The organism is Haloferax prahovense, assembly GCF_000723845.1.
Classification (GTDB): Archaea; Halobacteriota; Halobacteria; order Halobacteriales; family Haloferacaceae; genus Haloferax; species Haloferax prahovense.
The window spans coordinates 834,886-889,538 of record NZ_LK053000.1 but is presented as its reverse complement, the minus strand read 5'-3'; the positions used below and the strand labels follow the sequence as shown (position 1 = coordinate 889,538).

General features: G+C 64.5%; 61 protein-coding genes and 2 tRNA genes. 33 read left to right on the top strand and 30 right to left on the bottom strand.

All coding sequences use genetic code 11. The annotated features are described in order from the left end of the window. Positions 1-31: 31 nt before the first annotated feature. Positions 32-190: a DUF1059 domain-containing protein gene (locus tag BN984_RS19645; RefSeq protein WP_158544173.1), complete on the bottom strand. Its 159-nt coding sequence runs from the start codon at positions 188-190 to the stop codon at positions 32-34. 180 nt (positions 191-370) lie between these two features. Here BN984_RS19645 and BN984_RS04220 point away from each other — a divergent pair, with 180 nt between their 5' ends. From BN984_RS04220 to BN984_RS04210, 3 genes are all read left to right on the top strand, one after another. Next, the gene (locus tag BN984_RS04220) at positions 371-1,381 is read left to right on the top strand and encodes a DUF7490 domain-containing protein (protein WP_049967749.1); all 1,011 of its coding nucleotides are present in this window, start codon (positions 371-373) and stop codon (positions 1,379-1,381) included. Further along, positions 1,378-1,743: a hypothetical protein gene (locus BN984_RS04215; RefSeq protein WP_115819784.1), complete on the top strand. Its 366-nt coding sequence runs from the start codon at positions 1,378-1,380 to the stop codon at positions 1,741-1,743. Before BN984_RS04220 ends, BN984_RS04215 begins: the two co-directional genes overlap by 4 nt. Before the next feature lie 62 nt (positions 1,744-1,805). Then, the gene (locus tag BN984_RS04210; RefSeq protein ID WP_008095362.1) at positions 1,806-3,116 is read left to right on the top strand and encodes a phosphoribosylamine--glycine ligase; all 1,311 of its coding nucleotides are present in this window, start codon (positions 1,806-1,808) and stop codon (positions 3,114-3,116) included. Positions 3,117-3,120: 4 nt separating this feature from the next. Here BN984_RS04210 and BN984_RS04205 read toward each other — a convergent pair whose 3' ends face one another. After that, complete coding sequence (locus BN984_RS04205; protein WP_008095364.1) at positions 3,121-3,942, bottom strand: ZIP family metal transporter; 822 nt, start codon at positions 3,940-3,942, stop codon at positions 3,121-3,123. 75 nt (positions 3,943-4,017) lie between these two features. Continuing rightward, the gene (locus BN984_RS04200; protein ID WP_008095366.1) at positions 4,018-4,710 is read right to left on the bottom strand and encodes an SDR family NAD(P)-dependent oxidoreductase; all 693 of its coding nucleotides are present in this window, start codon (positions 4,708-4,710) and stop codon (positions 4,018-4,020) included. Between the two features lie 95 nt (positions 4,711-4,805). Here BN984_RS04200 and BN984_RS04195 point away from each other — a divergent pair, with 95 nt between their 5' ends. The 3 genes from BN984_RS04195 to cruF are packed head-to-tail and all read left to right on the top strand — an operon-like array spanning position 4,806 to position 8,107. Continuing rightward, on the top strand, positions 4,806-6,308 hold the full coding sequence (locus BN984_RS04195) for a phytoene desaturase family protein (RefSeq protein ID WP_049967748.1): 1,503 nt from the start codon (positions 4,806-4,808) through the stop codon (positions 6,306-6,308). Continuing rightward, positions 6,305-7,210, top strand: a complete 906-nt coding sequence (locus BN984_RS04190) for a prenyltransferase (protein WP_008095369.1) — start codon at positions 6,305-6,307, stop codon at positions 7,208-7,210. Before BN984_RS04195 ends, BN984_RS04190 begins: the two co-directional genes overlap by 4 nt. 15 nt (positions 7,211-7,225) lie before the next feature. Beyond that, positions 7,226-8,107, top strand: a complete 882-nt coding sequence (cruF, locus tag BN984_RS04185) for a bisanhydrobacterioruberin hydratase (RefSeq protein WP_049967747.1) — start codon at positions 7,226-7,228, stop codon at positions 8,105-8,107. A 54-nt stretch (positions 8,108-8,161) separates the two neighbouring features. On the opposite strand, the gene BN984_RS04180 is transcribed toward cruF, so the two are convergent. The 4 genes from BN984_RS04180 to BN984_RS19640 form a co-directional block, all read right to left on the bottom strand. Then, positions 8,162-9,109 carry a DMT family transporter gene (locus tag BN984_RS04180; protein WP_008095373.1) on the bottom strand — a complete coding sequence of 316 codons (948 nt, stop codon included), beginning with the start codon at positions 9,107-9,109 and terminating at the stop codon, positions 8,162-8,164. 171 nt (positions 9,110-9,280) lie between these two features. Next, complete coding sequence (locus tag BN984_RS04175) at positions 9,281-10,024, bottom strand: helix-turn-helix domain-containing protein (protein ID WP_049967746.1); 744 nt, start codon at positions 10,022-10,024, stop codon at positions 9,281-9,283. A 59-nt stretch (positions 10,025-10,083) separates the two neighbouring features. Beyond that, on the bottom strand, positions 10,084-11,103 hold the full coding sequence (locus BN984_RS04170; RefSeq protein WP_049967745.1) for a phytoene/squalene synthase family protein: 1,020 nt from the start codon (positions 11,101-11,103) through the stop codon (positions 10,084-10,086). A gap of 168 nt (positions 11,104-11,271) precedes the next feature. Continuing rightward, on the bottom strand, positions 11,272-11,424 hold the full coding sequence (locus tag BN984_RS19640) for an HVO_2523 family zinc finger protein (protein ID WP_004974999.1): 153 nt from the start codon (positions 11,422-11,424) through the stop codon (positions 11,272-11,274). Between the two features lie 285 nt (positions 11,425-11,709). Between BN984_RS19640 and BN984_RS04165 the strand changes: the two genes are divergently transcribed. From BN984_RS04165 to BN984_RS04155, 3 genes are all read left to right on the top strand, one after another. Beyond that, positions 11,710-11,985, top strand: a complete 276-nt coding sequence (locus BN984_RS04165; protein ID WP_004975000.1) for an ArsR/SmtB family transcription factor — start codon at positions 11,710-11,712, stop codon at positions 11,983-11,985. Positions 11,986-11,993: 8 nt separating this feature from the next. Beyond that, complete coding sequence (locus tag BN984_RS04160; protein WP_008095377.1) at positions 11,994-12,284, top strand: hypothetical protein; 291 nt, start codon at positions 11,994-11,996, stop codon at positions 12,282-12,284. Between the two features lie 153 nt (positions 12,285-12,437). Then, positions 12,438-13,220 carry a spondin domain-containing protein gene (locus BN984_RS04155; protein ID WP_049967744.1) on the top strand — a complete coding sequence of 261 codons (783 nt, stop codon included), beginning with the start codon at positions 12,438-12,440 and terminating at the stop codon, positions 13,218-13,220. Positions 13,221-13,705: 485 nt separating this feature from the next. On the opposite strand, the gene BN984_RS04150 is transcribed toward BN984_RS04155, so the two are convergent. Then, positions 13,706-14,179 (bottom strand): Lrp/AsnC family transcriptional regulator, encoded by a 474-nt coding sequence (locus BN984_RS04150; protein ID WP_004975004.1) that lies wholly within the window; start codon positions 14,177-14,179, stop codon positions 13,706-13,708. Between the two features lie 164 nt (positions 14,180-14,343). On the opposite strand from BN984_RS04150, the gene BN984_RS04145 reads away from it, so the two are divergent. After that, entirely contained in the window at positions 14,344-15,405 is a 1,062-nt protein-coding gene (locus BN984_RS04145) for a CNNM domain-containing protein (RefSeq protein ID WP_049967743.1), read from the top strand. Positions 15,406-15,533: 128 nt separating this feature from the next. Here BN984_RS04145 and BN984_RS19380 read toward each other — a convergent pair. Next, positions 15,534-15,682 (bottom strand) — tRNA-Met (locus tag BN984_RS19380). 128 nt (positions 15,683-15,810) lie between these two features. On the opposite strand from BN984_RS19380, the gene BN984_RS04140 reads away from it, so the two are divergent. Further along, positions 15,811-16,932: a DUF7115 domain-containing protein gene (locus BN984_RS04140; protein ID WP_008095380.1), complete on the top strand. Its 1,122-nt coding sequence runs from the start codon at positions 15,811-15,813 to the stop codon at positions 16,930-16,932. A gap of 35 nt (positions 16,933-16,967) precedes the next feature. Here the strand turns inward: BN984_RS04140 and BN984_RS04135 are convergent, their stop codons facing one another. Continuing rightward, entirely contained in the window at positions 16,968-17,339 is a 372-nt protein-coding gene (locus BN984_RS04135; protein ID WP_008095381.1) for a DUF5830 family protein, read from the bottom strand. Between the two features lie 90 nt (positions 17,340-17,429). Here BN984_RS04135 and BN984_RS04130 point away from each other — a divergent pair, with 90 nt between their 5' ends. Continuing rightward, the gene (locus BN984_RS04130) at positions 17,430-18,062 is read left to right on the top strand and encodes a TVP38/TMEM64 family protein (protein WP_049967742.1); all 633 of its coding nucleotides are present in this window, start codon (positions 17,430-17,432) and stop codon (positions 18,060-18,062) included. Between the two features lie 53 nt (positions 18,063-18,115). Here BN984_RS04130 and gpmI read toward each other — a convergent pair whose 3' ends face one another. Next, positions 18,116-19,711 (bottom strand): 2,3-bisphosphoglycerate-independent phosphoglycerate mutase, encoded by a 1,596-nt coding sequence (gene gpmI, locus BN984_RS04125; protein WP_049967741.1) that lies wholly within the window; start codon positions 19,709-19,711, stop codon positions 18,116-18,118. Between the two features lie 179 nt (positions 19,712-19,890). Between gpmI and BN984_RS04120 the strand changes: the two genes are divergently transcribed. Then, positions 19,891-20,568: a DUF1405 domain-containing protein gene (locus BN984_RS04120; protein ID WP_008095387.1), complete on the top strand. Its 678-nt coding sequence runs from the start codon at positions 19,891-19,893 to the stop codon at positions 20,566-20,568. Positions 20,569-20,680: 112 nt separating this feature from the next. Then, positions 20,681-21,334 (top strand): ArsR/SmtB family transcription factor, encoded by a 654-nt coding sequence (locus tag BN984_RS04115; protein WP_008095389.1) that lies wholly within the window; start codon positions 20,681-20,683, stop codon positions 21,332-21,334. A 3-nt stretch (positions 21,335-21,337) separates the two neighbouring features. Here the strand turns inward: BN984_RS04115 and BN984_RS04110 are convergent, their stop codons facing one another. Both BN984_RS04110 and BN984_RS04105 read right to left on the bottom strand, forming a co-directional pair. Further along, complete coding sequence (locus tag BN984_RS04110) at positions 21,338-21,832, bottom strand: hypothetical protein (RefSeq protein WP_008095391.1); 495 nt, start codon at positions 21,830-21,832, stop codon at positions 21,338-21,340. Between the two features lie 81 nt (positions 21,833-21,913). Next, the gene (locus tag BN984_RS04105) at positions 21,914-22,117 is read right to left on the bottom strand and encodes a PLDc N-terminal domain-containing protein (RefSeq protein ID WP_049967740.1); all 204 of its coding nucleotides are present in this window, start codon (positions 22,115-22,117) and stop codon (positions 21,914-21,916) included. A gap of 230 nt (positions 22,118-22,347) precedes the next feature. Here BN984_RS04105 and gatD point away from each other — a divergent pair, with 230 nt between their 5' ends. Together gatD and BN984_RS04095 are read left to right on the top strand one after the other, a co-directional pair. Further along, on the top strand, positions 22,348-23,595 hold the full coding sequence (gene gatD / locus BN984_RS04100; RefSeq protein ID WP_008095394.1) for a Glu-tRNA(Gln) amidotransferase subunit GatD: 1,248 nt from the start codon (positions 22,348-22,350) through the stop codon (positions 23,593-23,595). Between the two features lie 4 nt (positions 23,596-23,599). Then, a complete protein-coding gene (locus BN984_RS04095) occupies positions 23,600-24,508 on the top strand; it encodes a GNAT family N-acetyltransferase (RefSeq protein ID WP_049967739.1) in 909 nt (302 codons plus the stop codon). Between the two features lie 35 nt (positions 24,509-24,543). On the opposite strand, the gene BN984_RS04090 is transcribed toward BN984_RS04095, so the two are convergent. Together BN984_RS04090 and carA are read right to left on the bottom strand one after the other, a co-directional pair. Continuing rightward, positions 24,544-25,581, bottom strand: coding sequence for a sensor histidine kinase (locus tag BN984_RS04090; protein WP_049967738.1), 1,038 nt, complete (start codon positions 25,579-25,581; stop codon positions 24,544-24,546). 162 nt (positions 25,582-25,743) lie between these two features. Continuing rightward, positions 25,744-26,826: a glutamine-hydrolyzing carbamoyl-phosphate synthase small subunit gene (carA, locus tag BN984_RS04085; protein WP_049913586.1), complete on the bottom strand. Its 1,083-nt coding sequence runs from the start codon at positions 26,824-26,826 to the stop codon at positions 25,744-25,746. 97 nt (positions 26,827-26,923) lie between these two features. Here carA and BN984_RS04080 point away from each other — a divergent pair, with 97 nt between their 5' ends. The 4 genes from BN984_RS04080 to BN984_RS04065 all read left to right on the top strand — a co-directional run bounded on the left by BN984_RS04080 (position 26,924) and on the right by BN984_RS04065 (position 29,171). Beyond that, positions 26,924-27,337, top strand: coding sequence for an Lrp/AsnC family transcriptional regulator (locus tag BN984_RS04080; protein WP_004042482.1), 414 nt, complete (start codon positions 26,924-26,926; stop codon positions 27,335-27,337). Positions 27,338-27,409: 72 nt separating this feature from the next. Then, positions 27,410-27,979, top strand: coding sequence for an NUDIX hydrolase (locus tag BN984_RS04075; protein WP_008095408.1), 570 nt, complete (start codon positions 27,410-27,412; stop codon positions 27,977-27,979). Further along, on the top strand, positions 27,966-28,385 hold the full coding sequence (locus tag BN984_RS04070; protein ID WP_008095410.1) for a desampylase: 420 nt from the start codon (positions 27,966-27,968) through the stop codon (positions 28,383-28,385). Before BN984_RS04075 ends, BN984_RS04070 begins: the two co-directional genes overlap by 14 nt. Before the next feature lie 87 nt (positions 28,386-28,472). Continuing rightward, complete coding sequence (locus BN984_RS04065) at positions 28,473-29,171, top strand: SDR family NAD(P)-dependent oxidoreductase (protein WP_008095411.1); 699 nt, start codon at positions 28,473-28,475, stop codon at positions 29,169-29,171. Between the two features lie 24 nt (positions 29,172-29,195). On the opposite strand, the gene kynU is transcribed toward BN984_RS04065, so the two are convergent. Continuing rightward, a complete protein-coding gene (gene kynU / locus BN984_RS04060; protein WP_049967737.1) occupies positions 29,196-30,467 on the bottom strand; it encodes a kynureninase in 1,272 nt (423 codons plus the stop codon). Positions 30,468-30,551: 84 nt separating this feature from the next. Between kynU and BN984_RS04055 the strand changes: the two genes are divergently transcribed. After that, positions 30,552-31,601, top strand: a complete 1,050-nt coding sequence (locus BN984_RS04055; RefSeq protein ID WP_081909180.1) for an alpha/beta hydrolase — start codon at positions 30,552-30,554, stop codon at positions 31,599-31,601. Between the two features lie 6 nt (positions 31,602-31,607). Here BN984_RS04055 and BN984_RS04050 read toward each other — a convergent pair whose 3' ends face one another. The 7 genes from BN984_RS04050 to BN984_RS19375 form a co-directional block, all read right to left on the bottom strand. Beyond that, a complete protein-coding gene (locus tag BN984_RS04050) occupies positions 31,608-32,651 on the bottom strand; it encodes a HypE family hydrogenase expression/formation protein (protein WP_049967736.1) in 1,044 nt (347 codons plus the stop codon). Positions 32,652-32,967: 316 nt separating this feature from the next. After that, a complete protein-coding gene (locus BN984_RS04045; protein WP_049967735.1) occupies positions 32,968-33,918 on the bottom strand; it encodes an alpha/beta fold hydrolase in 951 nt (316 codons plus the stop codon). Between the two features lie 95 nt (positions 33,919-34,013). Next, entirely contained in the window at positions 34,014-36,233 is a 2,220-nt protein-coding gene (locus BN984_RS04040) for an amino acid permease (protein WP_049967734.1), read from the bottom strand. Next, positions 36,230-36,691 (bottom strand): universal stress protein, encoded by a 462-nt coding sequence (locus BN984_RS04035; protein ID WP_008095420.1) that lies wholly within the window; start codon positions 36,689-36,691, stop codon positions 36,230-36,232. Before BN984_RS04035 ends, BN984_RS04040 begins: the two co-directional genes overlap by 4 nt. Before the next feature lie 194 nt (positions 36,692-36,885). Next, positions 36,886-37,281 (bottom strand): hypothetical protein, encoded by a 396-nt coding sequence (locus BN984_RS04030; RefSeq protein WP_008095422.1) that lies wholly within the window; start codon positions 37,279-37,281, stop codon positions 36,886-36,888. 90 nt (positions 37,282-37,371) lie between these two features. Next, positions 37,372-38,391 carry a YeiH family protein gene (locus tag BN984_RS04025; RefSeq protein WP_008095423.1) on the bottom strand — a complete coding sequence of 340 codons (1,020 nt, stop codon included), beginning with the start codon at positions 38,389-38,391 and terminating at the stop codon, positions 37,372-37,374. Beyond that, positions 38,388-38,534 carry a hypothetical protein gene (locus BN984_RS19375; RefSeq protein WP_156037881.1) on the bottom strand — a complete coding sequence of 49 codons (147 nt, stop codon included), beginning with the start codon at positions 38,532-38,534 and terminating at the stop codon, positions 38,388-38,390. Before BN984_RS19375 ends, BN984_RS04025 begins: the two co-directional genes overlap by 4 nt. 208 nt (positions 38,535-38,742) lie before the next feature. Here BN984_RS19375 and BN984_RS04020 point away from each other — a divergent pair, with 208 nt between their 5' ends. The 4 genes from BN984_RS04020 (at position 38,743) to BN984_RS04005 (ending at position 42,009) form a co-directional block, all read left to right on the top strand. After that, a complete protein-coding gene (locus BN984_RS04020; protein ID WP_008095425.1) occupies positions 38,743-39,369 on the top strand; it encodes an adenylate kinase in 627 nt (208 codons plus the stop codon). Positions 39,370-39,490: 121 nt separating this feature from the next. Beyond that, positions 39,491-40,408, top strand: a complete 918-nt coding sequence (locus BN984_RS04015; protein ID WP_049967733.1) for a DUF106 domain-containing protein — start codon at positions 39,491-39,493, stop codon at positions 40,406-40,408. A gap of 150 nt (positions 40,409-40,558) precedes the next feature. Continuing rightward, the gene (gene cmk / locus BN984_RS04010) at positions 40,559-41,137 is read left to right on the top strand and encodes a (d)CMP kinase (RefSeq protein WP_049968579.1); all 579 of its coding nucleotides are present in this window, start codon (positions 40,559-40,561) and stop codon (positions 41,135-41,137) included. A gap of 2 nt (positions 41,138-41,139) precedes the next feature. Continuing rightward, positions 41,140-42,009, top strand: coding sequence for an RNA-guided pseudouridylation complex pseudouridine synthase subunit Cbf5 (locus BN984_RS04005; RefSeq protein ID WP_008095428.1), 870 nt, complete (start codon positions 41,140-41,142; stop codon positions 42,007-42,009). A gap of 12 nt (positions 42,010-42,021) precedes the next feature. On the opposite strand, the gene BN984_RS04000 is transcribed toward BN984_RS04005, so the two are convergent. Beyond that, entirely contained in the window at positions 42,022-42,306 is a 285-nt protein-coding gene (locus BN984_RS04000) for a hypothetical protein (RefSeq protein ID WP_049967732.1), read from the bottom strand. A gap of 173 nt (positions 42,307-42,479) precedes the next feature. Here BN984_RS04000 and BN984_RS03995 point away from each other — a divergent pair. The 3 genes from BN984_RS03995 (at position 42,480) to BN984_RS19370 (ending at position 45,674) form a co-directional block, all read left to right on the top strand. Next, positions 42,480-42,550: transfer RNA gene (locus tag BN984_RS03995), tRNA-Pro, on the top strand. A 210-nt stretch (positions 42,551-42,760) separates the two neighbouring features. After that, positions 42,761-44,866 carry a DUF7845 domain-containing protein gene (locus BN984_RS03990; RefSeq protein ID WP_049967731.1) on the top strand — a complete coding sequence of 702 codons (2,106 nt, stop codon included), beginning with the start codon at positions 42,761-42,763 and terminating at the stop codon, positions 44,864-44,866. A 346-nt stretch (positions 44,867-45,212) separates the two neighbouring features. Further along, the gene (locus BN984_RS19370; protein ID WP_147299484.1) at positions 45,213-45,674 is read left to right on the top strand and encodes a DUF5518 domain-containing protein; all 462 of its coding nucleotides are present in this window, start codon (positions 45,213-45,215) and stop codon (positions 45,672-45,674) included. Between the two features lie 153 nt (positions 45,675-45,827). On the opposite strand, the gene BN984_RS19365 is transcribed toward BN984_RS19370, so the two are convergent. From BN984_RS19365 to BN984_RS20150, 3 genes are all read right to left on the bottom strand, one after another. Further along, positions 45,828-46,118 carry a DUF7508 domain-containing protein gene (locus tag BN984_RS19365; RefSeq protein WP_156037880.1) on the bottom strand — a complete coding sequence of 97 codons (291 nt, stop codon included), beginning with the start codon at positions 46,116-46,118 and terminating at the stop codon, positions 45,828-45,830. A gap of 192 nt (positions 46,119-46,310) precedes the next feature. Then, entirely contained in the window at positions 46,311-46,481 is a 171-nt protein-coding gene (locus tag BN984_RS19920; protein WP_244877447.1) for a hypothetical protein, read from the bottom strand. A 267-nt stretch (positions 46,482-46,748) separates the two neighbouring features. Next, on the bottom strand, positions 46,749-47,258 hold the full coding sequence (locus BN984_RS20150) for a homing endonuclease associated repeat-containing protein (RefSeq protein WP_222114931.1): 510 nt from the start codon (positions 47,256-47,258) through the stop codon (positions 46,749-46,751). Between the two features lie 178 nt (positions 47,259-47,436). Here BN984_RS20150 and BN984_RS03980 point away from each other — a divergent pair, with 178 nt between their 5' ends. Further along, positions 47,437-47,844, top strand: a complete 408-nt coding sequence (locus BN984_RS03980) for a hypothetical protein (protein WP_042663273.1) — start codon at positions 47,437-47,439, stop codon at positions 47,842-47,844. Between the two features lie 148 nt (positions 47,845-47,992). Beyond that, the gene (locus BN984_RS03975; RefSeq protein WP_049967730.1) at positions 47,993-48,604 is read left to right on the top strand and encodes a site-specific integrase; all 612 of its coding nucleotides are present in this window, start codon (positions 47,993-47,995) and stop codon (positions 48,602-48,604) included. A 304-nt stretch (positions 48,605-48,908) separates the two neighbouring features. Here BN984_RS03975 and BN984_RS19360 read toward each other — a convergent pair whose 3' ends face one another. Next, positions 48,909-49,091, bottom strand: a complete 183-nt coding sequence (locus BN984_RS19360; protein ID WP_152421507.1) for a hypothetical protein — start codon at positions 49,089-49,091, stop codon at positions 48,909-48,911. Positions 49,092-49,827: 736 nt separating this feature from the next. Between BN984_RS19360 and BN984_RS19350 the strand changes: the two genes are divergently transcribed. Together BN984_RS19350 and BN984_RS19345 are read left to right on the top strand one after the other, a co-directional pair. Beyond that, complete coding sequence (locus tag BN984_RS19350; RefSeq protein WP_156037879.1) at positions 49,828-50,583, top strand: hypothetical protein; 756 nt, start codon at positions 49,828-49,830, stop codon at positions 50,581-50,583. A 24-nt stretch (positions 50,584-50,607) separates the two neighbouring features. Beyond that, a complete protein-coding gene (locus BN984_RS19345) occupies positions 50,608-51,015 on the top strand; it encodes a hypothetical protein (RefSeq protein WP_156037878.1) in 408 nt (135 codons plus the stop codon). Positions 51,016-51,829: 814 nt separating this feature from the next. Here the strand turns inward: BN984_RS19345 and BN984_RS19020 are convergent. Beyond that, positions 51,830-52,618 carry a DUF429 domain-containing protein gene (locus BN984_RS19020; RefSeq protein ID WP_081909178.1) on the bottom strand — a complete coding sequence of 263 codons (789 nt, stop codon included), beginning with the start codon at positions 52,616-52,618 and terminating at the stop codon, positions 51,830-51,832. 70 nt (positions 52,619-52,688) lie between these two features. Beyond that, complete coding sequence (locus BN984_RS03970; RefSeq protein ID WP_049967729.1) at positions 52,689-53,639, bottom strand: HNH endonuclease signature motif containing protein; 951 nt, start codon at positions 53,637-53,639, stop codon at positions 52,689-52,691. A gap of 110 nt (positions 53,640-53,749) precedes the next feature. Here BN984_RS03970 and BN984_RS19340 point away from each other — a divergent pair, with 110 nt between their 5' ends. Further along, positions 53,750-54,484 carry a hypothetical protein gene (locus BN984_RS19340; protein ID WP_156037877.1) on the top strand — a complete coding sequence of 245 codons (735 nt, stop codon included), beginning with the start codon at positions 53,750-53,752 and terminating at the stop codon, positions 54,482-54,484. Positions 54,485-54,653 lie beyond the last annotated feature (169 nt).

Below are 54,653 nucleotides of genomic sequence, written 5' to 3'. Positions count from 1 at the left end.
TCCTATAAAAATCCACGCCCGACCGCGCTCGTCAGGCCTGCTTCATCATCGCCAGCACGTCGTCTCTCGTCATCTCTTTTCCGTGCTCGTCGTGGGCGTGGTGCTGAATCACTTTCACGACCTCGTTTCTGTTCTCAGAGGTCACGCTGAACCCGCACGAACACGTCGCCTGTTGCATCGCCTTCGACATGGTAGCAGAGATAGGCGCCCCGAGAGCAAAGCGTGTGTTCACACTCGTCGTGACACTCCCGCTGACGGGCGGGTCCCCGCGGCCACGGTGTCTCTGCGGCCGTGGTCTCGCCGTTGTGTCGCCCGCTCCGCCAACCCATCGGGGACAAAACATATACCCGACCGTAAATGTCAGTCGGGTATGGAAAGAAACGCCCTCCTCACGGCCGGGACGGTCGGCGTCGTCGTCGTGGCGCTCGTCGCCGCCGCCGTCGTTCCGGGGGTCGTCGCGGACCCGACCGACGACGGCCCCGTCCGTCCCGGACCGGTGGACGTCGCCGGCGTCTCCATCGCGGCCGGACAGGCGACGGGGGAGACGGTCACGCTCGAAATCGAGACCAGAATCGACCACCGAGGTAACCCCACGCAGAACGTGAGCGTCCTCGTCCGCGCCGTCGACGCCGAGTCGGGGCTGTTGACGACGACGCAGGAACTCGACGTCGGGACGCTCTCCAAGGACGGTGAGGTGGCGACGACGACCAACCTCACGGTCCCCCGCGAGGGCGGCTACGACATCGAGGTCGTCCTCTACAGCGACGACGAGCGGGTCGACCAGGCGCGAAAGAGCGTCCGCGGCGTCTCGGCCATCAAGCCGCCGTACCTCCGGTCGACCACCTCGTTCACCGACAGCGAGGCGCTCCCGCCCGTCTCCTTCGCCATCGCCGAGGCCGGCGAGGACCGGACGACGCTCGACCTGACGGCGACGCTGACGAACGCCGGCGACGACCCGGCCGAGGACCTCTCGGTGCTGTTCGTCCTCCGGCAGGCCGAATCGAACATCGTGGCCTCCCGGACGACGGTCGACGCGGGGACCATCGCGGCCGGCCGGACCGAGACGGTGGACGCGTCGGCGAGCGTCCCGAACGACTACAACTACTACATCGACGCCGTGTTGCTCCGCGACGGGGTCGTCATCGACACCGCCCGCGGCGCGGCGAACCTGAACCCAACGAGGACGATTAGCGTGAACCAGACCAGAGAGGACGTGGAACTCCGCGTCGAAGACTTCGAGAACGGCGACGGCGGCGACGCGCCGCAGCGAACCGACTACGAGCGGACCGAGACCTCCTCGGCGGCACCGGGCTTCGGCCCGATAGTGGCCGTCGTCGGACTTCTCGTGGCCGTCTTCGCCACCCGGAGGTGGTCGAAATGAGCGACGAGACGCGGACGGAGGGAGCGCAGTCGACGACTGACGAGCCACCGACGACCGACGATGACGCGTCCGGGGTGGACAGACTTCGAGAGCCCACACCGGACCCGACCGACGAGGAAGAAGGCGAGAACCGCGAGTTCGCGGAGCGGATGCGCCGCTACCTCGACTACGCGGTCCTCGCGGGACTGCTGTTGCTCGCGCTCATCGCGGCGCTACAGTTCTACCTCAACGCCAGCCAGACCATCACGACGTGGGTGAACCCCGAGTACCGCGCGCCGTTCCAAGCGGCGTTCAACCTCGTGTTGCTCCTCGGGGCGGCGCTCGGCGTCTCCATCCAGCTTCGCCGGCTGACGAGCGACTGAGCGGTCGCCGAGGTAGCTCTCGCCACACACACAGTTTTCAGGCCGCCGCCCGACACCTTTGTGTGAACTTCCTTTTCGTGTCGGCGGACGCCGCGCTCATCACCGACCTCGCGTGGCAGGTCCACAGAGAGGGCCACGACGTTCGGTACTACATCGAAGCCGAGCGCGACAAAGAGATCGGCGACGGCTTCGTCCCGAAGACCGACGACTGGCGCGCGGAGGTCGAGTGGGCCGACGTGACCGTCTTCGACGACATCTGGGTCGGCTCCGACATCGGCACCGGCGCGCTGGCGCAGGAACTTCGCGAGGAGGGACACGCCGTCGTCGGCGGGACGCCCAACACCGACCGCCTCGAAGAGGACCGCGGCTACGCGATGGACGTGCTGGAGTCCCACGGCGTGAACACGGTCGAACAGCGCGTCTTCCACGACTTCGACGAGGGCATCGAGTACGTCCGGCGGAACCGCGCCCCCTACGTCATCAAGCCGCTTGGCGAGGTGCAGAACGTCAAGCGACTCCTCTACGTCGGCAACGAGGACGACGGCAGCGACGTGGTCGAGGTGCTCCGCGCGTACAAGCAGGCGTGGGGCCACCGAATGAAGGGCTTTCAGCTCCAGCGGAAGGTCGAAGGCGTCGAAATCGCCGTCTGCGGCTTCTTCAACGGGGAGACGTTCGTCGACCCGGTGAACTTCAACTTCGAGCACAAGAAACTGTTTCCGGGCAACATCGGCCCCTCGACCGGCGAGATGGGAACCTCGATGTTCTGGGCCGGGCGGAACCGGCTGTTCGAGGAGACGCTGGGTCGGCTCGAATCGTGGCTCGCCGAGGAGGGCTACGTCGGGAGCATCGACATCAACTGCATCGTCAACGAACACGGCATCTATCCGCTGGAGTTCACGCCGCGGTTCGGCTACCCGACGATTACGCTCCAAGAAGAGTCCTTCGAGTCGTCGACGGCGCAGTTCTTCTACGACCTCGCCCACGGCAACGACCCCGAACTATCGGTCCACGGCGGCTACCAGATCGCGGTCCGCATCGTCCTGCCGCCGTTTCCCTTCACCGACGAGAAGACCTACGACGAGAACTCCCGCAACGCGGCGGTCGTCTTCGAGACCGACAGCCGCGAGGGCGTCCACATCGAGGACGCGAAACTCGTCGACGGGCAGTGGCGCGCCGCCGGCGAGAGCGGCATCCCGCTCGTCGTCACCGGGAAGGGCGAGACGATGCAGGAGGCGAGAAAACAGGCGTACGACCGCGTCGACGACATCGTCATCCCGAACCTGTACTACCGCGACGACATCGGCGAGCGCTGGATAGACGGCGACGGCGACCGACTGCTCGCGTGGGGCTACCTCGGCCCGACCGGCCAGTAGTCGATTAGTTGAGCACCAGCCACGCGACGAAGACGGCGAGCCCGCCGACGGCGGTGCTCACCGCGGCGTGGAACCGGAGACGGTCGAGAATCGCGTGAGCGTGGCCGTCTTCGACCGACAGCAGTTCGTGAATCTCGCTACCGATTTCACAGCGCGGGAGGAAGTCCATGGCGACGTGGAGGAAGACGCCGGAGGCGAAGCCGAAGACGAGCCCGCGGAAGGCACCGGTCGCCGGGAGCGACACGGCGCTGGAGACGATGGCGGCGATGCCGAGACCCGCCGCGGGGAGGAGAAGCGGGGCGACAGATTTGCCCTGTCCCGAGAGCCGCCGGGCGGCGGCGTAGCCGGCCGGGCCTTTGTGCGAGACGATGGCGAGTCCGAGGCCGACGCCCACGTCGATGTTCCCGTAGACGATACCGATAATCGCGCCCGCGGAGATGGCGTGCGCCGAGAGTTCGGTCACGGTGCGGTCAACGGGGAAGTCCATGTGGGCGAAGCGGTGGCCGACGGTGTGAGCGGCGAAGCCGGCGAGGATGCCGAAGGCGATGCCGAAGCCGCCGAACTGGGTGTGGTGGCCGAGCGCCTGCGGGACCAGAAACACCGCGGCGCTCGTCACCATCGCGCCGCTGGCGAGGCCGTAGCCCCAGACGAGTCCCTCGGCGTGCTCGGCCCGGCTGCGCGCGCCGAAGGGCGCGGCGAGCGCCATCGCGCCGAAGGCGGCCCACGAGACGACGAGCAGGTTCCACGCCTCGGCGCTCGCGGCGTACGCGGAGAGCGCGACGAGTGCCACGACGCTCCCCACGCCGATGGCCGTCGAACGGTTCATATTGTGAACGAACTGGTTCGGATTAATAAGGGGCGCGGTTCCGGCGGGATGGGGGAGTCGAAGCTGCGAGAACCCTCACCGCGTCGCTTTCTTCCAGACCCTGCGGTCCGCGATGTCGCCGTCGAACTCGGCGGGGTCGGCGTCGGTCGCCGCCCAGACGAACAGGTCGGCTACGTCGTCGGGGTCGCGGCCCTGTCCGCCGGTGAGGTCGGTGGCGACGAGACCGGGGTCGACCACGGTCACGGTCTGGTCGCAGTCGGCGGCGAACTGTCGGACGAGCGCCTCGGCGGCCGCCTTGGAGACGGCGTACGCCCCCATTCCCGGCTTCGCCTCACGAGCGATTGAGCCGGAGGGCACGAGGATGCGCCCGTCGTCGGCCATGTGCGGGAGCGCCTCTTTGACCGCCGCGAAGACGCCGCGAACGTTGGTCCGGAGCGTGTCGTCGAACGCCGCGTAGGACTCTTCGGGCGCGGGCATCTCGCCGGGCGTCCCGTGGGCGACGGCGGCGTTGGCGACGAGCACGTCGATGTGCCCGCCGGCGCGGGCCGCCGTCTCCATCAGTCGCTCCATGTCGAGTTCGTCGCGCACGTCGGCGCGGACGGCGCTCGCGGTCCCGCCGTCGGCCTCGATGTCGTCGACGACCGACTGGAGGGCGTCGCCGTCGCGGGCGCAGGCGACGACCGTCGCGCCGGCGCGACCGAGGGCGCGCGCGACCGCCGCGCCGATTCCGGAACTCGCGCCTGTGACCACCGCGGTGGTGTCGTTCATGCGGGGCCGTAAGGAGGGACCGAGCCTAAAGCTACCCCCCGACGGCGGTCGATTCGGTCAGTCGATTTATGTTCTCTACGTCCTTACGAACGGACATGAATTCTGTCTCGGCTCTCGACTCCCTCGCCGGCGAGTCCGTCGTCGTCGTCGGCGGCGGGTTCGGCGGCCTCTCGACGGCGTGCTACCTCGCGGACGCCGGTGCCGACGTGACGCTGTTGGAGAAGAACGAACAGCTCGGCGGCCGAGCCAGCACGCTCGAACGCGACGGCTTCCGGTTCGACATGGGGCCGTCGTGGTACCTCATGCCCGACGTGTTCGAGCGCTTCTTCGCCTACTTCGGCAAGCGGCCCGAGGACTACTACGGGCTGACCCGACTCGACCCGCACTACCGCATCTTCTTCAAGGACGGCGACCGCGTGGACATGCTCCCCGAGGTCGAGGCCAACAAGGCCACCTTCGAGTCCTACGAGCCCGGCGCGGGCGACAGGCTCGACGACTACCTCCGGAAGGCCGAGCGGAACTACCGCATCGGGATGGAGCACTTCGTCTACACCGACCGCCCGGAGCTGACCGACTACATCGACCTCGACGTGTTCCGGTACTCGTGGGGGCTGTCGCTCGTCGGCTCGATGCAGGACCACGTCGAGAAGTACTTCGACCACCCGAAGCTCCAGCAGATAATGCAGTACACGTTGGTGTTCCTCGGCGGCGCGCCGAACAACACGCCGGCGCTCTACAACCTCATGAGCCACGTGGACTTCAACATGGGCGTCTACTACCCCGACGGCGGCCTCGCGGGCGTCGTCGACGCCATCGTCGACCTCGCCGAGGAGCTGGGCGTCGAGTTCCACACCGACTCGCCCGTGGCCGAAATCGCCGGTCGCCGCGGCGGGTTCGCCGTCCGCACCGAAGACGGCCGCGAGTTCCTCTGCGACCAGGTCGTCTCCGACGCCGACTACGCCCACACCGAACAGGAACTCCTCCCGGAGAAGAAGCGCCAGTACGACGCCGACTACTGGGACTCCCGAACGTACGCCCCCTCGGCGTTTCTGCTCTACCTCGGCGTCGAGGGCGACGTGGACGAACTCGCCCACCACACGCTCGTGTTACCCACCAACTGGGACGACCACTTCGAGACGATATTCGAAGACCCCGCGTGGCCCGACGACCCCGCGTACTACCTCTGTGTCCCCTCGAAGACCGACGACACGGTCGCTCCGGAGGGCCACAGCAACCTGTTCGCGCTCGTCCCCATCGCGGCCGGGCTGGAGGACACGCCGGAACTCCGCGAGAGCTACCGCGACCTCGTCCTCGCCGACATCGCCGACAACACCGGCGTCGACCTCCGCGACAGAATCGTCGTCGAGGAGTCGTTCTGCGTGAACGACTTCAAGGAGCGCTACAACAGCACGCAGGGAACCGCCCTCGGACTCGCCCACACGCTGTTCCAGACGGCGCTCCTCCGCCCGCCGCACGGCTCCGAGACGGTCGACGGCCTCTACTTCACCGGCTCGTTTACCACGCCGGGCATCGGCGTCCCGATGTGTCTCATCAGCGGTCAACTCACCGCCGAGGAGATGGCCGAAGACGCGAGATGAGCGCCGATATGGCCGCACAGAGCGAGTCCGGCGAGGGCGGCGACGACGGACGAGCAGACGGCGGTCTCCGAGACCGACTCGTCTACCTCGCGGTCCTCTCGCGGCCCCGGTTCTGGCTCTACCTCGCCGGCCCCGTCGTCGTCGGCGTCGCGGCCGCCGCGAGCGCCCCCGCCGACCTGTTCGGCCTCGAACCCGTCGCCCTGTTCGCGTACTTCCTCGTCCCCGCGAACGTCTTTCTCTACGGCGTCAACGACGTGTTCGACGCCGACGTGGACGAAGCGAACCCGAAGAAGGACGACCGCGAGGCCCGCTGGCGCGGCGACCCCGTGAACACCGTCGTCGTCGCCGCGAGCGGCCTGCTCGGAGTCGGCCTGTTCGCCGTCGCTCCGCGGGTGGCGTGGCCGTGGCTCGCCGCGCACTTCTTCCTCGCCGTCGAGTACAGCGCGCCGCCGTTTCGGTTCAAGACGACGCCGCTTCTCGACTCGGTCTCGAACGGCCTGTACGTCCTGCCGGGCGTCGCCGCCTACGCGGCCGTTTCGGGGTCGAACCCCCCGATGCTCGCCGTCGCGGGCGCGTGGCTCTGGACGATGGGGATGCACACGTTCTCCGCGATTCCCGACATCGAGCCGGACCGCGAGGCCGGCATTCGAACGACCGCGACGGCCCTCGGCGAGCGGCGGACCTACTGGTACTGCGCCGCGACGTGGGTTCTCGCGGCCGTCGCCTTCGCCGCGGTCGACCCCCGACTCGGCGCGCTCTTGGCGGCCTATCCGGTCGTCGTCCTCGGTATCGCCACCTCCGGCGTCGACGTGGACCGGGCGTACTGGTGGTACCCCGTTATCAACACCGTCGTCGGCATGCTCATCACCCTCGGGGCTCTCTGGAGGCTCGTCAATGGGTGAACCGGAGGTGCGGCCGTGAGCGCGAGCGACCTGCGAGCGCGGCTGCCGTCTACCCGCGGTGAAGCGGAGGCGGCGCTCGACCGACTCGTGCGCGACAACCGCTTTACCATCTCGGTGTTCTTCCCGCTGAACGGCGCGGTGCTCCTCGTCGCCAGCGCGATGGGCTGGCTCCCCGACCCGCTGGCGTTCAACGCGTTTCTCATCCTCCTCGGGACGTTCGTGATGCGCTCGCCGCTCATCGTGGGCGTCCTCCCGCTCGTGACCAGACGTGCCGCTCTCGGCGTCGGCGCGCTCACCGCGTACGCCTACGCCATCGAGTACACCGGCGTCACCACGGGCTGGCCGTACGGCTGGTTCCACTACGGCGTCGACCTCGGGCCGACGGTCACCGGGGTTCCTATCGGCTTGCCGGTGTTTTTCATCCCGCTCGTCATGAACGCCTACCTGCTGTGTCTGCTCTTGCTGGGCGACCGCGCCCGCAACGGGGCCGTCCGCCTCGGCGTCGTCATCGCGGCCGTCCTCGCCATGGACGTGGTGCTGGACCCCGGCGCGGTCGCGCTCGGCTTCTGGGAGTACTACCGCCTCGCCGACGACGCGGTGCTGTTCTACGGCGTCCCGCTTTCGAACTACGCCGGTTGGGTCGTCAGCGCGACCGTCGCCGTCGTCGCGCTCGATTGGTCGTTCGACCGCGAGGCGCTTCTCGCGCGACTCGACCGCACGGAGTTCATGCTCGACGACCTGGTGAGCTTCGTCATCCTCTGGGGCGGCATCAACGCGTGGTTCGGCAACTGGATTCCCGTCGCGGTCGCGGCGCTGTTCGGCGTCGGACTGCTCAAGACGGACCGGTTCGACTCGCGGCTTCTGCGGCTTCCGCGGCGGTTGCCGTGGCGCTCCTGAACGGCGGGATTCCCTCGCGCTCGCGCCCGTCTGTCGCGGCCCCAGCGCTGTCTCTCAGTCGGATTCGACGCCGCGACGCCGGCCCCGATAGGCGGCTCCGAGCCGTTTCCACTTGAGCAGGCCGAAGCCGAGGAGGACGAACCCGAAGCCGACGAGCGTGGTCGCGGTCACGGGCTCCGTGAACAGAAGCCAACTGTACACCGTCCCGAAGCCGGCGATGGCGTAGGTGACGAGGTTGAGCTCGACGGAACCGAGTCGGGGGAGAAGCGAGAAGTACAGCAGGTAGCCGACCGCGCTCACGAAGACGCCGAGATAGACGAGACCGACGACGCCCGCCGGCGACGCGTCGACCCCCGCCAGCGACTCCGTCGGACTCGCCGCGCTCGCGAGATGGGTCGCGGCGGCTCCGACGACCATCGCCCACGCGGTCTGGGTGGCGAACGGCATCTCGGTCTCGATTCGCTGGGCGAGCACGCCGCCGAGCGCGAAGGACGCCGCGGCGAGCACCAGTATCGCCTGCCCCGCGGCGTTCCCCGCGAGGAGGTTCGACGGGTTCGGGTCGGTGATGACGACTAAGCCGAGGAAGCCGACGACGACGCCGAGCAGTTCGACCGGGCCGAATCGCTCGTCGGGCAGAAACAGCTTCGCGAACCCGACGGTCAGTATCGGAATCAGCCCCGCGAGCACCGAGGCGACCGCGCTCGGGACGGTTTGCTGGCCGACGTTCTGGAGGACCCCGTAGCCCCCGAGCGTCAGGAGACCGGCGACCGAGACGGCCGCCCAGTCGCCTCGTGTGCGGGGTCGCCAGTAATCGGTGCGTCGCCCCGCGTACAGCAACAGGAGGACCGCCCCGATGTCGAGCCGGAGCGCGGCGTACAGAATCGGCGGGAACGACCCCAGCCCGACCGTCACCGCGGGGTAGGTGCCACCCCAGACCGCCGCCAAGAACACGAACAGGACGGCGTTCCGGTATCGACCGGCGAGGAGTTGGCTACCGACCATGACGAGGGACGGTGTGTGAAGCCGGCGTCGCGGGCGCGGTCGAGTCAGCGGTTTGCGGTGGCGTGTCGAGAATCGATCTCGGCTCGTCGGCGGTCGAGAGCGATGCGTCGGCGTGTGCGCTCATCACCGGGACCTACGCCCGCGAGCCGGGAGAACCGGAGGGTTAGGATGCTAACCCCCGTCGCCGGGCCGCGCAGCCGGCGGGTCGCGGTCGGCGTCGAGACCGGCGAGCGCGGAGACGGCGGCCCCGAGGAGCTTTCGCTCCGCACGGCGGAGCGTCTTCGAGATGGCGACGTCGGAGACGCCACAGCGGTCGCCGAGAGAGGCGAGCGACTCGCCCCGCGGCGTCTCGTAGTAGCCGTGTTCGACCGCGGTTCGGAGCACCCGCGCCTCCGTCTCGGTGAGTCGCTCACAGCCGTCGAGGAGCGTCGCGGCCTCGTGGAAGTTCCGGAAGACGGCGGCCGCACCCGAGTCTGTGAGCGGCGTCTGCTCGACGACGGTGAGTTCGTAGCGGCGGTCGAGCGAGTCGAGAGTGGCCGCCGCGGCATCCGGCTCGGCGAACCCGAGGTGCCACCGTTCCCAGCCGTCCCTGTCGCGGAACGGAGCGATGACAGCGCCGCCGTTGGCCATGACCGTCTCGATGGCGACGGTCTCTTCGAGCACGACGTGGGCCGTCGCGTGCGACCCGCGCTTCCACTTCAGTTCGAAGTGGCGCACGCCGTCGGCGTCTCTGAGCGCGCGGATGCCGGCCTCTAACTGCGACCGCCCCGGCGACGAGGCTTCGACCCAGAGGTCGCACTGGCCGGTTTCGGGCGAGAGATTCCAGTACGGCGTGGTCAGCGTCACGTCGTGCGCGGCGGTCACCCGTCCCAGCGGACAGTCGTCTAACCGGGTGTCGAGGGTGACGCGATGCATGCCGGGGGCTCTCTCGGCCACCCAGTAAATCTTTCAGTCGCGGAAAAATCGCGCGTCGCTCAGTCCGAGCCCCAGCGGTTCAGCGACCGGAGCCAGCCGGAGACGCGCCCGCTCCGTCGGCTGCGGCCGATCCGCGTCGAACCGGGGCCGAAATCAGCGTCGAGGTCGTCGTCGTCCGGGTAGGGGACGACGCTGACGGCCTTGAACACGGCCACGGGGTCGCGCCAGACGGCCCAGTACGCCGCGGTCTTCGCGAGGAGCGTGAGCTTCCGCCCGAAGCTCAGTTCGGGCGTCGCCGTGAGCGTGTCGTAGCCGAGGTTCCGAATCGACCGGTGGTGGTCGGCGTACAGCACCGCCGAGAGGAGCACCGGGAACTGGCAGTCCGCCGGGAGGTACTCGATGCCGGCGACGCCGTCGCGGTACAGCGACTCCGTTCGACGGAGTTCGTCGCGCATCACGTCGGCGACGCGCTCGTCGAACTCGAGGTCGAGTATCTGTTCGGCGTCGACGCCGTGGCGGTCGAGCGTCGTCCGCGGGAGGTACACCCGGCCGCGCTCGACCACGTCTTCGCCCACGTCGCGCAGGAAGTTCGACATCTGGAACGCCTGTCCCAGCGCCGTCGCGTGCGGGAGCGCCGCCTCGGGGTCGTCGGGACGCATGACGTCGGTCATCATCCGACCGACCGCGGAGGCCGACCCGTCCATGTACGTCTCAAGTTCGTCGTAGGTCTCGTAGCGGTCTTTTTCGATGTCCGACTCCATCGCGTCGATGAAGACGTTCACGTCGTCGGGGTCGATACCGTAGCGCTCTCTGAGTTCGGCGAACGCCGACAGGACGGGGTCGTCGGTCTCGACCTCGCCGAGCGCCTCGGCGCGGAGGTGTTCGAGACGCTCGCGCTGTTGTGCCGGCGGCGCGGTCTCCTCGGCGTCGACGACCTCGTCGGCGACCCGAAAGAACGCGTACAGCACGTACGTGGCGTGTCTGACGCGCTCCGGGAGGAGGCGCGTCGCGAAGTAAAACGTCTTTCCCGTCCGCTGTTGGATGTCTTTTCCCGCCTCGACCTGTGATTCGTTGAGCATCGTTTCGTGTACGTGGCCGCATCCGTCTCGGGACCAACTGAGCTGACCGGGGAGGACAGTCATTCGTTAGGTCTCCGCCGACATAACGCTTCGTGCTGTCGTGAAATCAACCCGCGAACCCGCCGACTTCGCAGTGGTACCAGCGCGGGCGTCTCCTGTCAGGTTTCGTTACCAGAACGTGTCGCTGCAGTCGTAGACGACCCCGTGTTCCGGGCAGACGTACTTGCAGTGGCGGTGGTCCATCGATGTGCCGCAGAAGGGACAGGGCCGTCCCTTCGGAGACTCGATGGCACACGCGTTCCGTCCGGTGTCGTCGTCCATACGAGTTTTCGTAGGACGCGACCGACATATCCCTTACTGCCGTCGGGGGGTCCTGCCGGTTCGAGTCGGTCCGCCGGTGAGGCCGAGTCGGTTCCGTCTCGGACACCGGCGAGCGCTGTCGGGGCGGCGGCACCGACCGACTCGGCGCGCCCGGAGACTCCACCCGAATTTGGTACGGAACTGGAACAACGCTCATGTGCGGTCGTCGCCGAGTCGAACTCGTCGCGTCGAACGGCACCCGCGAGAATAATACCGCGCTCGACCAATCAACCAAACGAACAGTCGATGGAGAAGGCGCTTTGGTATCTGCTCACGGCGACCCGCGGCGGCGAGAACCGCGTCCGCATCATCCGCGCCCTCTCGGAGCGCCCGCAGAACGCGAACCGCCTCGCCGACGAACTCGACGTGGGCTACAAGACCGTCAGACACCACCTCGACGCCCTCGAATCCCACGGGGTCGTCGAGGCCGGCGGCGACAAGTACGGACGGCTGTACTTCCTCACCGACCAGTTCGAACGGTACCGCGACACCTTCGAAGAAATCACGACACACCTCGAATGACCATGGCAATGGACACCCAAATCATGGCGGCCAGCGCCCTCTCGGGCGCGAACATCGTCTTCCTCGCGGCGCTGACCGCCGTGTGGATTCGCAACTACCGGACGTTCCGCACCTCGCTCGTCCTCGGTCTGCTCGCGTTCGCCGTCGTCATGCTCGTCGAGAACGCCGTCGCGCTCTACTTCTTTTTCACCATGCAGAGCCTCTACTCCGGGGACCCCCACGTCCAGCAGGCCGTGTTGGTCCTCCGCGGCCTCCAACTCGTCGCGCTGACGTTCCTGACCTACGTGACGGTCCGGTGAGCGACCCGGCGGTATCGACCTTCGGCCCTCGCCCGGTCCGAATTTGGTACAGAGTCGACCCCGATTCGTCACGGAGTCACCCCGAATCTCGAAAAACCGCCTTTAGCCGGTCTCGCGTCTTCGTTGTCGTGGCACCGACCACACGTGAGACCAATGACGGACACGACGACTCCGACGACGCGACGAACCGTACTCGGACTGACCGGCGCGGGCGTGCTGGCCGCCCTCGCCGGCTGTTTGGGTAGTGCGAGCCTGCCGGGCCAATCGACCGGAAACGGAAACAGCCAGTCCGCGCGAACCTACCGCGTGACCGTGGCGAACCTGACGACCGGACAGCCGTTTACCCCGCCGGCGGTGGTCGCCCACCGCGCCGGCGTGGAACTGTTCGCCGTCGGCGACCCGGCGAGCGACGCCATCAGAGAACTCGCCGAGAACGGGAACCTCGGCCCGCTCGGTGAGCTGGCCGAAGCGAGCGACGACGTTCGCGGCGTCGCGGTCGGCGACGCGCCGCTCGTCCCCGACGAACTCCCGGCGAGCGAGATGTTTCCCGCGGCCGCGACGCTCGAACTGGAGACCGACGCCAGCGGCGCGTACCTCTCGTTCGTCAGCATGCTCATCGGCACGAACGACGGGTTCGCCGGCCTCGACACCGTCCCGCTCCCGGAGCGGGTCAACGAGTCGCGGTCGTACTTCGCGGCCAGCTACGACGCCGGAACCGAGGTCAACACCGAGGCGTACGGCGACATGGTCCCCCCTGCACAGGCCCTCTACGGCATCGACTCCGGGACCGACGGAACCGGCATGAGCGACCCCGACCTCGCCGAGAACGGTGTTATCGCGCCGCACGCGGGTATCGTCGGCGACGGCGACCTCGACCCCGCCGTCTACGGCTGGGACGACCCCGTCGCGCTGGTTCAGGTCGAACGACTCGACTGAGTCGGCCGCGACCTGACTTCTCGACCGCTGAAACGCCGTCGCTCACGGGTCACGAGCGTCGTCGGAGAACAAAAACCGAGGCGTGGACGCCGTCGGAAGCGAACGACCGGGGGCGGTCGTCCGGTGAAACCACGTAGCGTACCACGCGGCGAGTGCAGGGAGGCCCGACCGCGCGATGCTGTTGCAGCCGCGTCTACCCGTTGTCGGAGCGCGTTGAACCGCTCTGGTGGTGATGGTGGTGGTGGGGGGCATCCGGTCGGCGAGAGACCGACGCGAACGGGAGGGTCTCTGACAACGGCGATTACCAGTTCGTTATCACTCGTCAAAGCTGTACCGGTGGTTCGAGAGCCGGGCCATCGGACATCGACGGGCTCGGATTCGGCACTAAGACGGCGTTTCACGCCCCCTGTACTCGTGTTACCTACCGAAATGTCACCGGTGTCGGTCCCGAGTGACGGCGCTTCGCGCGTCGGCTCTCGGCCGGTTCACTCGTCGCCCCCGTCGCCGAACTTCGCGTACGGCCGGCGGTGGGTGTTCCGAATCAGATCCTCGTCGGAGACGCGAAGCCCCAGTTCGTCTAACTCCTCGCCGATTCGACTGAGGTCGTCGCCGTCGACGCCGATGGCTCGGACCATGACGTTTCGCTCGCCGGTCATCACCTCCTGTACCTCGACGACGCCGGGGACCGCGGCGGCGGCCTCGGCCAACTCCTCGCGCTCCGGAATCGGGGCCGTACAGACGATGAGCGTGTACAGTTGGTACCCCGCGCGCTCGTAGTCCACGTCGGCGTGGTAGCCGCGGACCACTCCGTCGGCTTCGAGTCGCTGGATACGGTTTCGGACGGTGCTCGCCGAGGCGTCGAGTTTGTCGGCGATGTCGGTCGACGACGTGCGGCGCGCCTCCGACTGCAACGTGTACAGTATCTTCCTGTCCAGCGCGTCGAGTTCTCGACTCGTCATTCGTCTGGTCGTCTGTCGCCCGCGACATTAACCCTCCCGGCATCGTTGTCAGAAGCTTAGTTTAAACTAGATAATATGCGACTCCCGACAATATACTACATATACTTCCGGACGGCCGATGCTTTCTAACGGGTCGAACGCGAACGAAGGGGACACCGACACAGATGAACCCAACAGAGATCGGTATACGCCTCGTCGCGGGGGCGTTGCTCATCCTCACGAACGGTTTCTTCGTGGCCATCGAGTTCGCGCTGACGCGCGCCCGCCAGTTCACCGAGTCCGAGTTCGTCGACGGCGACTCCCGACTCGAACGGGCCTGGGAGATGACCCAGGAGCTCGAACTGTATCTCACGACCTGCCAAGTCGGAATCACGGCGTCGAGCATCGCCGTGGGTATCGTCGCCGAGCCCGCGCTGGCGTCGCTGTTCGAACCGCTACTCGAGCCGCTGTTCGCCGGCACGACGCTCGCGACCATCGGTGCCGGCGCGCTCCTCGCCTACCTGATCATCAACCTCCTCCACCTCACCCACGGCGAGCAGACGCCGACGTACCTCGGCGTCGAGCGCTCCCGAATGGTCTGTCGCTACGGGGCGGCGCCGCTGCACTGGTTCTACGTCGCCATCTCGCCCGTCATCAAGTTCGGCGACTGGGTCGCCAAGTGGACGCTCAAGCTCTTCGGCATCGAGATGTCGGGCGCGTGGCTCGAGACCGAAGCCGAGGTAATCGAGTCCCGGGGTCAGCTCCGCGAGCGCCTCCACTCCCTGCTCGAGGAGGGCGAACTCCCCGAAGAACGCCGCGACGAGGTCCTCAGCGCGCTGGACGTGGACGAACTCTCCATCAGCGAAATCATGATTCCGAGCGACGACATCGTCTCGCTCTCGGCGACGGCGACGCCCGGCGAGAACTTCGACCGGATTCGGAACACGCCCCACACCCGGTTCCCGCTCGTCGGCGAGTCGTTCACCGACTTCCGCGGCGTCGTCTACGCGCCCTCCATCATCGACAACTTCGAGGCGCTCCGCGCCGGCGAGCGCTCGTTCGACGAAATCGCCGCGCCGACGATGACGCTCGCCGCCGACACGAACGTCAGCGACGCGTTCGACCAGTTCCAAGCGGAAGACCAGGAACTCGCGCTCGTCCTTCGGGACGGCGAAGTCGTCGGCCTCCTCACGGCGACCGACGCGCTCGAAGCCGTCATGGGCGAACTCGACGACCCGCTCGACTAGCGTCGCAGACGACGTTTTCGACGTTTTTTCAGACGCGACGCGTCGCTCACAGCGACGTGATTTCGCGGAAAACGGGGCGCGGCCGTGACGACTCACGGACGGCTCTGCGTGCGTGACGAATCGAAGAATGCCCGGGGTGGGCTCCGAACCCACGATCTCCGCATGTCCCAGGTGCGAAGCCGGCATGACTTCGCGAGGGGCGGAGGCTTCCAAGGCGTTCCGCACCGATTGTGAAACCCTATGAGTGCGGCGCTATGTCCAGCTAAGCCACCCGGGCTCAACTTCCCGTTGTGTGCTGGTTGTATTTAAGCTTCTCATCTCCGACGACCGCGAGGCGAGTCACCACGCCACTCGATTCGCGTCATCACCCGCGGATTTATGTCCCAACACCGGGTGCACACACGCATGAGCCAACCGGAGATCGTCCAGTCCGTCCTCGGAGAGGAAGACGTGGTGACGCGCGTCCACCTCGGGGGCGAGGACGAACTGTTTGTGACTCCGACGCGGACGCTCGTCTATCGGGCCGAAGGCCTCCTCTCGGACGAGTCCGTCGACGAATTCTCGCACGCCGCGGAGCGACTGTCCGTCAAGGAAGGGCGACGAAAAGCGAAGCTATCGCTCGACTACGGTCTCGACGGGAGCGAGACGTTCTCGATGTCCTCGAAGCGGCTCGACGACGCGCTCCAGCCTATCGTCGAGGGCGTTCTCGCGGCAGCCGGCGTGACCGACGAGGAAGGCGAGCGTGTCGTCCAGACGTTCCGTTTCAGCGAACTCACGTTCGTCGTCACCGACGCCCGCGTCGTCCGGCACATCGGCAGCGCGGTCTGGGACGAAGACTACGAATCGTACCGCTACGCCGACGTGACTGACCTCGAATTCGAGTCGGGGAGCGTCGCCACGACGGTCGTGCTCACCGTCGACGGCCGCCAAGAGCGGTTCAAGATTCCCAACGAGGAGGCGCGGCTCGTCCGCGAGAAACTCGCGCGTGCGCTGTGCGACTACCACGGCGTCGGCAGTCTCGAGGAGTTCCGCGTCCAGATGGAGAAAGCGCGGGCGAACGACGAGTCCGCCGACGCCGCCGCCGACCGCGACAACACCGACTTCGGCGCGGGCCCCGACCCGCTGAGCGCGAACCCCGGTGAACTGTCCGACGAACCGGCGAACGGCACCCGCGCCGAGGGTGACGCGCCCGCCGAGCCGAGCCAACAGACCGCCCGCACGCAGTCCGTCGAAGCCCCGTCCGCGACCGGCGCGGTGGCGGAGGCGAAGCAGGCCGCCGAGTCGGCGTCGACCGAGTCGGCGTCGGGCAACGTCGCCGACGCCGCGGACCTCGGGTTCGAGGGCTCCGGCTTCGAGTCGGCTGCCGAGTCCGAGTCGGCGGACTCCGGCGCTGTCGATGCCGACTACGCCGAACTCGCCGACGAAATCGAGTCGCTCCGCGAGGTCGTCGAGGCCCAAAGCGAGCAGATTCGCCACCAGCAGGAGCTGGTCGAACAGCTCATCGAAGAACTCCGCCGCGGGCGGTAACCGCGGCAGTTCGCCCCCGACGACCGCCCGGACACCTATTCCCGCCCGAGCACTTTCCTGATACACGACGAGCCGAAGGGCCCGAGTTCGCCGGACTCGAACGTCACGAAGTGGCCGGTGGAGATGGACGCGCCGCAGCGGCGGCAGTCGAAGTCGCCCTCGCGCTGGACGACCTGACTCTCGAATCTGACGAACGTGCCGCCGCGGTTGTGACGGACGCGGCCGCCGTCGCGCTCGATGATGCCCCGAAGCTCCGCCGTGTCGAGGATGTCGCGCGTGAGCGTCGGGTCCGTGGTGACCGTCTCGATGCGGTCGACGACCTCGGCGAGGGAGAGTTCGTCGGCTTCGAGGTGCGCGAGGAGGTCGAGCGCGAGTTCGACGCGCTCGTCGCGTGTGGGCTCGGTCACGGTTCGGGAGCCAATCGAACCGGGTCGGGCTAAAGCCCTCCGAAGCACAAAGCGTTTGGTCGCGGCGCGACGACCGACTCCAGAGCTTCCGTGCCCCGTCCGCGTCTCGCCGCCGGCCTCGCGCTCGCGGCCGTCGTCGCCGGTCTCCTGTTCGCGTCTCCAGACGCCGTCATCGCGCGCGCGGCGTGGGTCGCAGCCGACCCCGTCCGACTCGTCGCCGTCGTGAGCGCGCTCGCGCTCGTCCGCCCGCTTCTCGCGTGGCCGACGACGCTCCTCGCGCTCGTCGTGGGCTACGGCCTCGGCCCGGTCGGCGCGCCGTTCGCGCTGGCGCTCATCGTCCTCACGAGCGTCCCGCCGTTCCTTTTCGCGCGGCGCTACCGCGGAACGACCAGACTGGCCGATGTCGGCGAGCGGACCGTCGAGCAGACGGGGTCGGTCAAGGGCGTGGCCGCGAGCCGCCTGCTTCCGGTCCCCTCCGACGTGGTGTCGGTCGCGGCGGGCGTCGCCAACGTCCGACTCGGCGCGTTCGCGCTCGGAACCGCCGTCGGCGAACTCCCGTGGGCTGTCGCGGGCGTCATCGCCGGCGCGTCGGTCGAGACGCTTACGACCGAGTCGCTGGCCGCGGCCGTCCGCCCGGAGTTCGTCGTGCTCGCGGCGGTCGCGGGCGTCTCGATGCTCGTCCCGACCGCGTACCGTCGCTACCGGGGCGAGTCCGGCGCGTAGGTGAACTCGAAAATAGAGAGCGTAGAGGTACGTAGCGCGCGCGAGCGGCGGTCCTATTCTAACAGCGACTCGCCGGTCATCGCGGCCGGCTGGTCGACGCCGACGAGTTCGAGGATGGTCGGCGCGATGTCGCACAGCGAACCGCCCTCGCGGACGGTCCGGCCGCCCGAAAGCGGGTGGTCGGGGTCGAGGTCGGCGGCGTCGCCCTCGACGGCCTCGTCCCCGGCGTCGTTCTCCGCGGCCGCCTCGTCGTCGCGGTCGGCCGCGAGGTAGACGAACGGGACGGGGTTGAACGTGTGGGCCGTGTGCGGGTCGTCCTCGGTGCCCATGTCGTCGGCGTTGCCGTGGTCGGCGGTGATACAGACGTGGCCGCCGTGAGCGCGGACGCTTTCGACGAGCCGCCCGAGTTGTTCGTCGACCGCCTCGACCGCCTCGATGGCGGCCTCGTAGTCGCCGGTGTGGCCGACCATGTCGGGGTTGGCGTAGTTGAGAACCATCACGTTCGGGTCGTCGGACTCGATGATGCCGATGGCCGTATCGGTGAGCTCCGCTGCGGACATCTCGGGCTGGAGGTCGTAGGTCGGCACGTCGGGGCTCTCGACGATGTTCCGAATCTCGCCGTCGAACTCGACCTCGCGGCCGCCGTTGAGGAAGTAGGTGACGTGAGGGTACTTCTCGGACTCGGCCATGCGCAGTTGCGTCATGTCCGCCTCGGCGAGCACCTCGCCGAGCGTGTCTTCGGGCTGTTCCGGCGGGTAGGCGACCGAGACGTCGAACGTCTTGTCGTACTGCGTCATCGTCGTCATGAGAAGCTCCGGCGGCGTCGTCTCGAACTCCCAGACGGGCTCGATGTCGCAGAGCATCCGCACGAGCTGTCGCGCGCGGTCCGCGCGGAAGTTGAAGAAGATGACCGAATCGCCGTCTTCGAGGGCGGGCGCGTCGTCGACGACGGTCGGCTCGACGAACTCGTCGGTGTCGCCGCGGTCGTACGACTCGGTGACGGCGTCGACGGCGGTGTCGGCGGTCCACTCCGCCTCGCGCTCGACGATGGCGTCGTAGGCGCGCTTGGTGCGCTCCCAGTTCTGGTCGCGGTCCATCGCGTAGTAGCGCCCGGAGACGGTGGCGACGCCACCGGTTCCCTGCTCCTCGGCGACGGCTTCGAGGTCCGAGAGGTACGCCTCGCCGCCGGTGGGACTGGTGTCGCGACCGTCGGTAAAGGCGTGGGTGACGGCGTCGACGCCGCGGTCGGCGGCGAGTTCGATGAGCGCGTGGAGGTGTTGTTGGTCGGAGTGGACGCCGCCGTCTGAGACGAGGCCCATGAGATGGACGCGCCCGTCGTGTTCGTCGGCGTGGTCGTAGGCGGCCGTGATGGCCTCGTTCTCGAAGAACGAGCCGTCGTCGATGCTGTCGCCGATGCGGGTGTACGCCTGCTTGACGACCCGGCCGGCCCCGATGTTGAGGTGGCCGACTTCGCTGTTGCCCATCTGGCCGTCCGGAAGGCCGACGCGCCGGCCGTCGACGATGAGCGTCCCGAACGCGCCCGCGTCGCGGTAGCGGTCGAAGTTCGGCGTGTCCGCCGCCTTGATAGCGTCGCGGCGGTCGTGGTCGCCGAGTCCCCACCCGTCGAGGATGATGAGTGCTGCGTCCATGCGTCGCCGTTCGGCGCGCCGGGCTAACTGTCCTTTGCTCCCGACATGGAATGACAACGTGTCGCGTACGGAGATGAGAGGGCGGCGTTCGCGCCCCGACGGGGGTTCGCGCCGCCCCAACCGCCCCCGCTGCTCCCGCCCCGACGGCCTTTTCTTTCGGGGCGTCGTCCGACTCGGCGATGGGTCTACGCGACTTCGACCTCGACGCGGCGGTCGACGACTGGACGGAGTACTACCTCGGGAACGGCCCGAGCCTCGTCGTCTTCCTCGTCCTCAACGCCGCCGCGTTCCTCGTCGGGGTGAGCTTCTACGTCCACTCCGACCCCGCGCTGTCGGACCTGCCGACGTTCCTCTACCCGCTTTTCGGCGACTCGCCGACCGCCCTCGCGCTGATGACGCTGTCGGCCGCGACGCTGCTTCCGAACCTCGGCCGCCGCGTCGCCGACGCGCCGGTCAACCGACCGCTCGCGTACCTCCACACGCTCGCGTTCGTCTGGCTCGTCAAGTACGGCGTCTGGACGGTCGTCGCGCTCAACCTCCGGCCCGACCTCTACGTCGGCTTCTCCGGGGCTGCGCTGTGGGACTACTGGGGCATCATGCTCACCCACGCGGGCTTTCTCGCGCTCGCCCTCGTCGTCCCGCGCTACGGCGCGACCACCAAGGGCGCACTCGGGTTCGCCCTCACCCTTGCGCTCGTCAACGACGTGTTCGACTACGGTCTCGGCTACTACCCGCCGCTGAAGTACGAGGCGGGGGCGCTCCTCGCGGGTATCACCGTCGCCCTCTCGTTCCTCGCGGTGTTCCTCGCCTCCCGGGCGTTCGACCGTCTCTCAGAGACGCCGGAGACGGCCCCGTGAGCGCCCCGGGACCGCCCCGACAGCGCCCCGTGAGTCACAATCGCTAATCGCATGACGGCGCGGAGTATCACATGAGTCAGGCTTTTCCCCGCCCGCAGTCTATGACCTCGTAATGGACTCCGCGGTACTGCTTGACCTACTCGGGAACGAAAACCGCCGGCGAATCCTGCGGTTGCTCTCGCACAAACCGTGCTACGTCACCGAGATAAGCGAGTACCTCGGCGTCAGCCCCAAGGCCGTCATCGACCACCTCCGAAAGCTGGAGGACGCGGGACTCATCGAGTCGCGCACCGACGACCAGCGGCGCAAGTACTTCCACATCTCACGAAATCTCCGACTGGAGGTGAACGTCTCGCCGTACGGGTTCGGCGCGAAGAGCGCCTACCCGCCGAGTCCGAGCCTCGACATGGCCGGACGCTGTCCGCACGTGACGCTCGAAGTCGAGAACGCCGGGAGTGACGACGTCTCGGAACTAGCGCGCGAACTCGGAAAACTGGAGGAACTCGACAACGAACTCTCCTTGGCCCAGCGGTGGGTACAGGGCCGCATCACCGACGTGCTCGACCGCCTCAACGACCGCCTCGGCGTCGACGCCGACAGCAGGTTCTACGCGGAGATTCTCGCCGCGCTCGCCAACGGGTCGAACACCGTCCGCGGCATCGCGAAGGACCTCAACGCGGACCCCGCGGTCGTCGACAGCGCGCTGCACCACCTCGCCGACGGCGGTCTGGTCGCCCACAACGGCGACCGCTGGCGAATCGACTGACGCCTACAACTCCTCTGTCAGGCCCGCCCGAAGGTCGCGGCCGAAGTAGTGACCGACCAGCCCCGCGAGCCCGCCGCTCGCCGCGCCGACGCCCGCGATGGCGACGCCGTAGTCCGCGAGCAGTTGGACCGCGAAGGGCGCGAACACGGCGAACAGCGTCGAGAGGACGAACGCGAGGCCCGCGGCGATTGCGCCGGCGAGGACGACTTCCGTGTAGCGTCGCTTCGACCCGACGAGGCCGAGGACGAAGCCGGCGGCGGCGATGCCGACGAACCGCCCGACGAAACCGACGATGGGAATCGCGCCGCCGACGAGCAGTCCGCCGATGGAGAGCAGGAGCGCCGCGAGGAACACGCGCGGGGAGAACAGCCCGCTGAGGCGACCGCCGCCGGACGAGGCGGAGCGCTCCGCCCGCATCGAATCGTCGCTCTCGCGGTTCACGCCGGAGAGCAGGTCGTCGACGGACTGCTCAGACTCCCGTTGGTCCGACCGTTGCATGTGTACAGGGTCGCGGGCGAGCCTGATGGCTCTTGTGCCGGTGCGACAGGTGCCCGTCGAAAAGGAGGCGCGACGCGGTCGTTACGAACCCCGGCCCAAGATGAGGTACAGGAGGATGCCGAGAAGCGGGGCGAGGAAGACGACGACGGCCCAGAGGAACGCCGGGTGACTGCTGTTTCGCTTCGCGTCGCTGTACGTCCACGCCGCCATCCCGATGGTGACGAGGAACACCAGCAGGAACACGCCGGCCGCGCCGCCCGACTGGAGGGGTATCGTGGGGAGCATACGCTGGCCGACGGACGGTCCGGTAAAATGTCTTGTGTCCGTTATGTCTGTGATGCGGGCATCTCCCTCGTTGCACTCGGCCGGTTCTCTCCCAGTCGCCGTACCGAGTCGCGAGCGAAGCGAGCTACTCGGCTTTTTCCCTCCAGGTTTTTGCCGTGAGCGGGTCGCCGGAGGCGACCCCGAACGGTAAAAAGGTGGGTTTGAAGTCTGCCCCCACGGTATCCCGCGATATGAACGCAGGGGACCGCGTCCGCGTCACCCGCGCGGACGTCACGAACGAAGGCGTGCTCATGCCGTCTTCCACCGAGGACCATCTCGTCGTCAAACTCGACGGCGGGTACAACGTCGGCATCGCCCGCGAGGGAGCCGACGTGGACGTGCTCGAAACCGACGTGTACGACATCGAAGACGCACAGTCCGAGGGCGACGGCACCTCCGAAATCGAGTTCGACGACGACCTCCCGACCGTCTCGCTCATCTCGACCGGCGGGACAATCGCCTCGACGGTCGACTATCGAACGGGCGCGGTGACCGCGCAGTTCGACGCCGAGGACGTGCTCCGGGCCGTCCCCGACCTCGCGGGCCGGGCGAACTACCGCGGCCGCGTCGTCGCCAACATCCTCTCGGAGAACATGACGACAGACGTGTGGGTCGACCTCGCCGAGGCCATCGCCGAGGAAATCGAGGCCGGGGCCGACGGCGTCGTCGTCATGCACGGCACCGACACGATGCAGTTCTCCGCGTCGGCGATGTCGTTCATGCTCGACACGCCCGTCCCCATCGTCTTCACGGGCAGTCAGCGCTCGGCCGACCGCCCCTCGTCGGACAACGTGATGAACGCCGTCTGCGCCGTCGAGGCCGCCAAGGCCGACGCCGCCGAGGTCATGGTCTGCATGCACGCCTCGGAGTCCGACGACGTCTGCGCGCTCCACGAGGGGACGCGCGTCCGCAAGAACCACACCTCCCGGCGCGACGCGTTCGAGACCGTCGGCGCGAAGCCGCTCGGCGAGGTCGACTACGAGGCCGAGGAGGTCACGTTCCGCCGCGACTACGCCCCCCGCGGCGAGGCCGACCTCGCGCTCCACGCCGACATCGAGTCCGAGGTGGAACTCGTGAAGTTCACGCCGGGGATGGACCCCGCGGCGCTCGACTACCTCGACGGGAAGGCCGGCGTCGTCATCGAGGGGACGGGCCTCGGCCACGTCCACACCGACCTCATCCCGCGGTTCGAGGAACTCGTGGAAGACGGAACCACGGTCGCCATGACCTCGCAGTGTCTCGACGGCCGCGTCTGCGACCGCGTCTACGACACCGGCCGCGACCTGCTCGACGCCGGCGTCGTCGAGGCGGGCGACACGCTCCCCGGCACGGCGAAGGTGAAGCTCATGTGGTCGCTCGCCAACCTCTCCGACCCGGCCGGCGCGATGGGCCGGAACCTCGAAGGCGAGCTGACCCAGCGCTCCGTCCCGTGGGAGTGAACTGATGGAGATTCGACCCGCGCGACCCGAGGACTACGACGCGGTCGCCGCGTTCACCCGCGACACGTGGGCCGACCGCGGCGGGTCGGACTACATCCCCGACATCTACCACGACTGGATTTCCCCCGGCGAGTTGGACCAGGCGACGCTCCTCGTGGACATGTGCGAGGAGACGCCCTCCGACGATGTGGCCGCCATCGCGCAGGTCGTCATGCTCTCGGAGTACGAGGGCTGGGCGCAGGGGATGCGCGTCGCGCCCGACTACCGCGAGCAGGGGCTCGCGACCCGGCTGTCGCACGCGCTTCTCGACTGGGCGCGCGAGCGGGGGGCGCGCCGCGTCCGCAACATGATTCACTCGTGGAACGTCCCGAGCCTCGCCAACGCCCGCACGGTCGGGTTCGACCCCGGCGTCGAGTTCCGCTGGGCGACGCCCGAACCGGACGCGACCGCCGAGCCGGAGACGGCGGTCGGCGACGACGCCGACGCCGCGTGGGCCTACTGGACCGGGTGCGAGGCGCGAACCGCGCTGTCGGGGCTCGCGCTCGACCCCGTCGAGTCGTGGGCGCTCTCCGAACTCACCCGCGCGCGCCTCCACGACGCCGCGGCCGACGACCGACTGTTCGTCGTCGGCGACGACTGCACGGCAGGCTTCACCTACCGGAACCGAACCTACACCCGCGAACGCGACGACGAGGGCGAGGTGACGTGGGCCGAGTACGCGGTCGCCGCGTGGGACGACGCGCCGGCCTGCGAGTCGCTGTTGGACGCGGTTCGACGCGACGCCGCCTCGGTCGGCGCGGACCGGACGCGCGTCCTGTTCCCCGAGCGAATCGAGTGGATTTCCGACGCGTCGCTCGCCCGGAGCGACCTCGCGGAGGAACCGACGTTCGTGATGGAAGCGGACCTCTCCTGACCGGCGCGTCTCGTTCGCTCCCGGCCGAGCGCGGCCTACTTCCACACGACGCCGCGGACTTCGAAGCGCGCGCCGCCGAGTTCCGAGTCGGCCACGTCGAGTTGCCACCCGTGGAGGTCCGCGATTCGCCGGGCCGTCGAGAGGTGAAGCGAGTCGTAATCGACGCCGAGCAACTGGTTCGGGCTCGCGGTCGTCGCCGCGCGCTCTTCGGACGACGGGTGGGGGCCGTCGTCGTCGACGTAGAAGCCGTCAGCGGTCGTCCCCACGACGACGTCTGAGGATGGCCCGGACGGCGCGTTCCGCTCGAAGCAGTTCGTAAAGAGCGCGACCAAAAAGAGCCCGAGGAGATGGGTGTCGGCCAAGAGCGTCCCGTCGCCGACGACCCGGTAGCTGGCGTCGTTCGCGCCGTCGAGCGACGCGACGGCCCACGCCTGTGCGACGTGCTCGCGAAATCCCACCGGCGCGAGGTCGAGCGTGCTCGGTTGCTCGGCGGCGTCGATACCCCACTCGACGAGCGACTCGATCCGAGAGAGGCTCTCGGAGAGCGCGACGGCGGCGTCGCCGTCGAGCGACGCGAGTCGCTCGGCCGCCTCGATGGCCGTCGTGAGGTTGGTTCTGAGCTCCGACGCGAGCGCGCCGACGAGCGCAGCGAGGTGTTCGTTCTTCTCGTTGACCTGCAGTTCCGCGAGCCGCCTGTCGGTGATGTCGAGGTGGACGACGAGCGCGAAGTTCCCGTGTCGCGGTGTGTCCACCTGGACGACCCGGAGCGCGAACCACCGGTAGACCGTCGGTGAGTGACACGGGTACTCGGCGGTGAAGAGGTCGCGGTCGCCGCGGAGCACCGCGCGGATGCCGTCGGCGACGACGCCCGCGATTTCGTCGACCTCGCGGGCCGCGTCGCACACGTCGAGGTAGTTGACGCCCGTCGAATCGGGGTCACCGACGTAGTCGTTCGCGTCGGCGAACGTCCGCCACGCCCGGTTCGTGTAGACGATATCCCCGTGTCTGTCGAGGAGGGCAATCGTCGCGGGGAACTCTTCGAACCCGCGTTCGATGAGCGAGACGTCGTCCATCACAGAGCGTACGTCGGGAAACCGTTTGACAGTTTCTACCACATCGGGGCCGAGACACGAGCCGCGCCGCTCGCTGGGTGGCGTGTCGGAAAAATCGGCGTTCCTCCGGTCGCGGCCGGGTGCAATCGGCCGCGGATTCGAGTTCGGTCGCGGTTTGGGTGGTCAGTCCGAGGCGACGGCTCGGGGCTTATGCTCGTTTCCCTCTGTACCCGCCATGGCGAGCACGTCGTCGAAGAAGCCGAGCGAGTCGTGGGGGCCGGGATGGGCTTCGGGGTGGTACTGGCGCGTGATGACGCTCAGTTCCTCGCTGGCGAGGCCTTCCGCGGTGTCGTCGTTGACGTTCACCTGCGTCACGTCGAGTTGGTCGCCGGGGTCGGCGACGGTGTAGCCGTGGTTCTGGGTGGTCATGACGACCTTTCCGCTCTGGAGGTCGCGGACGGGCTGGTTGACGCCGCGGTGGCCGAAGGCCATCTTCTCGGTGGTGCCGCCGAGCGCGCTGGCGACGATCTGCTGGCCGAGGCAGATACCCGCCAGCGGGACCTCGCCGGCGAACTCCTCGACGAGTTCGCGCGTCGCGGTGTAGTTTTCGGGGTCGCCGGGGCCGTTGGAGATGAACAGCACGTCGGGTTCGAGCGCGGTTACGTCCTCGGCGTCCGCGTCGTAGGGAAGCACGTGGACCGTGGCGCCGCGGTCGACGAGAGAGTCAACGATGGAGCCCTTCGCGCCGCAGTCGACGAGCGCGACGGTGGTGTCGCCGTCGCCCTCGAACGTCGTCAGCTCGGTCGTGGTGACCTGCGCGCCGATGTCGACGTGCTCGCTCATGCCCTTACACTGCGCGAGTTCTTCCTTCGCGTCCTCGGGGGTCACGTCCTCGCCGACGGCGATTCCGACCTTCATCGCGCCCTCCTCGCGGATGGACGTGACGAGGTCGCGCGTGTCGAGGTGGTCGACCGCCGGGACGCCCTCGTCGGCGAGCCACTCGACGACCTCCTCGGTGAACTCGCGTGCGACGGCCGCCCGAGGGTGGACCCGGTCGGACTCGAATCGCTCGGCTCGGACGCCGTAGTTCCCGATGAGGGGGTACGAGAAGGTGAGCACTTGTTCTTCGTACGAAGGGTCGGTCAGACTCTCTTCGTATCCCGTATATGCGGTTGTGAACACCAGTTCACCGCGTGTGCGCCCCGGAACACGGCCACGCGCTTCGACCACGCGACCGTCTTCCAGCGCCAGATAGGCGTCCGACATTACGAGAAACGAACGGAACACGGGTGCATAAGTGTTACTTTCGAAGTCGAGTTACGAAATTCGTAATCGGTAAGTCGCTGGGGACGGCACGTGAGATATGGACGAGCTTGACCGACGTATCCTCGATATCCTTCGACGGGACGCTCGGACCCCCAACACGGAGATCGCGGCCGAAGTCGGGACCTCCGAGGGGACCGTCAGAAACCGCGTCGAGCGGTTGGTCGAGGAGGGCGTCATCGAGCGCTTTACGATTTCGACCCGCACGGGGAACCTGAAGGCGATGATAGAGGTGACCGTCGCGGTCGACGTCGACACCAACGACGTGTCCGAGCTGATGGCCGACTGGAAGGACGTGGACTTCGTCTGGCAGGTCTCCGGCGAGGAGGACATCGTCCTCGTCGTCGACGCCGCCGACACCCGCGCCGTCAACGACCTCATCACCCGCGCCCGCGAGCACGACGACGTGAAGAGCACGAAGACCCGCCTGATTCTCGACGAGCGCCTCGGCTAATCCCGCGCCGCCGCCGCGTGGTCCGCGGTTCGCATCGAAGCTTAGTTGACCCCCGACTCCGACGGAAGGCACATGAGCAACGCAGCGGCCGACGAGGCTACTGAACTCCACAAGAACGCAGCGCAGGACGTCATCGCCGTCGACTCCGACGACAACGCCGAGGGGACGGTCAACCGACTCGACGCCCACACGGGCGACGGCATCCGCCACCGCGCCTTCACCTGCCTCGTGTTCAACGAGGAGGGACAGATACTCCTCGCCCAGCGCGCGCCCAACAAGCGCCTGTGGGACACCTCCTGGGACGGCACCGTCGCCTCCCACCCCGTCGAGGGCCAGACCCAAGAGGAAGCCACCGAAGAGCGCCTCGAAGAGGAACTCGGCATCTCGCCCGACCAGTACTCCGACCTCCGCGTCACGGACAAGTTCGAGTACAAGCGCTACTACGAGAACGCCGGGCTGGAGTGGGAAGTCTGTGCCGTCCTGAAGGTCACGCTCGAAGACACCACGCTCGACCCCGACGAAGAGGAAATCGCGGGCATGCTCTGGGCGGATTACGAGCACCTCCACGACAACCCCGAGTGGTACCGCCAACTGCGTCTCTGTCCGTGGTTCGAAATCGCCATGCGCCGTGACTTCGAGTAGGCTCTCTCTCGCAGCTGACGCGCGGGACTCGATTCTCTCGCACGCCCGCGAGGGTGCCGCCGGCGACCCGCCCGCCGAGGTCTGCGGCGTCCTCGCCGGCGACAGCGACGCGCGCACCGTCACCGCCGCCCACCCCGTTTCGAACGTCGCCGACGACCCACGGGTCGCCTACGAACTCGACCCCGAGGAGACGGTTTCGATTCTCGAAGCCATCGAGTCCGCGGGCGACGACGCGGTCGGCTTCTACCACTCGCACCCCGAGTCCGACCCGGTCCCGAGCGCGACGGACCGGGAACAGGCGTCGTGGCCGGGATACGTCTATCTCATCTGCTCGCCCGACGGCCGGATGACCGCCCACGAGTGGACCGGCGACGAGTTCGACGAACTCACTATCGCGGTCGAGTGATCCGTCGGCCTCCCGAACCTCGCCGGTACGCCGCGACCGCCGGCACGCTTCGGTGAGAATATCCTTTCTCAGTTCACAGACGCAGCCATGGAACCCGACCGCTACGACGACCTCGACGGACAGGTCGCGCTCGTCACCGGCGCGAACCGAGGTATCGGCCGCCAGATAGCCGAGAACCTCCGCGACCGCGGCGCGACGGTGTACGCGGGGTCGCGCAGCGTCACCAACGAGACGCCGGAGGAGACGGAGCGAGTCCTCCTCGACGTGACCCAAGAAGGGGACATCGAGGAGGTCGTCGACGGCATCTTCGCCGACCAGAACCGCCTCGACATCCTCGTCAACAACGCCGGCGTCGGCGGCGAGGGCGAGGACATCGTCGCCGAGTCGACCGAGCGAATCGACCGCACCCTCGGCGTCAACCTCCGCGGGCCGATGCTCCTGTGCAAGCACGCGGTTCCCCTTCTCCTCCAGTCCGACGGCGGCCGCGTCGTCAACGTCTCGTCCGGCATGGGCGCGCTCGGCGAGGAACAGTCCGGCGGGTCGCCCGCGTACCGAATCTCGAAGACCGGCCTCAACGGCCTCACGGCCTACCTCGACGGGCAGTACGGCGACGACGGCCTCATCGCCAACTCGGTGTGTCCCGGCTGGGTCCGCACCGACATGGGCGGCGAGGAGGCCAACCGGCCGGTCGAGAAGGGCGCGGAGACGCCGACGTGGCTCGCCACGTTCAAGCCCGGCGCGCCCGCGGGGAAGTTCTGGCGCGACAAGGAAGTCATCGACTGGTAAGCGACCGACCCCCCGCCGCGACCCTCACGTGACGCCGCCGCTCTGCTTCTCGAACGCCTCGTATGCTTCCCCGTCCAGAATCTCGCGGAAGTGCTCGACCGCCCGGTACACGTCCTCGAAGCCGACGTAGGCCGGCGCGGGAGCCATCCGGACGACGTTCGGTTGACGGAAGTCCACGATGACGCCCCGCTCCTTGAGCGCGAGGCTGACGCGGTAGGCCTCGGGGTGCTCGACCGCGACGTGGCCGCCGCGGGCCGCGGGGTCACGCGGGGTGCCGACCTCGCACTCCGGCAGTCGCTCGTCCACGAGGGCGATGAGGTAGTCCGTGAGCGCCAGCGACTTCTCGCGCAGGGCGGCCACGCCGCCGGCGTCCTCGACGACGTCGAGCGCGCCGTCGAGGGGGGCTGCGGACAGCACCGGGACCGTCCCCGACTGGAACGCGCCGGCCGACTGCGCCGGTTCGTAGGTCATCGCCATGTCGAACTGCGTCTCCTTGTCGTTGCCCCACCAGCCGGCGAGCGCGGGCGTGACGCCGAAGTGGCGCTCGTTGACGTAGAGGCCGGCGATGGAGCCGGGACCGGCGTTGAGGTACTTGTAGTGACACCAGACCGCGAAATCGACGCCGACCTCGGAGAGCCGGTGCGGGACCGCGCCGACCGAGTGCGCGAGGTCGAAGCCGGCCAGCGCGCCGGCCTCGTGAGCGGCTTCGGTGATGGCCTCGATGTCGAACAGTTGGCCGCTCCGGTAGAGGACCGACGGGAGAAACACCATCCCCACGTCGTCGTCGATGGCCTCGAGCACGTCCTCGGTCTCGATGGTCCGCCCGTCACGGCTCTCGACCACGCGGAGCGCCTCGTCGGGATCGCGGCCGGCGTGCCGGAGTTGCGCGCGAATCGCGTAGTGGTCCGTCGGGAAGTCGAGGTCGTCGACGACGATGTTCTCGCCGCGGGCGGGGTCGTAGAACGTCCCGACGAGCGCGTGGATGTTGACCGTCGTGGAGTTGGCGACCACGACTTCGTCGGGCTTCGCGCCGACGAGCGGGGCGAGTCGCTCGCCCAGGCGCTCGCCGTAGGTGAACCACTCCGGGTCGGCGTCGGTCCACCCGCGGATGGCGAGGTCGCGCCACTCGTCGACGACGCGTTCGAGCGCCGCCTCCGCGTCGACAGACAGCGGGCCGAGCGAGTTGCCGTCCATGTACAGTTCGCCCTCGGGGACGTAAAAGCGGTCGCGGAGGTCCGAAAGCGGGTCCGCCGCGTCCATCTCGCGGGCGGTCTCGACGGTGGGGTCGTCGGTCATACGCGTGTCGAAGCGCCGGCGCGACAAGTAGATTCACGACCCGCACGGCGTGGTGTTTTTCACGGTCGCCCGCGGCCCACCGGTATGGTTCGCTCCGACGGCGACTCCCGACCCGACCCCGACGACCCCGACGACCCCGACGACGGCGATTTTAACGACTCGTCTGCCATCGGGGTCGCCGACCGCGCGGCCGACCTCGACCCGCAGGCTCACGCCGCCGTCGCCGAGGTCGAGCGTCTGGGCCTCCCCGAGTGGTCCGCGCTCGGCGTCGAGAGCGCCCGCCGGGTCGAAGACGAGGTGTTCTCGGCCGGCGACGCGCCCGAGGTCGCCCGCGTTACGAACTTCGCAATCGACGGCGAGAGCGGGGACGGGGCCGCCTCGACCCACGAGATTCCGCTTCGCGTCTACCACCCTGAACCCGGCGAGACGCGCCCCGCGGTCGCGTTCTTCCACGGCGGCCTCTGGGCGATGGGCACGCTGGACTCCATCGACGGCGTCTGCCGACGACTGGCGGTCCGTTCGGGCCGCGTCGTCGTCTCGGTCGACTACCGACTCGCGCCCGAGTACCCGTTTCCCGCCGGCCTCGACGACTGCGTGCGGGCGGTCGAGTGGCTCGCCGAACGCGGCGCGTCCGTCGGGGCCGACCCCGACCGAGTCGCCGTCGCGGGGACCAGCGCCGGCGGGAATCTCGCGGCCGCCGTCTGCCTCCACGCCCGCGAGTTCGACGGCCCGACCATCGAGAAACAGGTCCTCCTGTACCCGATGACCGACTGCTCGGCCGACCACGACTCGCTCCGGGAGAACGCCGACGGCCCGCTTCTCACCCGCCGCGACGTGCTGTGGGCCCACGACACCTACCTTCGGAACCCGGTTGACCGCTACAACCCCTTCGCCGCGCCGCTCCGGGCCGACTCGCACGCCGACCTCCCGCCGGCGCACGTCATCACCGCCGGCTTCGACCCGCTTCGAGACGAGGGCGCGGCCTACGCGTCGGCGCTCGACGCCGCGGGGCCCGACGTCGTCCACGACCACGAGGCTGCCATGCCGCACGGCTTTCTGAGCCTCGCGGCCGACGTCGACGCGGCGGACGCGGCGCTCGACCGGGTCGCGGACGCGCTGGAAAACGAGGGCTGAGTCTGCTTATTCGGCGTCGGCGTTCGCTTGCTCGGCCTCGCGGGCGAGTCGGTCGTAGGCGGCCCACGAGGGGTCAACGTCGGGGTGCTCGATGCGCTCGCCGTCGACGACGACGCCCTCGCCCGCGACGACAGTGCCGGCGACGCCGACGGGGGTGCCGCGGGCGTCGAGCGCGGCGACCACGTCGTCCGTGACGGCGGGGTCAGTGACGACGACGAGCGACCCGGCGGTGGTCGAGCGCCACGGGTCGATGCCGAGGAAGTCGCAGGTCTCGCGGACGCCGGGGCGGAACGGGATGCTCGACTCGTCGATTTCGAGTTGGACGCCCGCGCTCTCGGCGATTTCGTTGAGCGCGCCGTGGACGCCGCACTCGGTGGCGTCGTGCATGGCGTGGACACCGCGGCCGCCGGCGGCCGAGACGGTCATCGCGTCGCGGACCGCGTCGGTCTCGTCGAGTCGCGCCTGCGCGTCGGCGAGCACGTCGTCGTCGAGGTCGACGAAGGCGTCCGGAAACAGCGTCGTCAGGAGGCCGGTCGCCTCGACGCCGGGGCCCTTCGTCACGAGCACGTCGTCGCCGGGTCTCGCGCCGTCCGGGCGGACCACGTCGTCGTGGTCACCGACGGCGAGGGCGGTCGCGCCGCCGACCCACGGGTACGAACAGCCGGCGTAGCGGGCGGTGTGGCCAGTGACGATGCTGACGCCGAGGTCGTCGGCCTCGGCGTGCATCGCCCCCCAGAGTTCGGCGAACTGCTCGTCGGTCATCTCGGGCGGGAGCGTAAAGGAGACGGCGAGGTGCGAGGGGTCCAGCCCCGAGACGGCGATGTCCGAGAGGACGATGTCGATGGCGAACCGGCCCGCGCGCTCGAAACCGAGCGCGGGGAGCACGGAGACGGGGTCGGTCGCGATGGCGACGGCGGTGCCGTCGATGTCGAGGAGGCCGAAGTCGACGCCGTGGGTCGGGCCGAGCGCCACGTCGTCGCGGGCCGCGCCCAACCGCGGGTAGATGTACTCGTCGAAGAACTCGCGGTCGACCTTTCCGAGGTCGGTCATACGCGACCTGCGGGGGCCGCGAGTAAGAACGTACTCATCCGGCGACGACGGGTCCGGCCCGGTGGGGTTCGAGGCCCGGTCGTCGGCGCGGTCGCTCGCCGGTCGAAAGGTGGGACGGTCCCCCGTCCCTGCTCATGAAGAGACGCGGAGACGGTTCGAAGGGGCATGGAAAGTCCCACCACCGGACTGCTCCCGCGTCGGTTCAACGTGCACGCCGGACCTACAAGAACCTCGCTAAGTTCCCTCGATGGACCTATATAGCTTCAACGAGCAGCCGGCAAATACTGCCTCCATTGGTCGAAATCGCCGGCGGAGCTCAGACCGGGCGATGGCCCGCCTCGTCGGGGGTGTTGTTCGGCGTTCGCCACGCGTCGTCGAGGTGCTCGACGAGTGCGCGGGCGACGGCCACCGGCTCCTCGTGGTGGACCCAGTGGGTCGCCTCGTCGAACGTCTTGAGGTGGCCGTCTTCGCAGAACGCGAGGCTCTCGCGCGCCATCTTCGGCCGGAGGAACCGGTCTCGGGTCCCCCAGACGACGAGCGTCGGGGGCTCGACCGTCTCGACGCGGGGCCGCGGGCGCTCGCGGGCGACCGCCCGGTACCAGTCGACCATCGAGCCGTAGGCTCCGGAGACCGACCACGCGGCGCGATAGCAGTCGAGGTCGGTCGCCGAGAACGTGCCGGGGAGCGCGGTGCCGGTCATCGTCCGCTCCAAGACGGCCCAGTCGCCGACGGGGGCGACGAGCTCGGGGAGCTTCGGCAGTTGGAAGAACAAGACGTACCAGCTCCGAAGCTGTTGGCCCGGGTCGCGTCTGAGGTGGCGGGCGAGCACTACCGGGTGCGGGAGGTTCATCGCGGTGAGAGAACGCACCCGGTCGCGGTGGTGGAGCGCGGTCCACCACGCCACCGCGCCACCCCAGTCGTGACCGACGACATGGACCTTCTCGTAGCCGAGCGCGTCCGCGACGCCGACCACGTCACCGGCGAGTTCGTCGATGCTGTACCACTCGACGCCCGAGGGGCGGTCGCTCAGGTTGTAGCCGCGCTGGTCGAGCGCGACGACCCGGTAGCCCGCATCGGTCAACGGGCGGAGGTAGTCCGCCCACGCGTACCAACACTCCGGAAAGCCGTGGAGGAGGACGACGAGTTCGCCGTCTTCCGGTCCGGCTTCGACCGCGTGGAGCGTGACCTCGCCCGCGTCGATGCGGCGGCTCGTCGCCTCGACGGACAGCTCCGCGTCGTCGCACGACAGCCCCGATTGCTTCGCCATACCCCTCGCTACGGCGGCGAAGGACAAATGTGCCGCGGCGGCGCGAGAGGCCATCGGCGGCGAGAAAACGGGTCGCTTCCGCGGCGCCGTTCGGACTACCCGAACAGGCGCTCCCTGATGCTCCGAGCGCGACTCCGTTCGGCCAGGAGGACCGAACACTCCACGTCGTCGACGACGTCCATGACGACGGTGCCGCGGACGAGCCGCGAGAGGAGGCCGCGTTCCGTCGCGCCGACGACGAGCAGCGACGCGTCGGTCGCGTGCGACTCGATAGCCCTCTCGACGTCGCCGGTCTCGACGGTGAGCGTGGCATCTCCGAGACCGCGCTCGTCGGCCCACTCGCGGAGGAACTGCTCACCCGCTTCCCTGTCGTCGGCGACGTGGAGAAGCTCTATCTCCGCGTCGCAGAACTCGCGCAGGACCGAGGCGATAGACGCCGAGAGGTCGGAGTCCGGACCGCCGGCGGTCGGCACGAGCACGTGCGAGGGGTCGAACCCGCGGTCCTTCAGCACCAACACGTCGTAGGGGAGCGCGTGCGTTATCTCCTCGAACGCGCTCTCGGCGCGGCCGGGCGACCCGTGGCTGTCGGGGCCCCAGCCCATGACGACGAGGTCGGCGCTGTAGGTCTCCGCCGCGTCGAAGACCTCCTCGAACGACCGGTGAGAGAGGACCGTGTGGGTCTCGATGTCCACGCCGAGTTCGTCGGCGTCGACGCGGGCCTGTTCGAGCAGGCGGTCGGCTTCGGCGAAGTCGTACTCCTCGCGGGCCGATTCGAGGGCGGTCTGGTCGGGCACTTTCACGATGTGGACGCCGACGAGCGTCCCGTCGTTGGCCTTGGTGACGGCCCCGGCCAGCGAGATGAGGTCGCGCTCGCTTTCGGGGTTCGAGAGGGGGACCATGACGCGATAGCCGCCGTCGGGCTGGACCGACGTGGCGGCCGAGACTGCGGCATCCGGGAGCTGCTCCGACTGCTGGAGCAGGTACTTCCCGAGGATACCCTGCTTCGTCGCCCTGGTGCGGGCGTAGGCGGCGTACCACAGCATGGCGAACACGACGAACCCGGCAGCGAGGAGGACGATGTTGTCGGCGAAGAAGGCCATGAGGGCGAACGACGTAATCGCTCCGAGGATGGGGGTAATGGGGTACAGCGGAACCCGGTAGTCCGGCTGGTAATCCTCGGGGTCGGACACGCGCATCACGATGAGCGCAACGTTGAGCAGCCCGTAGATGATGAGGTGGAGGACGCTCCCGGCGTTCGCGAGGGTGTTGACGTCGGCCAGCAGGATGAACAGGAGGATGAACCCGCCGGTGATGGCGATAGAGCGGTACGGCGTGCCGAACCGGGGGTGAATCTCGTTGAGTTCCTCGGAGACGATGCGGTCGCGCCCCATGGCGAAGTTGATGCGCGAGGAGGCGAGAATCGAGGCGTTCGCGGACGAGGCGGTGGCGAGGAGGCCACCGAACAGCATCGCACCCGCGCCGACCGGACCGATGAGGAGCCGGGCGACGTCGACGACGGCGGTCTCGTTTCCGGCGACGAGGCTGTTGTCCACGGCGGCCAGCACGGTCAGGAGGACGAGCGCGTACACCAGCGTCACGATGACGACGCTGCCGAGGACGGCCCGCGGGAGGTTCTTCCCGGGGTTCTTGATCTCCTCCGCGACGGAGGTAATCTGGACGAATCCGAGGTACGAGACGAAAATGAGGCCGGTCACGGGGAGGAGCGGTGACACGCCCTTGTCCGGCGGGACGAACGGTCGGAGTTTGGCGAGGTCCGCGTTCAGCAGTCCGAAGACCGTGAACACCGCGAGGATGGCCAACAAGATGAGCACGATGGCGTTCTGTAGCTTCCCCGTCTCCTTCGCGCCGACGTAGTTGATGAACACGAAGAGGAGACCGCCCGCGAGGGCGACGAGTTTCACGCCGGAAACCGTGATACCGCCGAGGACGAGGCTCGGAATGGGGAGGAACGTCACCACGTACTGACCGAACCCGGTCATGTAGAACGCGGAGGCGAACGCGAGCCCCATCCAGTTGCCCCACCCGGCGACGCTGCCGAACAGCGGCCCGAGGGCGTGGTTGATGTAGTAGTACGCGCCGCCGGATTTCGGCATCGCGGTGCCCAGTTCGCTGGCGGACATGGCGGTCAAGAGCGCGATGACGCCGCCGAGAACGAACGCGGCGGCCGCGAGCGGCCCGGCCTGTTGGACCGCGGCCCCCGGAAGCACGAAGATGCCCGCGCCGATCATCGTCCCGATACCGATAGTCAACGCCGCGAGCGGGCCGAGGTCTTTGGCGAGTTCCTCGTCTGTCATGTTTCACCGTCTTCGTCGGCGTCGCCCGCCGGCAGCACGACCACGGGACGGTCGCTGTGCCGAATCAACTCCTCGCGGACCGCGCCCGAAAAGAGGTCCCACCACGAGCGGCCGCCGCGCGGGGTGAAGACGATGGCCGTCGCGTCGGCCTCGCGAGCCGCTTCGAGAATGGCGTCGCCGACGTCGGTCGCGAATCGGAGGTCGGTCTGAAGTTCGATGCCGGCGTCGTCCGCGGCGCGGCGGGCGATATCGAACAGTTCCTCCGCGACCTCCTCACGCTGTTCGACGCCGGCTTTGTCCGGCGCGCCGCCCGCCTTCTCGATGACGTGGACGACGGAGGCCCGACCATCGGCCGCCGCGATGCGCGGGAACGCGGTGGCACAGGTGATATCGGCGTCGTCCGCGTTCGCGAGCGGGAGCAGCGGGCGAGAGAACAGCGACTCGACGTGTTCAGTCATGTGTCGAACCTGCGAGAGTGGAGTAAGGGAGGCGATTCCACCCGGCGGAACGGGATTGTGCCGGGGCGAGCGAGCCCTCTTCACAACGTGACCGTCGGGAATTCATGCGCGGAGGTTGTGCGGCAATAGATTTAGAAGTTCGCAAACCGGGGCACAGCGTCGAAGCGAATCGAACGCGGAGGGAACGCGCCCGCTCAGACGGCGGTGACCCACGCCCGGTACGCCTCGTCGCGGCCGTAGACCGCCTGAAAGACGCGGTCTGCGAAGCCGGCGAGGCGGTTCGCGTCCGAGCGGGCGGTGATGCGGACGTTCGTCCCCTCGGCCTCCTCGGGGCTCTCCAGTTGGTCGATTCGGAACTCGGGGAACTCCGTGAGCAGCCCCTTGAGCCGGTCGAGTTCCTCGTCGGTCACGTCCATGTTGAACGTCTGGTCGGCGAACTGAATCCACGGGCCGGGCCCCTCGCCGTCGACGTCGGCGAGGCGTTCGGCCTCGATGGTGAGAAAGGCGCTGCCGCGGTCGCGGTGCGCCGACACGGCGTCGGCGAAGAGCTTTCGGCGCTCGCGCGCGGTGTCGGCCTCGAATCGGGTCATGCGACCTGCTACACCCGCGCGGTACAAAAACGGCCCGCGTCGGGGCGGTGAGTCTCGGACGGCGGAGCGACCGGAACGGCCGTCAGCGCGTCAGAACAGCGCGAGAACCGCGGCGAGCGCGAGCGCGCTGATGGTGAGCAGTTGCAGTCCGAGGACGGCGAGCGGAGCCGCGCCCGTCTGTCGCATCGCGTCGAGCCGAACGTCGAGGCCGAGGCCGACGAACGCGAGCGCGAACAGTGCGTCGCTGGCGGTGCCGACGGTCGCGAGCGTCGCCTCCGAGAGGAGGCCGAGGTTGGCGACGGCGGCGACGGCGACGAAGCCGACGAGGAACCGGGGAACGCCGTCGAAGACGGCGCGCAGACCGGTGGCTGCCTCCTCCGCCCGGCCGGCGTAGCGAACCGCGTAGGCGACGGCGACGAAGCCGAGCATGGAGTTTCGCGCAAGTTTGGTCACGGTCGCCCAGCGACCGGCGACCTCGGAGTGGGCGAAGCCGGCCGCGGTGACGGGGCCGGTGCTGAACATGCTCAGGCCGGCCCAGATACCGAACTGGCGACCGGACAGCGGAAGCAGGTCGCCGGCGATGGGGAACACCGCGAGGGTGAGCGCGTCGAACAGGAGGACCGCGGCGACGACGTGGGTGAGGGACTCACCGTCGGCGTCGATGGTGCCGGCGATGGCGGTGGCCGCGGAGACGCCGCAGACGCTCGCGCCGGCCGCGAGGAGCGACCCGGTCTTGTCGGCGAGGCCGAACACGCGCCCGGCGACGGCCTCGACGAGGAGGACGCCGGCGGCGACGGTGACGACGACGAGCGCGACGAGCACCGGTCCGGAGGCGACGAGTTCGTCGATTGCGATGCGAGCGCCGAGCAGGACGATACCCGTTTCGAGGAGGAGCTTCTGCGTGTCGACGCCGGGGCGCACCCAGTCGGGAACGCCGACCGTGTTGGCGACGACAGCCCCGAAGAGCACGCCGAGCAGGAGCGCGTTGACGCCGGGGACGAAGCCGGCGACGAGCGCCGCCGCCCCCGCGAGGACGACGAGGAGGCCGACGCCCGGTGCGAGTCGCGCGAGCCGGCCGATGCCGGCGTCCGAGCTCTCCCCGGCGCTCACGGCCCGAGCGTCGCGAGGACGGTCACGACGACGAGACCGAGGGCGGTCGCGCGCCAGCCGCGTTCGAGCGTACACCACAGACCGTACGCGCGCTCGACGGTGGCCGCGCCGAACGCGTCGCGCATGAGGGACGAATCGCGCATCTGTCGGTGCCACGAGGGCCGCGCCGTTGAACGTGTCGCTTCCGTCTGCGAAACCGGCAACAAAACCCGCCAACACCGCGGTGGGACGGCCGTGAGAGCTGTAGAACGACGAACAAGGAGCAACATTGTCTCATTCCTCTGACCGCCGCCGTCGCAGAACTCAGTACGTATCTTCAACACTATATGCTCTCGCCGGATGGGGTCAGATATGGGAAAGCGCATCCTCCTGCTCGGAGCGCCGGGCGCAGGTAAGGGCACACAGTCGAAGCGGCTCGCCGAGACCTACGGCGTCGAACACGTCACCACCGGCGACGCGCTGCGCGCGAACAAGGACATGGAGACCGAGTACGGGACGCCCCGCTCGTTCATGGAGAAGGGCGAACTCGTCCCCGACGCGGTCGTCAACGAAATCGTCGAGGCCGCGCTGGAAGACGCCGACGGCTACGTCCTCGACGGCTACCCGCGGAACCTCTCGCAGGCGGAGTACCTCACCGAGATCACCGACCTCGACGCGGTCATCTACCTGAAGGTCGCCGAGTCCGAACTCGTCGAGCGCCTCACCGGCCGCCGCGTCTGCGACGACTGCGGCACGAACTTCCACGTGAAGTTCAACCAGCCCGAAGCGGAGGGCGTCTGCGACGACTGCGGCGGCGAACTCGTCCAGCGCGACGACGACACCGAAGAGACGGTCCGCGAGCGTCTGTCGGTGTTCAAGGAGAACACCGAGCCGGTCATCGAACACTACCGCGACGAGGGCGTCCTCGTCGAGGTCGACGGCGAACAGACCCCCGACGAGGTCTTCGAGGACGTCCGGACCGTCGTCGACGACGCGTAAGCGCGCACACGGAACGACGCTTTTCACCGACTATACTCGGAGCGCCGGCGCTGTCGCCGGCGCGCCCGCTCTCGTCTCCAGAGTAAAACCTTGATAACAGCCGGTTGCTAAAGGGCCGGTAATGGCACGAATCGAATCTCGGGTGCGCGACCTCGTCGGCTCCGACGCCGACATGCGCGCCGCCGTCGAAACCGTCCTCGAACGGGCGGACGACGGAGAAGTCGAGTGGGCCGACGTTCGCGACGAGCTCACGAGCGGCCAGTGGGGTCGCCTCATCGAGAAAGGTATCCTCGTCGACGGCGACGAGGGGTTCCGGCTCGCCGACGCGGCGGAGACCCGCGCCGGCCTCGAAGACGACACGTCCGACTCCGGCGGCTCGTCGTCCTCGTCGGCCGACACCGACACCGGCGACTCCTCGTGGTCGAAGTACGACAAGGGCGCGGCCGTCGTCACGGTCGGCCTGTTCCTCGGCTACTCGGTCGCCGAGGTTCGGAACGTCATCGGCGGCGTGATGGACGTGGCGCTCGGCCCGCTGGCCGACATGCTCCCGTTCTACGCCGTCGTGATGGTCCTCGCGCTCGCGACCGGCCTCTACTCCACGCTCCTGCAGGCGAACCTCATGGACATGGAGAAGATGGGCATGTATCAAGAGCGGATGAAGGACATCCAACAGCGGCAGAAGGACGCCAAGGAGCGCGGCGACGACGCGGCGCTCGAGAAGATTCAAGAAGAGCAGATGGAGGCGATGGGCGACCAGATGGGCATGTTCAAAGAGCAGTTCCGCCCGATGGTCTGGATCATGTTCCTCACCATCCCGGTGTTCCTCTGGATGTACTGGGCCATCGGCGTCGGCGGGGGCTCCGACCCGCACATCGTCACCGAGAACATCGTGCTCCCGCTCGTCGGGTCCGTCGAGTGGAAGCAGGGTGTCATCGGGCCGATGCAGGCGTGGATTGTCTGGTACTTCCTCTGCTCGATGGGCTTCACCCAGATCATCCGCAAGAGCCTGAACATCGACATGTCGCCGTCGGCGTCGTAAGCCGACCCGAGCGACTCGAAACGACTCCGTTTCTCTCTCCGTTTCCGCGTCTCACCACCCTCGGTTCTCTCCCACTCTCCCCCGTGAGAAGCCTCCGCAGGGGCGGTCGGCAACGATAACACCTTTTAGCCGACCGCACCCAGCATGGATATGTTACTGACCGTCTCCGGACCACCGGGCAGCGGGAAAAGCACGACCGCCGCCGCGCTCGCCGAGGCGTTCGACCTCGAACACATAAGCGGCGGGGACATCTTCCGCGAGCTCGCCGCCGAGCGCGACATGACCGCCGTCGAGTTCAACAAACTCGCCGAGGAGGACGGCCAAATCGACCGCGACCTCGACCGCCGCCTCCGCGACATCGCCCTCGACCGCGACGACGTGCTCCTCGAATCTCGCCTCGCCGGCTGGCTCGCCGGGGACGCCGCAGACCTCCGCTTTTGGCTCGACGCCCCCGTCGACGTTCGCGCCGAGCGCATCGCCGACCGCGAGGACAAAGCGCCCGATATCGCCCGCGAGGAGACGACGACCCGCGAGGCGAGCGAGGCCAAGCGGTACGACGCCTACTACGACATCGACATCACGGACCTCTCTATCTACGATATCGCGCTCAACACCGCCCGTTGGGGGCCCGACGAGGTGACGGCCGTCTGCATCGCCGCGGTCGACTCCTACGACCCCAAGGCTGACGAGGGCAAGTACCCCGTCGAAGGCGTCCGCTACGACTTCTGACCATGCTCCGAGACCCGCCCGAAGACCGGAGCGTCGACGACCTGCTGTCGTTCGGCGTCGTCAACCTCGACAAGCCGCCGGGGCCGTCGGCCCACCAGGTAACCGGGTGGGTCCGCGATATGGCCGACGTCGACCGCGCCGCTCACTCGGGGACGCTCGACCCGAAGGTGACCGGCTGTCTCCCCACGCTCCTCGGCGACGCGACCCGCATGGCGCAGGTGTTCCTCGAAGGCTCGAAGGAGTACGTCTCCGTGCTCGAACTCCACGGGCCCGCGCCGGCCGACATCGACTCGACCGTCGCCGAGTTCGAATCGAAGCTCTACCAGAAGCCCCCGCGGAAGTCCGCCGTCTCGCGCCGCCTCCGCGTCCGCGAGGTGTACGACCTCGACCTCCTCGAAGTGAAAGACAGACAGGCGCTGTTGCGCATCCGCTGTGAGTCGGGGACGTACATCCGAAAGCTGTGTCACGACCTCGGACTCGCGCTCGGCACCGGCGGCCACATGGGCCACCTCCGCCGGACCGCGACCACTCCCTTCGACGACGCGGACCTCGTGACGCTCCACGACCTCGCAGACGCGCTCGCGTTCGCGGAGGAGGGCGACGAGTCGTGGCTCCGCGACGTGGTCTCGCCCGCCGAGCGGGCGCTGTCGCACCTCCCATCGGTCACCATCGCCAACAGCGCGGCCCGCGAAGTCGCCAACGGCGCACCCGTCTACGCGCCCGGCGTCTTCGACGTCGACGCCGACGCCTCCCGCGGCGACCTCGTCGCCTGTTTCACCGACGACGGTTCGGCCGTCTGTCTGGGCGAACTCGTCGGCGACGCGGACGCCGACGCCGGCGAGGTCGTCTCGCTGGAAGCCGTGTTAGTCTGAGACCGCTTCGCGCTACTTTCTCCGGCGCTTTTTCTCCGCGTCCGCGAGCGTCTCCGCCTGCTCGTTGACCGACGCGACCTCTCGTTTCGCATCCGACTTGTCGAGGTCGTAGACGTAGCGCCACGACGCCAGCGGGTAGCCGTGGGACTCCTCGGGGCGGTCAGCCGACGGTTCGGACTCGGAACCGCGGCGAATCGACCACCACCGGAGGCCTGCGACGCCCAACGCGAGGAGGACGAGGAGCATCGCGACGAAGGGGAGGAGTCCGAGCGGGACGCTCTGGAGGGGCGTGAACATACGTTGTCATTAATCTCGAGGCGGCAAAAGCGTACTCGTGGTCGGGAGTCAGCTTCTCGGCACCGTTCGAACCGCACGACGACGGTGCGATACCGTGGCACGCCAGCCCTTCGCGTCGCCGCGACGAAACGAAGGGCTTAACCGCGAGACACGCATCGCTTTGAATGCACCCCGGGACCGTGGGGTAGTGGTATCCTCTGCCGATGGGGTCGGTAGGACCTGAGTTCGACTCTCAGCGGTCCCACTTCTTACTTTCGTGGGTTAAAATTACCAGCAGTACAAGCTCTCTCTGTACATTTTGCACTCCCTAACAAAGAGAAAATAAAGAACTGCTTAAAAACCCCCTCTGACGGGTGGTTTGCGTGACCCGCGAGTGCCCCACGTGCGGTCACGAGTCAGAGAAACTGTTTCGCTGTGAGCGCTGCGGGCGCGACCTCGTCGGAGGTGCCGACCAGTGAGCGACGACACCAGCGAAGTCGTCGCGGAGTTCTCCGTCCTTGACGATGCAGACCTCGTCACGTCGAACGACGAGGACACCGTCGAGTCCGCTGTTGACAACGGCTACGAGCCCGGCTCGACCATCGACGACGACCCCGAAGACGTCGAGTTCGAGATGCCGGAGTTCGTCGCCGCCTGTCGTTACTGCCAGCGGACTTTCGAGACCGAGGAAGCCGCGCTCGAACACGAGTGGAACTGCGACCTGGAGCCGACTGGCGAGTGTCGCTTCTGCGGTGGGACGCACATCCGGAAGGACGTTCGCGAGGACCACTTCTACTCATGCGCGGAAGCCGAACAGCACGAGCGTCGTCAGAAGCGCGGTGTCCGCGCGCGGACGATGCGCGGGCAGGACTCGAAGACCGCCGTCTCGGGGCTACGGAAGTTCCTCCTCCCACAACCGCACGAGTTCAGCGCCTATCTCAAGTGGGACGACTCTCTGTCGACGTACTTCGGACTCGTCTCGCTGTACAAGATGCACGACTTCGAGGAGTACGGGAATCTCCGCGCCGGAATCGAGTTCGACGATGAGGAGTGGAACGTCGAGTTCGGCTACGCCGACAATCCTGGCCTCGCGACGCCGGACGACAGTACCGACCTCGGTCGGTGGGACTGGCGACTCGACGACGTTCCCGAGTTCCTCATCCGCGTCTATCCAGCGGCCTATCAGTCGTTCAAGGACGCGAAAGACGAGAACCGGAAGCGCGCGTACTTCCGCGTTCGACCGCGGTGGCCGGGGATCACTTCGAAGAGCGGGAAGAACATCCCGAACCCGCACAACATTCTCGGCGTCGACGTCGAGACGCGCGGGAGCTACTTCGAGTTTGACCAGTATCCGAGCGTGCTGTTCGAGGCGCTGCGCGAGCTTCGCGAGCGGCAAGAGGAGTTCGGATGGAACTCGTTCACGGGTATCGACTACCGGGCGCTCGACCCCGGCGAGATACACGAGTCGTCGAACATCACCGACGCCGAGCTGTACGTGCGCGGGAAGAAGGGTGAGACCGGCAAGGTGTTCGCGCTCGACGGGACGCTTCACCGGATTTCGATGATTCTCGGCCGCGAGCGACGCGGCTACTCGAAGAGCGTTCGCGACGACCGCGAATGCGCCGGCTACTACCACACGGCGACGATCTGCGCGATGCGTGCGTCCGAGGTCGTCGGTGGACACGAGCTGCCGAAGGAGTTCAAACACTACCACATGAGGAATCCCGAAGCGGTGTCTGGGACCGAACTCGAGAATCCGAAGATCGGTGTCTCCTACCAGAACTCGCTGTACGACGACACCCTCCGGTTCGACGATGTCGATCGACTCCACAACGAACTCGAAGAGGGGCTGCTGAACGTCCTGAACTGGTCTGACTTGCCGGTGACGCCTGACCACCAGAAGTACGTCGCAGACGACTACTTCGCCGTCGATGGCGAGGCGCGCATGGTCAAGGTCATCGACAACCCGTTGCCGCGTATTGCGCAGCAGCAGGACGACGAAGTTCGACTGTTCGCCGCCGCGAACAACCTCTACGATACGGACGTCTCGATCGCCGACGAGTTGGTGACCGACGGCGGCCAGATCTCGCCGGCCGACCTCGCCGAGCGAATCGGCGTCCACATCGACACCGTCTATCGAGCGCTGAAGCGTCTCGGTGACCTGGTCATCCACGAATACGGTCACGTCGAACTCGCCTCGAAGCACATCGCCGAGGGAATCGTCGAACACATCGAGTCCGCTCGACGCTCAGTTTCAGCGACGCTCGAGGAAGCGACGGACGACATCATCCGCGCCGATACGTACGGCGATGGGAACGGTCCGTGGGAGCGCTGGCTTCGTAACTACGTCCGCGACCGGCAGGACGGCCGCGACGATGGTCGTGAACTGCTCGAGCTTGCACCGCAGGCGACGCGTAAGGAGGTCAAGCGTATTCTCCGAACCGGCGCTGCGAAGTGGGCAGAGGTCACGGGCAACGAGATGAAGCAGTTCTCTGGTCGCTTCGCGGTCGTCGCCGACGCGTACGATTCCACCGGGCGAGTTACCTACAGTCTGGGTAAACTGCGTCAGCTCGTCGGCTGACGCGCTGCCTTCCGAGTGGCGACGCTGTTCTCGGACGTTAGTACCGGCAAAAATGTCTGTATTTTCAGGACGTTAGCGACTGCATTTTTCTTGGCGCCGTCTCGCGTCGACCAGCGCCGCGACCGCCGTCACTCCGAATCCGGGGGGACCCCCCTGATTCTCCGTTAGATGTGTGGCTAAAGAGCCACACACCAAGATTACTGGAGTCTTCGCTGCGCTCAGACTCCAGATGAAACACATGAAACAGGGGTCGCCGCGCCTACTCGGCGCGGCTTCTATCTCAATATGTAGTTACTGACTATTCAAGAACAAGTTTATGTCCCTGAAATTCAGATATTTGGACAGAATGGAGAATAATAACTCAGCACCCGGGGCAAGCAGTTCAAACAGTAGGCTGACTGAGCGCCAACGACACGTATTGATAGGCTCGTCTGTCGTGTTCTTTGTATCACTCGGCGTACTCATCCCTGCATTCGGCCTTTTATTCGGATGGATATTCACTCTCGGTGGCGGCCTCTTGGGAGGTGCTGCGATAGGTTACTTACGGAAAAGTGGAGGTCGCGACGGTGCAAAATACGGCCTTGTTGTTGGGTTAATTGGTGGTATTCCATCATCACTTATCGGTGTCATTGGCGGGTCAATTCTCAATGCAGCACTAATATCATCCTCATCAGGAGGAGATAGTGGTACTGCGGGAAGCCTGCTCATTTTCGCAATCATCGGATTAATTTCGGGTCTATTTCTGAAAGTACTCGGTGGGTTCGTGGGTGGGGGTTTGGTTGGTTGGTTCTTAGACGAAAACGCATAGAGTGCGATCTATTTTGACCAAAACCAGAAGAATCTAAGATACCAGTACTTGGTCTGGTAGATTCACGATGAATCCGTCTGTGCCTGTGCTCGTCTTCGCACAGACAAACCCCAAGACGAGTAATTAGTAGGTGTTCTGTAGCTCGGTTCGCATTTATGGTCGTTTATCATTCCACTCTGGTGGCTGGCCATGCTTCTCAACGTGTCTATCATAATGATTCTGTTCTGCTTTTTTTGCGCTTGAGAAGAACCCCAGTTTCTTGAACCGGTAGAAGGTCGGGTTTCGTTTCTCAAGATGCTCAAGAAGACGGTGACGGAGGTTGCTAGATCTCCCGACATATTTTATCTCGCCGAACATCTTGAGCTCGTAGACTCCCTTCTTTTTAGGTGCGTTTGATTTGATATGCTGTTCCGTTGCCTTACTCCATTTCTTGTCGATTGGCATGATTTCTCTCCTTATGATTGTTTCTCTCGGGAGGCAGTCAGACAAACTCACTGGATAGTAATAAGCATAAACAGAGCGGAGTGTGAGTGAAAACTAGTTCGTCACAGTCCAGATTAGATAATCAGTCTCGAGGAGATGGCTCCACGAAAATTCTGATCGCTTTTATTTTTTAACAGTGCACGGCCGTTGGACCTATTCCAATAGCAGATGTGCCATGGCCCTCGAAGTCACATGGTCTGGCACGGGACCGAGGTAGTTCCGACGGAACGTCTCGCGCCCGGAGTCGGTCATCGCCCAACCGCCCCACGCCATCGTCAGCTCCTCGGCGATAGGAACGCCCTCGAACGCGAGTGAGTAGAACATGTCCGTCGCCCACGTCCGTCGGAAGTCGTGCATCCCGAGGTCGTGCCAACGGTCGTCGTCGAGGCCATTAGCCAGTTCTTCGCGAGCCTCAACAATCCAGTCCCGCAGCAAGGGAGTCGAGACGTTGACGACCGACTCATCGGCTCGTATCCGCGCTGCGTCGTCGCTCGATATCGTCTCCCCCTCCCTGTTCGTGCTCTCTCGTAATCACACAGACTGGGCGAATTAGATGTTTTGAAACCAAATCAGCACAGAGCAAATTGCTGTTCAGTCTGGATTATACTCCGAGATTGCCTTCTCAACGAGTGGCCTCACATTTGGTAAATTGTAGCGCTCAAGTATCCGATTCGGTTCTCCAATATTCTCGTGGTTGACGATATGATGCTCGATGAGATTTCCGATACAGTGAACTAACCAATCCGGATTAGACGTTTTTGCTTGACCTCGGTGTACCGCGTCATGACAGCTTCGACAGAGATAGCAACCAACCTCGTTTTCTCCATACCGCCAATGGTGGAAGTCGAGCCCAGTTGACTCACTCTTGCATAATGGACACTCAGAGGGGCGTTCTCGGTAATTCGAACCACTCTCCAGTGGCTCAAACCCAGCTTGCCTGACGGCGTCTGACCAACTTCCAAACCGGAGTTGGTACGTTCTTGCTCCGTGCTCCCCATATTCGTTCATATCTTTCTTTCGGGGGACACGGCCTAGACTTTCGGCCAATTGACGCAAGTCGTTTAGTAATTCATTTTCCGTGTATGTGGGGCCCCTGGGCATACTGACTATACTAACGAGCGTGGTGTCAAACTACCGCCAGTGGCTCTGTGATTAGATTGCGTGTTTGTGTAGAAACGGAGGTCGCCGCACCTACTCGCCGCGACTTGCCTGTGCGAAAAATATAGACTCGACGTTGGGGCGGTTCTTTCATTATGGCAGTCTGAGAACTGTCAAATTGATGTTCGTTGACTCTCTCCCAAACCGTCCACTCCTCATGCGAGAGGTGTCCAGCTTTCCCGACGACTCAGAGACGATAGCTGATTCGACGCCTCTAACCGTACTCGAAGTCGGTGGTCAAGCAGAAATTGTACTGTCCTTCGTCATCAGCACCTACTCACCCGCCCACTTCGGCTTAGTCTTCGAACGCGAGGAGGACTCATGGACAGCTGTTTTCAAAGAGTTCTACGAGACTGAGAAAGATGCCAAAGGCGGCTTTCAAGCCGCTAGTGATGCAATTATGGAGTACTGGGAACAGCGGACGACGATGACAAAGTCAGATGAAATCGAAACACCAGATGGTGTCACGTTCGATGAAATGACTGCTGGCGGTATCGACGAAGATGCCTATTTTGACTACTTCCGGTAGGTGATCCATCTCGATTTCGCGTTTCTACAGAAACGTGCAACTACGACGGACACTACACGCTCAGACACTCGAAAAGCGCCGTCTCAGACAACCCACTAAACCCGCCCGATGACTTATCCTGCGTGCTTGTCTAGAAAAACGTGAACCTATGCGAACCGAACGGAACAAGGACGGCACGTGGAACGTCTGGATGAATCGCACCGAGTATCGAGAGCTCCCGCGTCAAGCACACTCCGACCTCGCAGAAATCGCGCTCAGACTGATGGGCGACTCCGGACTCCGTGTCGCCGAAGTCCTCGACGTCACCCCGAACGACATCTCCCGGCGCACTGATGGCCGACACTACAAGCTCGAAGTCCAGAGTGGGAAAGACACCACGGGCGAGCACGCACACGGGAAGCAACGTGAAACGTGGCTTCCCATCGACCTCGAAGCGCGAATCAATCGCTACGTCCAAGACGACGACAACGACATCGGCCTGAACGACCCTGTCGTCCAACGCTCGAAACGTACCCTTCAGGGTTGGGTCAACCGCGCCGCCGCCGCAGCTGCGGACGCGACCGGCGACGACGACTACCAACGCGTGTCCAGTCACGATCTGCGCCGCTGCTGGGCGCACCATCTCCTCGTCGAGGAAGGAGTGTCACCGCGAATCGTGATGGCACTCGGCGGCTGGTCCAGCTACGACGCCATCGAACCCTATCTCGCAGCGCCGTCAGAAGAGAATATCATCAAGTCGATGAGCAAGGTCTCTCTTTAAGTTCGTTCTTTTCTCGGAATCAGTAATAGATTGGACGTTTCTAAGCGATGAAGTCCAGAACAGAATCACAACTAGGACAAGCTACAACTGTCAAGTCTGGTCCACCACTTTCATCCTGCAGATCAGTAGTATACACGCTTTGTACCTCTTCTGAGCAATGTGGGCATTCTAGATAGCGCATGTCATAAAATTGACGGCCTTGCATATATCTCTATTCTAGCCCATGAAGTAATTCAGAATACTCTAATTAGAAGCTTATCTGAAATACCAACCCACAGAGACCGGTATTCAAATCCTGAAACACTCACAGCTTGTGGATGTACAGAACATCCCCTCCACTACCCTGAGCAAGACAGATTTCGTAATCACCAACCGATGTTCGTTTCCCAATATCATACCCTTCTTCATCCATATCTTCCAAACCCACGTTCATTTTCTCTCCACCGATTACCAATTCATAGTCATCTCCACAGGTTGGACAAGGCATACAAGCTGTTGGAGTCCAAAGAACTTAGCTGTATTTTGGCCTTATTGCTTAACTTGGAGACCGTGGAGTGCGAGATCGAGGGCAATGTGCCAACGTGGATACTCGTCCTCAACGAGTGAGAGGAACTTGTTCTGTTCGTCGCGAGAAAGCCACAGTCGCTTTCCCGACTTCAATGGGTATGGGCGTGCCTGCATGGTTCCGATCTTGGTAGTTGGCTCTGCTTCCCGGAACCTTAGCTAGTTTGGCCGGGCCAGTCTCCCCCGAAAAGACGCCGATTACGCGTCGTCGAGAAGCAGTTGGTTACGAGAATAGCCTATTCTCGGAAGTTCTCGCACCACGTAGTGATCTACTCATTGCAACAATTCTCCGCGAGTTCGATAACTTTGTTTTCAGACTCAGCTCGGTACTTGCTCATGCACTCAGAACACCAGCACTTGTATCGGTAGTGACTCGATGCATCCGGGTCTCTAAGTACGTTAGACCTCGACGATGAAGTCATCTGGACCCACTCCAGTAAGCGGCCTCGATCTCTGTGTCAGTTCGTTCTTGCTCTGGCATTCAACACATCTCTATTTTACAGCGACTACAACTTTCGCGGCGACAAACTTGGCGAATGACGTTGAGTATCTCCGCGACACCTCGATTCTCGGAACTACTGAATGTCATCGTAGTTGTGACACCAGTTGAAAACCGGATCTAGGTGGACTTATCAGCATATATTGAATAGTTTGCTGCTATGACTGAAATTGGTGACTGGGGCTTCCTAATCAATTTTCTCTCGCTCTTCATTCCCGCGACAATTGGTGTGGTTGGTAGCTTTTGCATCTACATCCAGAGACAACAGGATCGAGAATTAAATCTCCGGAAAGCTTTTATTGCAGAGCTAGAAGGTTCTGAGGTTTTGAGGAAATGGCCGATTGAAGAGCGTACTATCCCTTTTGGAAATTTTGTTTCTATGTCTGTGTACGAGGGGAATACGAACCATCTTGCTCTGTTATCTGAAGCAGAGACCAGCGCACTAGTACACTTCTACACACAAGCTAAGCGAGTAAAGAGTGCGTCAGAGTACAGGGAACAGGTTGCTGCAAGGACTGAGTCATCGTCTATGAACTCGGATACCAATACAACCAGCCGAAATGATTCACTACGTGAAATGATAGACAAATTAGAATTGTTCCGGCAAAGAGCACTACTCATTTTAAAAGAAGTAGAGGGGAGTGATAACCTTCCGACAGCCGGGGATAAGTTAGTTGAATATCCAGATAACATCCAGAGCATTCAGCCACTATTGATAGATTATAGCTTCATCGAGTGTGATGGTAATTGCCATGTCTTTACTGAGTCTGGTCAAAAATTCTTCAAAGGAAATATGATTATTACAGGCTACGATAGGGAAGCAGACTCTTTGGGTAGGTATAAGTCTCCAATTCAAAAAACATGGGAATCGAGATATCACTCGGTCAAGTCCACTATATCAGGTCTATTTAACTAACTGTTCTGAATTGGGAGTGAGAACATGGTTGCTTCTGGAGTATCTGATGTGAAGGTTGCACTTAGTCTCTACCAGGTAGTACTTGTTGCTCTATCACTCTGGCTTGGAATCAGCCAACATGGTTTCAAAAGGTTAAGTGATGAAAATACTAACGAGTACGTTGTTCTGGCCACGGTTTCGTCTGGTTTCTTAACATTAGGATTTGCTGGAAAGGAGCTAGGTGCTTATCTGGTTAATGTGACATCCTCTCCTGCGATAGAATCCGCTGTTCAAGCAGTTGAGGTATTTATGGTCTTGATTGCAATGAGTGTGATTCGAATGTTTTTACAGTACAGTCGAGACTACGATGCAAATATCAAAAACGTCATCAAGGTCATGTTTGGTGGCCTACTGCTGTATACGATATTGTATCTATCTACACAGGTCTTCTAGGAGTGCTAAAGTTCTTCTCAGAACGGTTTATTGGAGTGTACCCGGTGCTTTGACGCTCTGATCCGAGTACCAAATTGCTGACTTGGGGGCAGATATTTATCATTAGATGTACACCATTGAGTGTATAATCATGACTAATTGGGCACGACACTATGACGAGATCCCAGAAGCACTCGGTTCCAATGATAAAGTGAGATCTCATACTTTGGACCTGATTGCTGATGAACCAATCATAGGAAAATCCCTTGAAGGAGGTACACGAAAAGGGGATTTCAGAACGATTCTGACGGCACTTGTTAAAGGAGAAATTGACCATGCAGCCGCTGAGCAACGTGTCTCATCAGAGCTACCTCGCAGTAACTCACCACATATGGGGAACAACCGCGTATTCAATAGCCAATGGAAGGAACGGTTGATACGGTCGCAACTGAGCCGATTTTATAACCAGTCAGTAATGGAAGTTCTTGAGGAGCGAGGAGACTCGGAATGCTTCGTTCCGCACTCGCCTCGAGAAGACACGACTTCAGATTGTACCCAGCAGCTAGCAGGTGGCACACATGCAATTTCAGAACTTCTCCGTGCGCTGTATTCGCAACAGAGACAAGGCAACTGGAACGATGGGGTTACTGTCCCAGGACACGCAAATTGCACCCATACAGTAATTCCTTCAGATCTAAGCATAGACTAATTAATCACCGGTCCGAGAACAGCCGGTTCACGGAAGTCTTTGATTCAACGATGTTCATTCCTAATACGGCCATGAACACCGCGCTGAATACAGAGCGCGTATCTCGTTGATCTATCCCAGTATGTCTTACGCGAATATATGGCCCTCAACAGATTTTTGTTCTCGATTTAGCCCTTCGCGTATTGCACGGCTGACAGCAAACGCCGCACAAAGACTGTCTAGTGCGTCGTCTGATTGGATGGCTTTCTCAACGAGGTCGTCTTCAATGGACAGATTCTCGTGGGACTGCAATCCTTCGGCGTTCACTCGCCGGCGATCTTGTGATTGTTTGGTATTTTCTTTGTATCCAATTCGATAGAGCCGTTCAGCCCCAAACGTAGCTGCTGGATAAACTTCAAGCACCGATGGTTTCGTTGAGTCACGGTTCTGCATTGGCAGTACGCGTACTTCATCATCGGTCACGAGAGGATGAAGAACATCACGTAATCCATAGAAGACCTGATATCGTACTTGCGGGCTCATGGGTGATTGACCTCCGAACCGGAAATCGGTCTCGCGCCTTGACTCCTCGTCTGATTCATACGGACCAGGATATGCGTCGATATCCTGATTGTTGAAATTGCTAGCAAACCCTTCGAGAAAGTCTTCCCAATCCTCAGTTGAGATGGATGATTGAGAGAGACTAAACGGGAAATCTAACCCAATCACAGCAGCATCTGACCTGCGAATTAAGTCGCGGAGTTCAGTAAGAACCTCGCTTCGGTGTGTAGCTGAAAATAGTTCAGCAGCAGCACTTACGTCCTGAACGTGAAGATGTTGGTCAGAAGAGTCCGTCAGGGATGCTTCTGTAATCCATATCTTCTGGCTAGGGGATTTGCTCCCGCTAAAATCGATTCCGTAGACCTTGGTTGACATACCGGCTATTGCCTTCTGGGGGTAATCGCTTTTCTGCAGGAATAGCGTGTTACATACTTAGAACCAGTTATCACCGCGGCGGCCACCATTCAAGTTCCTGATTCCGTTGTTCGATGTAATCGTTGTTGACCTTGGTGAGGGTTTCCACTTTTTCTCCATGGCGACTAACCAGAGAGTCTTCAAGATACGGACTGCTCGTCTCGAAGCCTGGTTCAACCCAGATCCGTCCAGACTCATCGAACGTCCAGAGACCAGCGTCAAGCGCCATATGGTGTGTCCAGTCAAGAATGAGGACGTTTTCTATGTCTTCGGCGAGATCTCTGTGATCCGCTCGGCCCAACACGTGACTCACCGTGAGCAACTCAGGTACCTCGATACCTGTTAGAACGCACTGGTGATCGAACCGATCATATGCCACGTTTTTGAATTTCTGAGAAACCACAACGGTCTCTTGCTGGCTGTTAATCACGCTACCCGATGTGTCCGCCTGAGTAAATTCGGTATCAGATACACTATTCTTAGGGCCAACTTGTGTGGATTGCCGAGATTGATCTGGAGAACCGTTCGTAGCGTATTCAAAAACCGCGTCCCAGTTGTCGACGTACTTAGAGAGTGGACCACTATACTGGCCATCTCCGGTGATGAAGATTTTCTGATCACCTTGAGAGTAGGTATCCTGGTCGATCATTTGCTCGGTCAGGAAGATGAAGTGGTGTTCGTCAGGGTTGAATTCGTCTTTACTCCACACGTCAAGTGTGATGTTGACTACCCTTCGCTCAGATCCATCTTCGATTAATTGCTTTTCGCGATTGTACCGATGCCAGATGTGCTTGAGGCCCTGTTCGTTCTCAAAGTTCCGCTCTCTGGCTTCAGAGTAGCGAACTTTCCCGATGACTCCTGGGTCCTGACCTAGGTGGAAGTGAAAAATGCGACCATCAATATCTGTGTCTAAGTAGACACCTCGCCGATCGGCTTCACGAGAGAGGAGAGAAAGCCAGTCTTTGGTGGCATTCACCGGCATAGATGAAACAACAAATTAGGCACATATGTCACTTCGTATTCTATGACTTGGTTTCCAGAAACGAAGCAATAAGATAACTTATCACAGATAATATTGACACGGCACAGTAGATGAGTGATTTAACACGCTTCCTCCCTAGTACTGAGCAACTAGTGTCTGGAATTATTACAGCACTTGTCGCTTCAGCTATTTCTACAATAGTAATATCTGGAGCCTTGACGACACCATACAGTCCATTTACCGAGGCAGATGTTCAAATCCTCTCAAGTTACACAACCGAAGAGAGAACTCACGAAATTGTTCTAGAGAATGAAGGAGAACTAGCTGCCCACAATATCTCAATTGAAATTACTGGAGGTATTGAAAGAAGGATAGATGCAATTGAAGAGCTAGATCCAGACCAAAGAAGTGGTGCGATTAAATTCACATTAGCAGAGTCGATGAACCAGACGCATTCTGGAGTTAGGTCTACAGAATATATAGTAAAGAACGCGTCCGGTATTGCTACAATTTGTCAAGAAATTCCTAGGGGAGAGTCCCAACTACTTGATCCTCAGAATTCATATGTGACTGCTACTGAACAGCGGATATCCGGTTACACAATATATCCTACTTCGTACTTTATTTCGATTAATTACGAAGGGGCAGAAGTCTGGCCATTTGGGCGTTGGCATAAGAAAGACTACTTCAGTTTCAAATATCCTAAGAGCCCCATTGAAGCAGAACAGATGACGACCAACAGAATTGGTGTGAGTGTGACAAAAAAAGCAGAAGAGTGCCACATAGATGGGATACGACTACTCCGTTTCAATGTAAGTAATGGGGAGGTTGTGACGAACAACTGACAGAGTACAACTCGCCCACATATATTCCATCTCAGGGGTGTACGCGTCGTGCTCAGTATATGGACAACAAGTACAGAAATGATTGATCTGTCCCGATAAACCCCCATCCCACCAATTACTCCAAGTACCTTACCGATCCGGGTGGAGTGTACTATCTGAAAATCATCTA

Coding starts and splice junctions, on each gene's coding strand:
- BN984_RS19645 (WP_158544173.1), bottom strand. CDS start 190: ATGTCGAAGGCGATGCAACAGGCGACGTGTTCGTGCGGGTTCAGCGTG.
- BN984_RS04220 (WP_049967749.1), top strand. CDS start 371: ATGGAAAGAAACGCCCTCCTCACGGCCGGGACGGTCGGCGTCGTCGTC.
- BN984_RS04215 (WP_115819784.1), top strand. CDS start 1,378: ATGAGCGACGAGACGCGGACGGAGGGAGCGCAGTCGACGACTGACGAG.
- BN984_RS04205 (WP_008095364.1), bottom strand. CDS start 3,942: ATGAACCGTTCGACGGCCATCGGCGTGGGGAGCGTCGTGGCACTCGTC.
- BN984_RS04200 (WP_008095366.1), bottom strand. CDS start 4,710: ATGAACGACACCACCGCGGTGGTCACAGGCGCGAGTTCCGGAATCGGC.
- BN984_RS04195 (WP_049967748.1), top strand. CDS start 4,806: ATGAATTCTGTCTCGGCTCTCGACTCCCTCGCCGGCGAGTCCGTCGTC.
- BN984_RS04190 (WP_008095369.1), top strand. CDS start 6,305: ATGAGCGCCGATATGGCCGCACAGAGCGAGTCCGGCGAGGGCGGCGAC.
- BN984_RS04180 (WP_008095373.1), bottom strand. CDS start 9,109: ATGGTCGGTAGCCAACTCCTCGCCGGTCGATACCGGAACGCCGTCCTG.
- BN984_RS04175 (WP_049967746.1), bottom strand. CDS start 10,024: ATGCATCGCGTCACCCTCGACACCCGGTTAGACGACTGTCCGCTGGGA.
- BN984_RS04170 (WP_049967745.1), bottom strand. CDS start 11,103: ATGCTCAACGAATCACAGGTCGAGGCGGGAAAAGACATCCAACAGCGG.
- BN984_RS19640 (WP_004974999.1), bottom strand. CDS start 11,424: ATGGACGACGACACCGGACGGAACGCGTGTGCCATCGAGTCTCCGAAG.
- BN984_RS04165 (WP_004975000.1), top strand. CDS start 11,710: ATGGAGAAGGCGCTTTGGTATCTGCTCACGGCGACCCGCGGCGGCGAG.
- BN984_RS04160 (WP_008095377.1), top strand. CDS start 11,994: ATGGACACCCAAATCATGGCGGCCAGCGCCCTCTCGGGCGCGAACATC.
- BN984_RS04155 (WP_049967744.1), top strand. CDS start 12,438: ATGACGGACACGACGACTCCGACGACGCGACGAACCGTACTCGGACTG.
- BN984_RS04150 (WP_004975004.1), bottom strand. CDS start 14,179: ATGACGAGTCGAGAACTCGACGCGCTGGACAGGAAGATACTGTACACG.
- BN984_RS04145 (WP_049967743.1), top strand. CDS start 14,344: ATGAACCCAACAGAGATCGGTATACGCCTCGTCGCGGGGGCGTTGCTC.
- BN984_RS04140 (WP_008095380.1), top strand. CDS start 15,811: ATGAGCCAACCGGAGATCGTCCAGTCCGTCCTCGGAGAGGAAGACGTG.
- gpmI (WP_049967741.1), bottom strand. CDS start 19,711: ATGGACGCAGCACTCATCATCCTCGACGGGTGGGGACTCGGCGACCAC.
- BN984_RS04120 (WP_008095387.1), top strand. CDS start 19,891: ATGGGTCTACGCGACTTCGACCTCGACGCGGCGGTCGACGACTGGACG.
- BN984_RS04115 (WP_008095389.1), top strand. CDS start 20,681: ATGGACTCCGCGGTACTGCTTGACCTACTCGGGAACGAAAACCGCCGG.
- BN984_RS04110 (WP_008095391.1), bottom strand. CDS start 21,832: ATGCAACGGTCGGACCAACGGGAGTCTGAGCAGTCCGTCGACGACCTG.
- BN984_RS04105 (WP_049967740.1), bottom strand. CDS start 22,117: ATGCTCCCCACGATACCCCTCCAGTCGGGCGGCGCGGCCGGCGTGTTC.
- gatD (WP_008095394.1), top strand. CDS start 22,348: ATGAACGCAGGGGACCGCGTCCGCGTCACCCGCGCGGACGTCACGAAC.
- BN984_RS04095 (WP_049967739.1), top strand. CDS start 23,600: ATGGAGATTCGACCCGCGCGACCCGAGGACTACGACGCGGTCGCCGCG.
- BN984_RS04090 (WP_049967738.1), bottom strand. CDS start 25,581: ATGGACGACGTCTCGCTCATCGAACGCGGGTTCGAAGAGTTCCCCGCG.
- carA (WP_049913586.1), bottom strand. CDS start 26,826: ATGTCGGACGCCTATCTGGCGCTGGAAGACGGTCGCGTGGTCGAAGCG.
- BN984_RS04080 (WP_004042482.1), top strand. CDS start 26,924: ATGGACGAGCTTGACCGACGTATCCTCGATATCCTTCGACGGGACGCT.
- BN984_RS04075 (WP_008095408.1), top strand. CDS start 27,410: ATGAGCAACGCAGCGGCCGACGAGGCTACTGAACTCCACAAGAACGCA.
- BN984_RS04065 (WP_008095411.1), top strand. CDS start 28,473: ATGGAACCCGACCGCTACGACGACCTCGACGGACAGGTCGCGCTCGTC.
- kynU (WP_049967737.1), bottom strand. CDS start 30,467: ATGACCGACGACCCCACCGTCGAGACCGCCCGCGAGATGGACGCGGCG.
- BN984_RS04055 (WP_081909180.1), top strand. CDS start 30,552: ATGGTTCGCTCCGACGGCGACTCCCGACCCGACCCCGACGACCCCGAC.
- BN984_RS04050 (WP_049967736.1), bottom strand. CDS start 32,651: ATGACCGACCTCGGAAAGGTCGACCGCGAGTTCTTCGACGAGTACATC.
- BN984_RS04045 (WP_049967735.1), bottom strand. CDS start 33,918: ATGGCGAAGCAATCGGGGCTGTCGTGCGACGACGCGGAGCTGTCCGTC.
- BN984_RS04040 (WP_049967734.1), bottom strand. CDS start 36,233: ATGACAGACGAGGAACTCGCCAAAGACCTCGGCCCGCTCGCGGCGTTG.
- BN984_RS04035 (WP_008095420.1), bottom strand. CDS start 36,691: ATGACTGAACACGTCGAGTCGCTGTTCTCTCGCCCGCTGCTCCCGCTC.
- BN984_RS04030 (WP_008095422.1), bottom strand. CDS start 37,281: ATGACCCGATTCGAGGCCGACACCGCGCGCGAGCGCCGAAAGCTCTTC.
- BN984_RS19375 (WP_156037881.1), bottom strand. CDS start 38,534: ATGCGCGATTCGTCCCTCATGCGCGACGCGTTCGGCGCGGCCACCGTC.
- BN984_RS04020 (WP_008095425.1), top strand. CDS start 38,743: ATGGGAAAGCGCATCCTCCTGCTCGGAGCGCCGGGCGCAGGTAAGGGC.
- BN984_RS04015 (WP_049967733.1), top strand. CDS start 39,491: ATGGCACGAATCGAATCTCGGGTGCGCGACCTCGTCGGCTCCGACGCC.
- cmk (WP_049968579.1), top strand. CDS start 40,559: ATGTTACTGACCGTCTCCGGACCACCGGGCAGCGGGAAAAGCACGACC.
- BN984_RS04005 (WP_008095428.1), top strand. CDS start 41,140: ATGCTCCGAGACCCGCCCGAAGACCGGAGCGTCGACGACCTGCTGTCG.
- BN984_RS04000 (WP_049967732.1), bottom strand. CDS start 42,306: ATGTTCACGCCCCTCCAGAGCGTCCCGCTCGGACTCCTCCCCTTCGTC.
- BN984_RS19370 (WP_147299484.1), top strand. CDS start 45,213: ATGGAGAATAATAACTCAGCACCCGGGGCAAGCAGTTCAAACAGTAGG.
- BN984_RS19365 (WP_156037880.1), bottom strand. CDS start 46,118: ATGCCAATCGACAAGAAATGGAGTAAGGCAACGGAACAGCATATCAAA.
- BN984_RS19920 (WP_244877447.1), bottom strand. CDS start 46,481: ATGTTCTACTCACTCGCGTTCGAGGGCGTTCCTATCGCCGAGGAGCTG.
- BN984_RS20150 (WP_222114931.1), bottom strand. CDS start 47,258: ATGCCCAGGGGCCCCACATACACGGAAAATGAATTACTAAACGACTTG.
- BN984_RS03980 (WP_042663273.1), top strand. CDS start 47,437: ATGTTCGTTGACTCTCTCCCAAACCGTCCACTCCTCATGCGAGAGGTG.
- BN984_RS03975 (WP_049967730.1), top strand. CDS start 47,993: ATGCGAACCGAACGGAACAAGGACGGCACGTGGAACGTCTGGATGAAT.
- BN984_RS19360 (WP_152421507.1), bottom strand. CDS start 49,091: ATGCCTTGTCCAACCTGTGGAGATGACTATGAATTGGTAATCGGTGGA.
- BN984_RS19350 (WP_156037879.1), top strand. CDS start 49,828: ATGACTGAAATTGGTGACTGGGGCTTCCTAATCAATTTTCTCTCGCTC.
- BN984_RS19345 (WP_156037878.1), top strand. CDS start 50,608: ATGGTTGCTTCTGGAGTATCTGATGTGAAGGTTGCACTTAGTCTCTAC.
- BN984_RS19020 (WP_081909178.1), bottom strand. CDS start 52,618: ATGTCAACCAAGGTCTACGGAATCGATTTTAGCGGGAGCAAATCCCCT.
- BN984_RS03970 (WP_049967729.1), bottom strand. CDS start 53,639: ATGCCGGTGAATGCCACCAAAGACTGGCTTTCTCTCCTCTCTCGTGAA.
- BN984_RS19340 (WP_156037877.1), top strand. CDS start 53,750: ATGAGTGATTTAACACGCTTCCTCCCTAGTACTGAGCAACTAGTGTCT.